We start from the raw sequence: 57,671 nt of genomic DNA, 5'->3' as shown, positions 1-57,671 counted from the left end.
AAGTAGAGAACTTTAAGGAGCAAATCGAGCAAGCTCTGCCAACTGCCCATTACCAAACCAGTCTGCCGTCTGCCTATCAGCTGGCGGTGATTGGTCAAGACTTGCCAGCAGTAGATGTCACCAGCTTTGAGCCCAACTATCTCAAACGAGTAGAGGCAGAGGAAAACTGGCTCAAGGACAACCAAGCTGGCTCAGAAAGTTATATCAAACGTGTATGATAGAGATTAAACACTACGATGGTCAGGAAAATCTGGCAGAGGCTGTTTTGGCAGTTATGCAGTCAGTTTATGACCAATCTCCCTGGACTGTGGATCAGATTGCCTCTAGCATGGCTAGTCAGGATGAGGATTATTATCTGGCCTATGAGGGTCAGGAGCTAGTCGGTTTTTTGGCTGTGCAGACGGTGCTGGATGAAATGGAAATCTTGCAGATTGCTGTCAGGGCTGATTTTCAGAGGTTGGGAATCGCCAGTCAGCTGATGGCTGCTGTGATGGGCTGGGATGGAGACATCTTCCTCGAAGTGAGGGAGTCCAATAGCGCAGCTCAGGCCCTCTATACACGCCAGCATTTTACCAAAATAGGAAAACGAAAAGACTACTACCGTAATCCTGTCGAGGACGCGGTGCTAATGAAGAGAGAACGGAATGAAAGATAGATTGATTTTGGCGATCGAGACTTCGTGTGACGAGACCTCGGTGGCTGTTTTGCGCAATGAGGCGGAGCTTTTGTCCAATGTCATTGCCAGTCAGATTGCCAGCCACCAGCGGTTTGGGGGGGTGGTGCCCGAGGTGGCCAGCCGTCACCATGTGGAAGTGATTACGGCCTGTATTGAGGAGGCCTTGTTGGAGGCGGAGGTGACGGCAGAGGACTTGACGGCTGTGGCGGTGACCTATGGGCCTGGTTTGGTCGGTACTTTGCTAGTCGGGATTTCGGCGGCCAAGGCCTTTGCCTGGGCTAATGGCTTGCCACTCATTCCTGTCAACCACATGGCAGGGCACTTGATGGCGGCGCGTGCGGTCAAGGAGTTGGAGTTTCCACTCTTGGCTCTCTTGGTCAGCGGTGGACACACGGAGTTGGTCTATGTGTCAGAGGCGGGCGACTATAAGATTGTCGGCGAAACGCGAGATGATGCTATCGGCGAGGCCTATGACAAGGTAGGACGGGTCATGGGACTGCCCTATCCAGCTGGTCGGGTCATTGATGAGTTGGCACGTGAGGGGCGGGACATCTATGACTTCCCTCGTGCTATGATAAAGGAAGACAATCTGGAGTTTTCTTTCTCAGGTTTGAAATCCGCCTTTATCAACCTCTACCACAATGCCCAGCAGAAAGGGGAAACCTTGTCCAATGCGGACCTGTCAGCTTCTTTCCAAGCCTGTGTTATGGACATTCTCATGACCAAGACCAAGAAGGCCTTGGAGAAATACCCTGTTAAGACCTTGGTCGTAGCGGGCGGTGTAGCAGCCAATCAGGGCTTACGAGAGCGGTTGGCAGCTGAAATCACGGATGTGGAGGTCATCATTCCCCCGCTTCGCCTCTGCGGTGATAATGCTGGCATGATTGCCTTGGCAGCCGTTAGTGAATATAACAAAGAAAACTTTGCTGGTTGGGATTTGAATGCCAAACCAAGTCTGGCTTTTGAGAATTTGTAGAATAAAAACCTCTTACGTCAAGGATACGTAAGAGGTTTATTTATGGATTTTTCGCCAGCGATTTGGAGAAATTTGGTAATGTCTTTTAAAAGCAGTTGAAAAATTGAATTGGTTGGAGTAGCCGATTTCTTCAGCAATTTCCTGTAGTGTCTTAGTGGTGTTTTTTAAGAGTTCGCAGGCTTCGCTGAGTCGGTATTGGATGATAAATTGTTGAGGTGAGATGTTCATTTGCTCCTTGAATAGTCGACTGAAGTAGTGGCGATTGAGGTTGCATACTTGTGCCAAATCATCTACGGATATAGCTTTCTCATAATTTCGTTCTACGAAGTTGATGGCTTCTCGTATATAAAATTCCTTGTTTTCATCGTGTTTGCTACTTGTTTTGGTTAGCGAACAGTCAATGAGGCAGGAGATAAAGAGGTAAAGGTGTCCGAGAACTAGAGCGCTTTTTTGATGATGGAGCGCGAGAATTTGTTTCATTTCATGGTAGACAGGGCTAGAGGTTGGCATTTCTCGTTGCGAAAAGATAGGTTGTTCTTTTGAGAGTCCTGCTTGTCTGAGAAAATGCTCAGTTTTCAGACCGTCAAACTCAAGCCAGATATAGGTCCAGGGGTCCTTTTCGTCTGCTTCGTAGCTACAGATGGCTTCTGGGGAGATAAGGAAGCCCTGTCCTGCGGTCAGGTGGTATTCACGTTGGTCGGAGGTATCGTAAAAAGTACCTGAACCAGAGATGATGTAGTGAAACAGGTAGTGTTGTTTCATAGTCGGGCCGAATGAGTGAAGTGGCTTACAGGCTTCCATGCCAAATTGGATAGGGTAAAAATCTACATAGGATCGGTTATTAAAGACGTAAAATTCAGGTTGTATTTTCATCGTATTCTCCATACCAAAAGTGTAAAGGCTTACAATCAGTATAGCATATTTATATGTAAATGTGACATTTTATTTGAAAAAATTAAAAAATATCCCAAAATCATATGGAATATGTCAAATATTCCTATTTGATTATAAAGCGCTTACATGTTATAGTTGTAGTAGAAATAACAAAGTTCGTCGACGTATTCGACAAAAGAAAAGGAGTATTATCATGAAGAAAATTGGTCGCTATGTTACCTTGCTTGCGGCTGCAGGCCTGCTGGCAGCGTGTTCTACTTCGACTGAGTCTAGCAAAACTACGGAAGGAAGTAGTTCAGGAAAGACAGAAATATCCTATGCCATTTGGGATTCTGGTCAAGAGCCTGGTTTGAGAAAGATTGCGGATGAGTTTGAGAAAAAGAATCCAGATATTAAAATCAATATTCAAGTATCGGACTGGGATTCCTACTGGACCATGTTAGAAGCTGGTGCGACAGGTGGTTCATTGCCTGATACCTTCTGGATGCATTCAAATGAGATTTATCGCTATGGTTCCAATAAAATGCTATTGCCATTGGATGAATATTTAGCCAAGAGTGAGGATGCTAAACTAGCCAATTTCCCAGATGGTTTGAATGAAATCTACAATATAAATGGTAAGCAGTACGCTATTCCAAAAGATTTCGATACAATCGGTCTTTGGTACAATAAGAAATTATTTGACGAAGCAGGTATTCCATACCCAGACGATACTTGGGATTGGAATAAGTTGAAAGAAGTGGCGAAGAAATTGACCAAGCCAGATGGTAGTCAGTATGGTTTCGGTGCTGGTTTGAGTAACCAAGAGGGCTACTATAACTTTATCTATCAAAATGGTGGTAAGGTTATTACTGATGATTTGAAATCAGGCTATGCTGATCCTAAGACCATTGAGGCTTTGGATTACTACTTTAGCTTTGTCAAAGAAAAAATTTCACCGGCTATTACAGTAGATAAAGAGCGGGCCGAAGCATTCCAAAACGGTCAAGTGGCTATGAGCGTCTTCGGTTCTTGGAATTTATCTGGTTTCACTGCTAATGACTACATTCGTGAAAATGCTGATGTAGCTGTCTTGCCAAAAGGGCCAGATGGAACTCGTGCAACCATCTTTAATGGATTGGGTCATGCCATTGCTGCTACTACTAAACATCCAGATGCTGCTTGGAAATGGGTTGAGTACCTCAGCTCAAAAGAGGCACAAGAAATGCAGGCAACACTTGGTGTGGCAATCTCGGCTTATAAAGGCGCGGCAGATACTTGGGTAGATTCAAACAAAAACTTTACTATCAAGAATTATGTTGACATGGTGGATTATGCACAGATTCGTCCATATTCACAAACAACCATCAAGTGGGAAGATAAGGCTTATGAGCTATTGAAACCTGCTTATCTTGGAGAAAAAGCAACTGAAGAAGCTGCCAAAGAAACAACTGATATGATGAATGCTGAATTAGCAACTGAAAAATAGGTAGGAGGTCTTGGGAAGTTGATTCTTCCCCGGACCTTCTTATTAAATGAAGAAGGATGGGGATAAGATGTTCCGAAAAAAAGGAAGTTTAAATGAGGCAATTTGGGGATGGGGAATGGTAGCACCGACCATTATTGGATTAATCGTGCTCAATATTATTCCTATTTTCCAAACCATGAAGATGAGTTTCCATAAGAGTGGAGATTTCGGTAAAGGCGATATTTTTGTCGGCTTGGCAAATTACCAACGAATGTTAGGGGATGCGCAAGTGTGGCAGGCGACATGGAATACCTTGAAATATACGATTCTAGTTGTTCCAGCTACCGTTGCCTTGGCCATGTTGCTTGCAGTTTTGCTTAATTCTAAGATTAAAGGTAAGCATATTTATCGAACCATTTTCTTCTTGCCTATGGTGGCAGCACCAGCCGCAGTGACCATGGTTTGGAAATGGCTCTACAATACGGACTTCGGCTTGATTAACTATGTCTTGCGTCGTTTGGGACTGGGTGCTGTGAACTGGATTGAAGATCCAAAGATTGCTCTATACTCAATCGCTTTGATTGGAATTTGGAGTACGGTTGGCTATAGCATGATTTTAATTTTAGCCGGTTTACAAGAAATTCCAACGGATTTTTATGAGGCGGCTCGCATTGATGGAGCTAGTCCAGCCAAGCAATTTTTCTCCATTACCCTGCCATTGGTTTCGCCAACCCTGTTCTTTGTTGTGGTAACCAGTGTCATTCAATCCATGCAAGTCTTTGATGTTATCTATATGATGGAGGATGTTCGTAGTCCTGCCTATGATAAGACAGTATCTCTGGTTTATCTGTTTTACAATAATTCCTTTAAATATTCGGATAAGGGCTATGGCTCCACCATTGTCATGTTGTTGTTATTAATTATTCTTGTCATTACTTTCGTTCAGATGAAGGTACAGAAAAAATGGGTGCATTACCGTTAAGGAGGTTCATGTGAAACAATCAGCTTTTAAATCAACAATCTGGATGCATGCCTTCTTGATTTTAGTGGCATTGGGCATGCTGATTCCATTTGTTTGGATGGTGTTGACGTCCTTTAAAACGGTGACCGAATCCACTCAGATGAATCCTTTCCACTTTTTACCAAGTAACTGGATGGTGAGCAATTATACAGAGGCTATTCGAACTAATAATTTTCCGATACTCTATCTGAACACCATTTTGATGATGTTATGGCGTATCTTTAGCTCGGTAATGTTTTCAGCCATGGCAGCTTATGCCTTTGCTCGCTTGGAATTTCCTGGGCGGAATTTCTTGTTTGGTCTGGTCCTCTTTCAAATGATGGTGCCACCTCAGTTATTCGTCATTCCTCAGTATTTGATGATTGACCAACTTGGTATGCGCAATACGATTTTTGCTCTGGTATTTCCAGGAATTGTCAGTGCCTTTGGTACATTCTTACTCCGTCAATTTTTCATGGGTCTTCCAAAAGAATTGGAGGAATCTGCAAAATTGGATGGTTGTAATATCGGGCAGACTTTCTTTAAGGTTATGCTACCTTTGGCCAAGTCTGGCTTGATTGCCTTAGCGATTTTTACGGCTTTGTTTGCTTTCAAGGATTTGTTGTGGCCATTGATTATCAACTCAGAAGCGGACAAGGCTACCCTGTCTAGCGCACTTTCTAAGATCCAGGGAGCTTACGCTGTTAACTATCCTCAGCTCATGGCTGCAAGTGTTTTGGCTATTTGGCCGATGTTGGTACTGTATGTGATATTCCAGAAGCAGTTTATCCAAGGGATTGCGACATCTGGTGGAAAATTATAGGAGGCTACAATGGGAATTATCTTTCATGAAAAGACAAAGGAATTCCATCTTTACAATGAGTTTATTAGCTATGTGTTGACGGTCTTGCCTAATGGTCATATTGGTAGTTTGTATTATGGAAAGCGTGTAACAGAAACAGCTTCCTATCAGTATGTGCGTGAAGATGAGTATCGTGCTTTGACTTCCTTTGTAGAAGACGATGACCGTTTCTTCTCACTCCAATATGCCAATCCTGAATTTGCTTGTTATGGTACAACGGACTATTTTTCTCCGACCTTTGAGTTGGTTCAGAAGGACGGCAGTAGCCTATCGCACTTTGTTTATCAAGGTCATGCGATTTATGCTGGGCGATCGGCTTTGAAGGGGCTTCCTCATCTCTATCTGGATGAGGAGGGACAGGCAGATAGTTTGGATATTTATTTGTTGGATGAAGAGTCGCAGACTCGTCTGGTCTTGTCTTATACGATTTTTCGAGATTATCCAGCGGTGACCCGCTCTGCTCGTTTTGAACAACTCGGAGAACAATCTGTCTGTTTGAACCGTGCCTTGAGTATGACACTCTGTCTGCCTGATATGGACTATGACTGGTTGCATTTGGATGGGGCTTGGGGGCGCGAGCGGCATCTGCAATTATCGCCTCTTCATCAAGGTTGTCAGTCTATTTATAGTCTCAAAGGGGCTAGTAGTGCGGAGCACAATCCCTTCATGGCTTTGAAACGACCAAATGCGGATGAGCATCAGGGAGAGGTACTGGGCTTCTCGCTCGTCTATAGCGGAAACTTTTTGGCGCAGGTGGATGTGAGTTCTTTCCAAAAGACGAGAGTGAGTATGGGAATCCATCCTGAACGTTTTTCTTGGACATTAAATGAGGGAGAAGAGTTCCAGACGCCTGAGGTCGTTATGGTTTATAGCGAGCATGGTTTGAATGGCATGAGCCAAACCTATCACCGCCTTTTCCAAAAACACCTGGTGCGTGGCTATTGGCGTGATAGAGAACGGCCTGTTCTCTTGAATAACTGGGAAGCCATGAGCTTTGATTTTGATGAGGAAAAAATTCTTTCCTTGGCCAAAGAGGCTGCAGGTCTTGGTGTTGAACTCTTTGTCATGGATGATGGTTGGTTTGGCAAGCGAAACCATGACCGAGCAGGCTTGGGAGATTGGACGGTCAACCGTGAGAAATTGCCAAGTGGCTTAACAGGGATTATTGACCAAGTTCATGCTATGGGAATGAAATTTGGACTTTGGATTGAACCAGAAATGGTCAATAAGGATAGTGATTTATACCGAGCGCATCCAGATTGGATTTTCCATCATCCTCAGCATAGTCAATCGCACGGACGCCACCAATATACCTTGGATTTGTCGAGGGAGGATGTTTATCAAAATATTCATGACCAACTCCATCGACTGTTGGCTGAGCATGACATTGATTATATCAAGTGGGATATGAATCGCTATATGACAGAGGTCTTTACATGTACACGGGAGGCGGAGCGGCAAGGCGAGACCTTCCATCGCTATATTCTCAATCTCTACCGTTTATATGATAGCCTGATAGCAGCTTTTCCGACGGTTCTGTTTGAATCTTGTTCAAGTGGTGGAGCTAGATTTGACCCGGGGATGCTCTACTATGCACCTCAAACCTGGGTTAGTGATGATACGGACGCTATGGAACGCTTGAAAATCCAATATGGGACGAGCATGGTCTATCCTTTAAATAGTATGGGTTGTCATGTGTCAGCTAGTCCAAATCAGCAGTTGGGGCGAGCTACTCCGCTAAACACACGTGCCAATGTTGCATTCTTTGGAAGTTTTGGCTATGAATTGGATTTGTTTGAGTGTAGCCAAGAAGAGTTGGAAGAGATGAAAGAACAGATTGCCTTTTACAAGGCTCACCGTGAGATTTTCCAACACGGTATCTTTACTCGTCTGAAAAGTCCATTCGATGGAGAAATAACGGCTTGGCAGGTCCAATCCTCGGATGGTCAGCAAGTCATCGTGGGCTATTATCGTCGGTTGACAACTGCTAATCTTTCCTATCAACGCTTACGCTTGCGTGGGTTGGAAGAAGATGCGGTCTATCACCTTGATGGAGAAGTTTATACTGGTAGCCAATTAATGCATACAGGTTTGTCGATTCGACATGGGGACCATGTTGGAGATAATAAGGACTTTACTTCTTATTTGATAATCCTCCAGAAACAACAGTAGCCTCCCTATCCATAGGCCCAGCTATCGGCTGGGTCTATTTTATGCAGAAAGTATATCAATAAGGGCAAGACCTCTACTTATACCCTTCGAAAATCAAAATTATCCGTTATCAACTTGCCTTGATGAACTCCAGTTCTATCTTCGGCTTCGTTTCCTAGGCTACTTTTGATTTTCATTGAGTATTAGATATAAGAATTCTTGAAAAACGAGTTGCAATGTGAGAAAATGAGAGAATAATTCTTCAATCAATTAGTGAGGGGAAGGGAGATAATGAATGAAGAAATATGCTTTTCGTGAAGGGATGTGCGATGCCATTCCCACTGTATTAGGCTATGCCAGTATTGGTCTAGCCTGCGGAGTCGTATCGGTCAATTCGGGCATTTCTACTGTGGAGATGGGGCTGATGAGCCTATTAATCTATGCCGGGAGTGCTCAATTTGTCATGTGTGCCATGATTTTTACAGGTGCGCCTTTGTTATCCATTGCAGTAACCGTTTTCTTTGTCAACCTGCGTAATTTTCTGATGTGCTTGCATGCGACAACTATTTTTCAAGGAAATCGTTTAGGGTCGAATATCTTGATAGGATCCTTTGTGACGGATGAATCCTATGCAGTTCTTTTGCGTAAGCAGATTGAGCATCATACCATTACTCCAGAATGGATGTACGGAAATAATTTTGCAAGCTACGCCTCTTGGGTTACATTCACGACTCTCGGCAATCTGATTGGTGGTCTCATTCCAAATCCTGAGCAGTTTGGATTGGACTTTGCCTTGGTTGCCATGTTTGTCGGTATTTTTGCAGGTCAGTTAGAGGCTATGGTTCGGACCATTCCGCTGAAAAAAATTGGCTTAATTCTGCTGGCAGTCGGTCTGACCTATATCGGTCTGTCTATGATGGTGTCGTCCTATGTGGCGGTGCTCTTAGCGACACTATTAGGTTGCTTTGTGGGGGTGATGATTGATGATAAAAACTAACATTTTACTGATTATTCTGATGGCGGCGCTGGTGACTTGGGTGCCACGTGTCCTACCTTTTGTACTGACGCAAAATAAATCTCTCCCTCCAAAGTTGGTGAAATTCCTCAGCTTTTTGCCAATCACTATCATTTTTGCATTGACCCTCTCCAGTATTATGGATGAGAAAGTTGGCTCCTTGCCAAGTTTTCTCCCTGTGGAAAGCTTGGCTATTCTTCCGACATTTTTTGTGGTTTTGAAAACAAAAAATATCCTTTTAGCAGTCTTGGTTGGTGTTGTTACAACCGCGGTGTTACGTTTGATATTTTAGGAGGTTTTTATGGTAAAGGAAAATGCCAAAGGTGTCGGACTTTGTTTCTTTTTGGCTTTGGCGGGTCAGTGGTTAGGTCATTTATTTCCACTTGTAGGTGGGCCTGTTTTTGCCCTTCTAATCGGGATGAGCCTGTATCCCTATTTTTCAAGTAAAAATGCATTTCAGTCAGGCTTAACCTTTACTTCCAAGAAAATTTTACAGTATGCTGTGATTTGTTTGGGATTTGGATTAAACTTATCAGCGGTCTTGGCAGTGGGTCGTCAGTCTCTTCCAATTATTCTTTCAACCATCAGTTTCGCTTTGTTTTTGGCATTTTTGATGTGGAAATGGCTACCGATTTCATCTCATCTGGCGACCTTGATTGGCGTTGGTACCTCTATTTGTGGAGGGTCAGCCATTGCGGCGACAGCTCCCATTATTCAGGCAGATGATGAGGATGTGGCACAAGCTATCTCGGTCATCTTTCTTTTTAATGTCTTGGCAGCTTTGGTCTTTCCGACTTTAGCAACGTGGCTTGGGTTTTCGACAGATTCGGGTCAGGCCTTTGGAATGTTCGCCGGAACGGCGGTCAATGATACCTCCTCTGTGACAGCAGCGGCTTCGACCTGGGATAGCTTATATGGTCTAGGCAGTCAGACCTTGGACACGGCAGTGACGGTTAAGTTAACACGAACTTTAGCCATTATCCCGATTACAACAGTCTTAGCAATTTGGCAAACCCGAGGAAAGGGTCTCAAGGCAGATAAGAAGTCCCTCCTGACAGGTTTTCCGACCTTTATCTTGTATTTTATCTTAGCTAGTCTAATCACAACGATAGCGGGTGGATTTGGTATAGGGGCAGATTGGTTTGCTCCGCTGAAGTCCCTCTCTAAATTTTTCATTTGTATGGCTATGGTGGCGATTGGTTTGCGGACAAATGTGTTTGCCTTGGTGAAAAATGGCAAAGCAGCTCTCATGGTTGGTCTGGTTTGCTGGCTGGGAGTGACTGTGTTGACACTGGTCTGGCAAGCGATTTTGGAGATCTGGTAAGGGAAATGTGAGTGGGAAAGACATTATTTCCTATTTCAAACAATTTTTGAGAAGTAAATCGCAGTACCACAGGGTTTTTGTCGCTCGGTTTTTGGTACCGTTGAACAACTCAAAACTAGTTATGGTTTGTTTAAAATGTAATTGAATTGCCTTTTAAAGTAGGCTATTTACACGATATTTGTTTTCCTTTATATAAATATGATAGATTTTCAGTAAATTTTTCAAAAAAAACTCAAAAATAACAGATTTTTTCTTGTATCTTTGAGGCATAAGGAGTATAATGGTGACGGTATTCAAGTAGAAATTTTATATACTCTGGATGAAAATATTCTGTCTACTTTAAAATAAATAATCTACTGGGTATCCTTCTGCTAAGTTTTTAAAGCAGGAGGTGTGTTTTTGTACATGGTGTTACAAGAACCAGAAATGATGGCATTCGCCAGTAAAATATAGGAGGATATCATGTCTTATAAAGATATGTTCAGAAAAGAACAACGTTTTTCTTTTCGTAAATTTAGCTTTGGTCTAGCTTCGGCAGTCATTGCAAACGTTATTTTGGGAGGAGCAATCGCAAACAGCCCAGTTGTTCATGCTAACACAGTGACAGAAGCAGAGGCAGCTGTAGCACCAGCTAACCAAGACCTTGGAAATGAGACTAAAACGGAAGAAGAACCCAAGGAACCAATCGAAGCAGTTCGCGCGGACGTAGAAAACCGTGCAGCTGAAATCTTGCCGGAGGCGCTGAATGCTAGTGTAACAAATGCACCTGCAACCATGCCGACAATTGGGGTGAACTCAGGACTTGCTGCTAAGAAGGGTGATAATCGCCAATATGAAGTTCTCCATGTTTTTGGTAATGTTGAAGGAACGACTGAATTAGAAAAAGGTGATACAGCGGCACCAGATTTTGTACCAGCAAATGCAACTAAATCCTTCCTTGTAACAGATCCAGAGGGTGATGCTGTAGCGCTTACATATGGAGTCCCAGGAAACATCACTGCATATGAAGCAGGGAATTCAGGCTCAATGGTTACTAATGGTAGCGATCCAATTTCTGTGGAAACTGGGAATATAGGAAAGGAACACAGCGGTGAACTTCTTTTTGATGCCCAAGGTCGTCTGACTGGTGAATTCCCGTATGGTCAAGGTGGTCTCTATTCACGTATCGTTAAGATGACAGATGCCAAAGGAAATGTATCATACAGTAACCCATTCTATGTTATTGCTTATACGGATAAACGAGCTGATAATACAGATTTAACAGTTGCAACGGCGTCAGACTTGACAGATGCTAAGATCTTTGGCAAGCTGACAATTGATACAACAAGTAAAGGCAGAGATGTGAACCCATCACTCACTGTTCCTACATCTGAGTACACTCGTGAAATCGTAGGCTACCGCTTAAAAGGAGAAACAGAAGAGAAAATTCTTTCGGCAACAACCCTAAATACCCTACCAGCAGGTGGAAACTACGAAATCAAAGTTAAGACAACTAACCAATACGGTCAGACAATCTATAACTGGGTACCAGTAAATGACACACGTACGAAAGAAGTTGAAAAGGTAGATACATATCTATTTAGAAATTCTCCTATCCAAACAGTTGATGGAAGCAACAAGGTTAAGATGCTAACGGTTGAGGATAAGGATGGTGTAGATAAAATTACATTCTATCAATCTCCAAATAATGTTGAGACCCCAATTAGTGGCATTGAAATTACTAAAGAAAATGGTACTACAGCGAATACAGCAGTTGCCTATGCAACAGGTACTCCAACAGAGGAGAAACTTGGTGTCTATAGACGTTCCTTTGGAGTAACAGATTCTTTAGGCAATATGGAGTTTGTAGCTGTCAATGTTGACGGAGATAAACGTCACGTTACTCGCTTGCTAGATACAAGATTTACAAACAATACAAATGTGTTGGAAAAACAAGCTGGCGAACTTCCGACAAAAGAAGAAATTCTTGCCAAAGTTGAAGTGATTACAGGTTCTGGGAACCAAGAAGTTTTAGCAGACACAACAATGTACAGTAGTGTAGAATTGGCACCAAATCAAAAAGTTCCAACTGAACCAGGCGAATATGATGTAAAAGTTCGTGTTGTAACAGCATCAAATGTATACAAGGATGTGACAGTCAAGGTTATCATTCCTAAATATTCAGATGTCTTGACAGCTAAAGCTGACGAGAATACTAGCTTGGTACCAGGAAGTGGTGCAGCAGCGACACAACCAATCACCTTCACAAAAGAGGAAGTGGTTGATGGTCAGAAGACAAACGTAGCGACGACAGCACCTGCAGGTACGGCTTATGCAGTGGAGCAAAAATTCTTATCTGAAAAACAAGCACTTGGTTATGAAATTTCAGTAAGTGAGACAGGTGAAGTCTCTGTTAAAGCCCCTGCTGGTCAAGAAGTTGATATTACTGTTCCAGTAACTGTGGCTTATCCAGATAATTCGACGGATACAGTGAATGTGTCGTTCAAGGTTAATCAAAAAGATTTGGCTCAGATAGAAGCTAAAAAGGCGATTGACGATAAGTTGGCTGAGGTAATCAAAGAGCTCGAAGCAAAACGGGATGTAGCAATTGCTGAAATTGATAATAACATTTCTTTGAGAGAAGAACAGAAACAGGCTGCTAAGGCTGCTGTTACTGCCGTTGCTGGGGATGCTTTGAAAGACTTAGACAACAAGGCGATAGAAGCTAAAGAAAAAATTGATAAAGCTACGACTGTTTCAGAAATCAATGACGCTAAGACTAATGGTGAGATTAGTCTGGACAATGCAGAAGCAGTAGGCGAAAAATCTATTGATTGGACGAAGGAACAAGAGCGAGCTAAAGCAGAAGTTGAAAACAAAGCATCCGATGCGTTGGAAAAAGTTAACAATAATCCGAACTTGTCAGAAGAAGATAAAAAAGCGTACTTTGATGACATTAACGCAATTAAAGAAACTGCAATTGAGAAGATTAATAATGCTGAAGATACTGAAGAAATTACGGCAGCAATTGACGAAGCGGAAATTGCATACAATGAAGATGTTATTAACGCAGCCCAACTTGATGCTTTGAATAAGCTTGAAAAAGATAGCGAAGAAACTAAGGCAGCTATTGATGCTAATCCAAACTTAACTCCGGAAGAGAAAGCAAAAGCTATTGCTAAGGTAGATGAGCTTGTTAATAACGCCGAATCTGACATTTTATCGCAACCTACCCCAGAAAAAGTTCAAGCAGTGGAGGATAAAGCTGACAAAGATCTTGCCAAAGTAGAACTTCAAGCAGCAGCAGACGATGCGAAGAAAGGCATTGAAGCCAATCCGAATCTGACTCCAGAAGAGAAAGATGTAGCTAAGAAGGCAGTAGAAGACGCGGTTAAGGTGGCGACAGCCGCTATTGATAAGGCGTCAACTCCAGCCGAAGTTGACACAGCGACAAGCAATGGAGTGAAGGCTATTGATGCAGAAGAGTTTAAAGCTACTCAGAAAGATGCTAAGAACAAGATTGCCAAAGAAGCAGAATCAGCTAAGAAAGCGATTGACACCAATCCAAACTTGACTCCAGAAGAGAAGGAATCAGCTAAGAAAGCAATAGATACCGATGCTCAAGCCGCGACAGCCGCTATTGATAAAGCATCAACTCCAGATGCAGTTCAAGTAGAAGAGGACAAAGGTGTAGCAGCTATCAATTTGATTACTGCTAAGGCAGATGCTAAAGGTGCCGTTGCTGCTAAGTTGGCAGATGAAATCAAAAAGCTCGAAGATAAGCAAGCAGAAGCAGAAAAAGCTATCGATGCGTCAACTATGACTAATGAGGAGAAAGCAATCGCTAAGAAGGCTCTTCAAGATGTTGTAGATAAAGGAAAAGCAGAGCTTGAAGACGCAGCTAGGGTAGCAACAAATGAGATTCATAAAGCTACTACTGCAGAAGACGCGAAAGTGGCTGCACTTGCTGGCGAAAAGAGCTTGACCGATGCGGGTAAAAAAGCTAGAGATGCAGTTGAATTGGCTAAGGATAAAGAATTAGCTAAGGAAGCAATCCGGACGGAAGAAGAAGAAGCTACTAAAGCAGTAGAGAAGCTTGCAGAAGATACGCGCAAAGCTATCGAGGAAAATCCAAACTTGTCAGATGAAGATAAGCAAGCGGAAATTAAAAAGCTAACTGACGCTGTGACAAAAACTTTAGAAACCATTCGTGACAATGCAGATAAGGCTACGCAAGAAGCAGAAAAAGCTCAAGCCCTAGCAGATCTTGAAAAAGCTAAAGAAACACAGAAAATTGCAGATAAGGCTGCGATTGATGAGTTGAATTTACTTGTGAAAGATGGTGAGCTTGAAGCTACTAAACGAGATGTTTTAAATCAGCTCGAGAAAGATGCAGCCAGAGCTAAAGAGGATATTGCAAAAAATCCAAACTTGACTAAAGAACAAGTAGACAAAGCACTTGAAGATGTTCAAAAAGATCTTGACAAGGCTAAAACTGCAATTAATGAAGCTACAACCCCAGACGCAGTTCAGACAGAAATGGATAAAGGTGTAGCTGCACTTGCTAAAGACGTTCTTGACGCAGCGAAACAAGATGCTAAGAACAAGATTGCTAAAGATGCAGCAGCCGCTAAAGAAGCTATTGACTCCAATCCGAACTTGTCAGATGAAGCTAAGGAAGCTGCTAAGAAAGCAGTAGATACAGATGCCCAAACTGCAACAGATGCTATTGATAAGGCACTAAAACCAGATGCAGTTCAAGCCGAGGAAGATAAAGGCGTAGGCGCAATCGCCAAAGATGTTCTTGACGCAGCGAAACAAGATGCTAAGAACAAGATTGCTAAAGATGCAGCAGCCGCTAAAGAAGCTATTGACTCCAATCCGAACTTGTCAGATGAAGCTAAGGAAGCTGCTAAGAAAGCAGTAGATACAGATGCCCAAACTGCAACAGATGCTATTGATAAGGCACTAAAACCAGATGCAGTTCAAGCCGAGGAAGATAAAGGCGTAGGCGCAATCGCCAAAGATGTTCTTGACGCAGCGAAACAAGATGCTAAGAACAAGATTGCCAAAGATGCAGCAGCTGCTAAAGAAGCTATTGACTCCAATCCGAACTTGTCAGAAGTGGAGAAAGACGCAGCTAAGAAAGCGGTAGATACAGAAGTAGCCAAAGCTAACGATGCTATTTCAGCTGCAACCAGCCCAGCAGATGTTCAAAAAGAAGAGGATGCAGGTGTTGCAGCCATTGCAGAAGATGTTCTCGATGCAGCGAAACAAGACGCGAAGAATAAGATTGCTAAAGAAGTAGAATCCGCTAAGTCAGCCATCGATACTAATCCAAACTTGTCAGAAGCAGAGAAAGAATCAGCTAAGAAAGCAGTGGATACAGCTGCCCAAGCTGCGACAGACGCAATTGATAAGGCATCAACTCCAGATGCAGTTCAATCTGAGGAAGATAAAGGCGTAGGCGCAATCGCCAAAGACGTTCTTGATGCAGCGAAACAAGATGCTAAGAACAAGATTGCTAAAGAAGTTGACGCCGCTAAGTCAGCTATTGACGCTAATCCAAACTTGACTCCAGAAGAGAAGGAATCAGCTAAGAAAGCAATAGATACCGATGCTCAAGCCGCGACAGCCGCTATTGATAAAGCATCAACTCCAGATGCAGTTCAAGTAGAAGAGGACAAAGGTGTAGCAGCTATCAATTTGATTACTGCTAAGGCAGATGCTAAAGGTGCCGTTGCTGCTAAGTTGGCAGATGAAATCAAAAAGCTCGAAGATAAGCAAGCAGAAGCAGAAAAAGCCATTGATGCGTCAACTATGACTGATGCGGAGAAAGCAATCGCTAAGAAGGCTCTTCAAGATGTTGTAGATAAAGGAAAAGCAGAGCTTGAAGACGCAGCTAGGGTAGCAACAAATGAGATTCATAAAGCTACTACTGCAGAAGATGCGAAAGTGGCTGCACTTGCTGGCGAAAAGAGCTTGACCGATGCGGGTAAAAAAGCTAGAGATGCAGTTGAATTGGCTAAGGATAAAGAATTAGCTAAGGAAGCAATCCGAACGGAAGAAGAAGAAGCAACTAGAATAGTAGAGAAGCTTGCAGAAGATACGCTCAAAGCTATCAAGGAAGATCCAAACTTGTCAGATGAAGATAAGCAAGCCGAAATTAAAAAGCTAACTGACGTTGTGACAAAAACTTTAGAAACCATTCATGACAATGCAACTAAGGCTACACAAGAAGCAGAAAAAACACAAGCCCTAGCAGATCTTGAAAAAGCTAAAGAAACACAGAAAATTGCAGATAAGGCTGCGATTGATGGGTTGACTTCACTTGTGAAAGATGGTGAGCTTGAAGCCGCTAAACAAGATGCTAAGAACAAGATTGCTAAAGAGGCAGAATCCGCTAAGTCAGCGATTGACTCCAATCCAAACTTGACAGACGCAGAGAAGGAATCAGCTAAGAAAGCAGTGGATACAGCTGCCCAAGCTGCGACAGACGCAATTGCTAAGGCATCAACTCCAGATGCAGTTCAATCTGAGGAAGATAAAGGCGTAGGCGCAATCGCCAAAGATGTTCTTGACGCAGCGAAACAAGATGCTAAGAACAAGATTGCCAAAGAAGTTGATGCAGCTAAAGAAGCAATTGATGCCAATCCGAACTTATCGGATGCAGAGAAAGAAGTTGCTAAGAAAGCGGTAGATACAGCTGCCCAAGCTGCGACAGACGCAGTTGCTAAGGCATCAACTCCAGATGCAGTTCAAGCCGAGGAAGATAAAGGCGTGTCAGCTATCGCTACAGATGTTCTTGACGCAGCGAAACAAGATGCTAAGAACAAGATTGCTAAAGAAGTTGACGCCGCTAAGTCAGCAATTGATGCCAATCCGAACTTATCAGATGCAGAGAAGGAATCAGCTAAGAAAGCGGTAGATGCTGATGCTAAAGCTGCGACAGAAGCAATTGATGCTTCAACAAGTCCAGTCGAAGCGCAATCGGCAGAGGACAAAGGCGTAGGCGCTATCACCAAAGATGTTCTTGACGCAGCGAAACAAGATGCTAAGAACAAGATTGGTAAAGAAGTTGATGCAGCTAAGTCAGCAATTGATGCCAATCCGAACCTGACAGATGCAGAGAAGGAAGCTTCTAAGAAAGCGGTAGATGCAGATGCTCAAGCTGCGACAGAAGCAATTGATGCCTCAACAAGTCCATCCGACGCACAATCAGCCGAGGATAAAGGCGTAGGCGCAATCGCCAAAGATGTTCTTGACGCAGCGAAACAAGATGCTAAGAACAAGATTGCTAAAGAATCCGACGCTGCTAAGTCAGCCATTGACTCCAATCCGAACTTGACAGATGCAGCTAAGGAAGCGGCTAAATCTGAAATTGATAAAGCTGTTGACGAAGTGATTGCTTTAATCAATGGTGTTAGAACTCATCAAGAGTTGGAAAAAATCAAACTTCCAATGGCAGCTCTAATTAAACCAGCTGCGAAAGTAACACCAGTGGTTGATCCAAATAACTTGACTGAAAAAGAAATTGCTCGTATCAAGGCATTCCTTAAAGAGAACAATAACCTCCCAGAAGGAACAGAGATTAATGTTTCTAAGGATGCTTCAGTGACAATTAAATATCCAGATGGAACTATTGATTTGCTATCCCCAGTAGAAGTTGTGAAGCAGGCAGATAAAACTGCTCCTACGGTCGCAAATGATGGCAAAGGTAATATTGTGATTGTACCGTCTGAAAAAGCTGTTGAGATTGTTGTTTCATACGTAGATAACAATGGTAAGCCGCAAACTGTAGTTGTTACGAAAGGTACGGATGGTTTATGGACAGCAAGTAATACAGTGGTGATTGTGGACCCTGTGACTGGGCAAGTAATCGTTCCAGGTTCTGTTGTTAAGTCAGGTACAGTTGTTACAGCATACTCTAAAGACGAGGTTGGAAATAGTTCTGATTCAGCAGAAGCTGAAGTTGTGGCAGTAGACGAAAATAATTCTGCAGCAGGAGTGAAAGTTAAATCAGTTACTACAAATGCTAATAATGTTGAGAAGAAAGCTAAGCAATTACCGAATACTGGTGAGGAAGCAAGTTCAGCAACTTCACTCGGATTAGTAGCTCTTGGACTCGGATTAGCACTTCTTGCAGCAAAGAGAAGAAGAGATGAAGAAGCTTAAGATAAGCTCTTCCTCAGAACTCTTTTGGAAGCCGCAATTTTCCTATAAGATAGTAGTATGATACTCTTTTATAGCAAGGAAATTCCCTCACTATGATTGGTAGGTATCAGTTATTATCTATCGAAACCCCAAAATCCAAAGTCATTCGACTTTGGATTTTTTTTGATACGACATGCTCGTCATACCTAAAAAACAGCCTTCTCTTGCGAGAGGCTGTTTTTATGCTTTCAATCTAAAAGTCTGCGGAGCTTTTTTCAATAAAATCCAGTAACCGATGCTAACATAGGCAATCATAGCCAGGGAAACCAGCAGGATATAGGTGTGGCTGCCTACATTGATTCGGGTGTTGAGATAGGCCACCCAGTAGAGAGCACCACTGAGAAATTTATAGACAGGATTGACCACATCCATGTCATTGGTAAAAGGCTGGAGGATATAGTAGATAAAGAGATCGTGGAAGGAAAAGAGGGCTGTCAAACTCAGTAGGAGCAGTGCGGTCAGAAGAATGGTTTCCAAGCTGAAAGCAAACCGCCCCAGTACCATGATAGCCAAAAAGAGGCAGGTCGCAAAAATCAGGTTGAGCTTGCAGGTCTGCAAAAATCGGTAGTTAAAACCAGCGATAATAGTCTTAGCTTCTCGATAGAAGGGATAGTGAAGCATGGAAATATCGCAGTTGACAAAGACCATTTGAGCGACCACCTTACCCGACGAAGCTACATACATAATCATGAAGGAAAGCGGTAGGAATTGGAGCAAGTAGGCTTCCGTAAAGGTAAACGGCTCTAAAAAGTAACGAATCCCCTCCAGAGCTGCCAGAATCACCCCTACTGCCAAGACCCAGTTCCGCACCTTCTTATAGAGGATTTTTTTGTAGCGGTCAAATAGCAGAGCGTTTAGGTAGGTCATGCCAGACAGGTGGGATAGGTCTTTTCCCTTTTCTGTGCTGAGCTCTGCCTGCATCTGCAAACCCTGGCGAGTATATTCATTGCCCTTGGTCATCTCAAAAATCTTCTTATCTATTTGCAAGGACTCGTCCATACAGTAGGAAAGATAGTCTAGGTGGTTGGTTTGTTGCTTCAAGTAGCTATAGCCCCACCAAATTAAAAGGGGTTGGATAAGTAGGATAGGGACGAGCATTCCTAGTGAGAGCTTATTACGGAAGACGATAGCTAGAACATATAAAACAAAAATAATCATGAGCCATAGCCAAGAATGCCACAAATTGCGACGGGAAAAGATACGACGTTCAAAGAGCAGACGATTGAGGGCATGGCCAGCTAGATGACCTGCCAGCACTGTCATCAAACCAATGGGAAAAACTAACCACTCCTTGGTTATCATGCAAAAAATGGTTAAGGCTGGCAGGTAGTAAATAGTGGTTAGGATAGGCTCGATAAAAAGTTGGCTTTGAAGAAAGCTGGATTGTGACAGGCTGAAATTCTGCATAAATTCTCGATCTGCTTTAGAGATAACAGGGTCTAAGCTCTTCCCCAAACGATAGCTTAGTCCGACAAACAAAAGCCAGAACATAAAGCCAAGGAGCCAAGTGTTTGGGAGAATTTTCCAAAAGGTCAGCTCCCCGTTGACTAGCATATTCATCCAGAAAGAAGCATGGTAGAAATGAAAGAGCAACCAAATTCCCTTGACCAGAAAGCGACTGGGGATGGAGAGGATGTGCAGGACCAAAAAGAGACCAGACTTAAAGCTGTAAGACTTGAAAATACTTTCTGGAATGCTCTTTCCCACAAGTGGCAGTTTCCGTAGATAGTAGAAAAATCCGTTGACTGACCGATAGAGGTTATATTTTTCCTGATACCAAGAATAACGTAATATTGTTTTCATAGGTTTCTCCTAATCTGCTGTCAGCAAGGCAACCACTTCCTGTTCGAAGTCAGGGTCGTGAAGTTTGTCGCTCGGAACTGCTTGCAATTCTTGGTGATGGAGCAAAACAATCTCATCACAGAGGTCTTGAGCCAGTTGTAAGATATGGGTGGAAAATATAATGACGGAATCCTTTTTGGCTTCCCGAATTAGCTGCTTAAACTCGTGGGCAGCCACAGGGTCAAAGGAAGTCAGCGGCTCATCTAAGAGAAGGACAGGTGGCTGGACAATCAAAGACAGAAGCAACTGGACCTTGTTCTGCATACCGTGTGAAAAATCCTTGAGCAGGCGATGCTGGTCTTCTTCTCCAATACCGACCAAGTTTAGCCATTCTTCTGGACTGCGAGGAGATTTGAGTTTATCCTTGTGAATGTCCATATAGAATCGGACAAACTCGTAGGCAGTCATAAAAGCAGGTAATTGTGGATAGGTCTGGGTAAAACCGATGTCTGTATTATCGTAGTCAAATGTTTCTTCGCCTTTTACAAACTGAATCGAGCCACTATCCAAGGTCAGATTTCGGGCAATGCAGTTAAACAAGGTTGTTTTACCAGCCCCGTTCCGTCCTAGCAAGCCGTAAATCTTGCCTTGTTCAAATTGAAAACTAGCATCCTCCAGAATAATCTTGTGGTCAAATTTTTTGGAAATAGAAGAAAGTTTCAGTTGCATAGCCAATCTCCTTTTGTTATATTGTTATGTAATTATCATACAACAATAAACAAAAAAATTCAAGCACGCTTTGCTTGAATTTTTCAGTCATTAAATAATTAGTAGTGTACTACTCAAAGGAAATCGAGCTCAGACTAGCTCCAAAGGTTCGGGGAACCTTTGGAGGTTGGAGATAAGGCGAACAAAGTTTGCTACAAAAAGGTTCGGGGAACCTTTGGAGGTCGGAGATAAGGCGAACAAAGTTCGCTACAAAAAGGTTCGGGGAACCTTTGGAGGTTGGAGATAAGGCGAACAAAGTTCGCTACAAAAAGGTTTGGGGAACCTTTGGAGGTTGGAGATAGGGCGAACGTAGTTCGTGACACCAGATGTAGATAGAACGCTGCTACCTTTTATTTTCGGGTAGCAGGCTGTAAAGCTCCACTGGAGCTTTACACTCATCAAATCAAGTCAACAACGTCTGAGTTTGATTTACGAAGAGTAGGAACTTCCTGCCACCCAGCCAGTTGCAAGACAGTAGGTGATGTTAAAGCCGCCGGTGTGGGCGTTGATGTCCAGGACCTCGCCTGCAAAGTGGAGCCCTGGGACTTTCTTGCTTTCCAAGGTTTTGGGATTGATTTCCTTGAGGTCGACACCACCCTTGGTCACAAAGGACTTGGCCAGGGACATCTTGCCTGTAATCTTGATAGGTAAGGCTTTGAGGAGGGTGACCAGTTCAGTCAGGTCTTTTTTGGAAACTTGTTTGACCTTGCCATCATAGTTTTCAGCGAAAAAGTCGGCTAGGCGGTCTGGCATGAGTTCTCTGAGGGCATTCTTGACGGATTTTTCCCTGTTGGCTTCTAAATGCTCAAACAAATCTTGTTCAGAATGGGTTGGCAGAGCATCGAGAAATGCGGTTTCGCCGCCTTTGACAAAACTAGACAGCCGAAGGGCAGCGGGTCCCGACAGGCCAAAGTGGGTAAAGAGCAGGTCGTGTGTGATGACGTGCTTGCCGCAGGTCAGGGTGACGTCGTCCAGGGAAATGCCTTGGAGCTTCTTGTGGGGGAAGTCAGTCAGAACAGGGCTTTCAGCGGCCTCAATCTCCGTGACTTCCAGCTTGAAGTGGCGGGCAATGTCGTGGCCAAAGCCAGTCGAGCCAGTGGAGGGATAGGTCTTGCCGCCAGTGGTGACAATCAGCTGGGGTGCTGTAAAAGTCTCCTCGCTGGTCTTGACATGGAAGAGGTCGTCAATCTTGCGAACGGACACGACTTCAGTCCCTGTGCGGATGTCCACGCCATTTTCCAGCATCTTCATCTCCAGGCACTTGATAATGGTCTGGGAACGGTCGGTGGTCGGAAAGACACGGCCGTGGTCCTCCACCTTGAGCTTGACCCCATTTTCCTGAAAGAAATTCATGATGTCATGGTTGTCAAACTGAGAAAAGACGCTGTAAAGAAAGCGGCCATTGCCGGGAATGCCAGCCAGCAGGTCTTCCAGTGTGCCGTTGTTGGTCACATTGCAGCGTCCGCCACCTGTGCCAGACAGTTTCTTGCCCAAACGCTTGTTTTTTTCGAGGAGCAGGGTTTTCTTACCGTAAAAGCTGGAAGAAATGGCGGCCATCATGCCAGTAGGCCCCGCTCCGATAATAATGGTATCTACTGTATTCATGCCTTTATTGTATCATATTTTCATCAAGAAAGTAGTTTGAGTCTTTGCTATGATTTGTGGAGTTTTTTCTTGAAATTGCGGAAGACCATTGACGGGATAGGGGAGTATACTTAAACTAAGGGAAATTAGTTTTTATCAAGATCCTGTACGTACAAGCAAAGTATTTTTGTGGAAGCTGCATTGTGAATCCAGGTTCTAACAATTCCGTCTGTAGTATGAAAGAAAGTAGGTAGAAGAATGGTAACTGAGCAAAGAGAGTATCGTTTTCCAGAAGGTTTTTTGTGGGGCTCCTCCACTTCAGGGCCTCAAAGTGAGGGAAGCGTAGCTGGTGATGGAAAGGGGTGGAATAACTGGGATTACTGGTACAATCAGGAACCTGAGCTTTTTCACCAGCAAATAGGACCAGAACAAACATCGACTTTCTATGAACATTTCCAGTCAGATTTGGATTTGTTGGTGGAAACAGGTCATAGTATTTTTCGCACCTCTATACAGTGGTCACGTCTGATTCCGGAAGGGATAGGTGAGGTCAATCCGCAAGCTGTGGAGTTTTATAGGGCTGTATTTGCAGGTATTCGAAAGCGTGGGATAAAGCTTTTGGTCAATCTCTATCATTTCGATTTGCCTTATGTCTTACAGGAAAAGGGGGGCTGGGAAAACAAGGAGATTGTCTGGGCCGAGGCTTATGCTCGCCAGTGTTTCAGCCTCTTTGGAGATCTGGTGGATCATTGGATTACCTTTAATGAACCCATTGTTCCAGTAGAATGTGGCTATCTAGGAAGCTATCATTATCCTTGCAAGGTGGATGCAGAGGCAGCTGTGGTCGTAGCGTATCATACTCAACTGGCTAGTTCTTTGGCTGTTCGGGCCTGTCACCAACTACACCCAGACCACAAAATTTCCATTGTTCTCAATCTTACTCCTGCCTATCCAAGAAGTCAGAGTCCAGAAGATTTACAGGCAGCGCGGCTTGCTGAGCTATTTCAAACGAGAAGCTTTTTGGATCCATCTGTTTTGGGACAATACCCGAGGGAACTGGTTGACATCCTTGAAAAAAACGGCTTGTGTCCAGAAGTGACAGAGGAGGAATTGACCATTATCAGAGAAAATAGGGTTGACTTCCTGGGAGTAAATTATTACCAGCCCCTGCGCGTGCAGGCTCCTTCAGAAGATGGATGGAACGGAGAAGCTACTTTCCTATCCCAATATTTCCAGCCTTATGATAAGCCTGACAAGAAAATCAATCCCCATAGAGGCTGGGAAATTTATGAAGAAGGGCTGTACGACATTGCCAAAAATATCCAGGAAAACTATGGGAATATCGAATGGTTGGTAACTGAGAACGGCATGGGAGTTTTGAAGGGGAGGATGTTTTTGAAGAAAATGGCATGATTCAGGATGACTATCGGATTAACTTCATGGAAGACCATTTGATTCAGCTCCATCAAGGTATTGATGCAGGGGCGAACTGTAAGGGCTATATGGTCTGGACATTTATTGACTGCTGGTCTTGGTTAAATGCCTATAAAAACCGATACGGTTTGGTCTCACTTGACCTCCAAACTCAGAAGCGTACCGTCAAAAAATCTGGATATTGGTTCAAGCAAGTGAGTGTTAGAAATGGTTTCATTAGATAGAATGTATATTTCGTTTCTACATAACATTGCATTGAGATAGGATGCTTTTGAGGTTTGTGATTATCCACTAATGCTTGGTAAGAAAATTCCCCTAGATTTGACAGGGATAGGGTTCTGTGGTAATATTTTAATGATACAAACTATGAGAAATGTAAGTACCGAGGATATTATGGGAATCGAAAAAACAGTCAGTGAGTTAGCTGAAATTTTAGGAGTGAGCCGGCAGGCTATGAATAATCGTGTCAAATCACTTCCTGAAGAATTTGTAGATAAAAATGACAAGGGTGTGACCGTTGTAAACCGTGCTGGCTTGATTAAGTTGGAAGAAATCTACAAAACAACCATTTTTGAAGATGAGCCGATTAGCGATGAAGTCAAGCATCGTGAATTGATGGAAATTTTAGTTGACGAGAAAAATGCTGAAATCATCCGCTTATATAGTCAATTAAAAGCCAAAGATAAGCAACTTGCCGAAAAAGATGAACAACTCAAGGTCAAAGATGTGCAGATTGCTGAGAAGGATAAACAGTTAGATCAGCAACAGCAATTGACACTAAAAGCTATGGCCGATAAGGAAGTTCTCAAGTTGGAATTGGACGAAGTTAAAGCACAGGCAGAAGAAGTGCAAGCTAAAGGCTTCTTTGCACGTTTGTTTGGGAAATAAAAAGGTCCGGGGGACCTTTTTATCATGAGCTTGGAAACAAGAGAGCGAATAAAGGTCCGGGGGAGTGAAACAGTCTGGGAAGAGACTGTTTCAGCCCGAGCCTGGAAATAGGAAAGCAAATCAAAAGTAAGAAATCAAGCTCCACTTAGGAACTTGTTTTTTTCTATACTCCATCCATTACTTTCTCAATCTTTCATCCTTGATGAAGGCTTGCAATTCTTGCTAGAATATGGGACACTAGAATCATGAAAAAGATACAACGTGAATTTCAAAAAATATATTACAACCTAGACAAGATTCTTTTGCTCTTCTTTACCCTGTTTACCTTTATGGAATTTGTTTGGATACCGCTCAATTCATGGATTTCTGAGGGACTCTTAGCTATGACAGGGCATGCCTACCTTTCACCGACGAATTTATTGTCGGTGTTTGCTGAAAATCTGCTCGTGACAGGCTTGTTTATTCTCCTCTTTTTTGTCAACATTGCCATTGCCTACCTAGAATTAGCTCTATTGTTCACAGGGGTTTGGCAACTGTTGGATGAAAAAGTCAAGCACCTCCCCGACTATTTACGGGATGTACGAGATAGTATGGTGGCGATTATCCGTCACAGTAGCCTACCAAAGGTTCTATTTCTGCTCTTTTACTCAGTTATTCTTCTCCCATTTTTACGCCGGGTATTAAATATCTATTATTTTAATAAAATCGTAGTGCCCCAATTTATCGTAGATTACCTATCCAATACAGTCTGGCTAGGAATATTGATTTTGGTCTTCCTCCTCTTGTTCTTTTGGCTTGCGGCACGCTTCATGTACGCTCTGCCAAACATTTATTTTGAACACAGGGGTGTGAAGGAGTCTATCGCTTATTCTTGGGAGAAGACCAGAGGCAGAAAGCAAATCGGTTCATTGTTCCGTCTAATTTGGTTGATCACTTTTCCAGTTCTCCTATTTACAGGAGTAGGAGGACTATTCTATCTTGTGCAACTGTTAGCAGAGCATTTTGTACCAAGTACTTCTTACTGGCTGGCAGTTGTCTGTTACGCACTTCTAAAATTAGCCTACTACGGAGTAGTCGCGCTCTTCATGATGGGATTTGTCAGCCTTTTAACAGGAAAACAACTCCCAATCTACCGCCGTAAACGCCTCCGTCATCACCTTCGACTAGCCATTTTGCTCGTATCTGGTCTGGTGTTCGGTACCCAAGGAGCGCTTGCCCTCTACTTTCCCTTTGACACTCTGCCGGTTACCATTTCTCACCGAGGTGTCGATGACGGCAATGCTGTCCAGAACTCTATTGAAGCCCTAGAGAAAACCTCTCAGCTCAAACCAGACTACATTGAGATGGATGTTCAGGAGACAAAGGATGGTCAGTTTATTGTCATGCATGATACGGATTTATTGGCTTTGACGGGCAATCCCGGAGGTACACATGACTATACTCTTGCAGAGTTGACAGGGATGACTGCATCAGAAAACGGCATGGCAGCTCCAGTTCCTTCTTTTGATGAATATCTTGAAAAAGCGGATGAGCTAGGACAAAAATTATTGGTAGAAATTAAAGTGACCAAGGCAGACTCACCAAACCTCACCCGTAATTTCTTGAAAAAATACGGTCAACGTTTGATTGCCAAAGGGCACCAAATGCAATCATTAGATTACCATACCATTATTGAAATAAAGCAGTATAGCGAGAAATTAGTATCCTTCTTTATTCTTCCGTTCAACTCCATCTATCCGACGACGGTTGCTGACGGCTACACAATGGAGTATACCTCGCTGGATCAAAATTTTATGACCAAGTCTTGGATTCGCGGTAAGTCAGTGTATGCTTGGACACCAAATGATGAGGAGAGTATGACTAAGATGTTGCTGCTACAAGTGGACGGCATCATCACTGACAACATGACCGACCTCCAAAGTCTGATGGAGGAAATGAGAGAGAATCGACGCTATCCAGACCTCTTTTTCCAGCAATTTCAGTCTTTGATTTATAATTTTGAATAAAAAAATCGCGAGAGGAGAGTATCCAATCGCGTTTTCTTTTTAAAAAGGCAATTTACCTGCAAAGGCACCTAGTTTTTTCTGAGTTGCCTCGTCAACTTTTGTAAGTGCAGCGTTGACGGCTTGGATTGTCATTTCTTGCAAGGTTTCAAGGTCGTCTGCATCCACAACATCAGCCTTGAAGTCAATAGAAACCAATTTCTTGTCGCCAGTAAAAGTAGCAGTAACCAAGTCCTGCACAGAGCTACCAGTAAATTGAGCAGCAGCCAACTCAGCTTGGCTCTTCTCCATTTGTTTTTGCAGTTTTTGAGCTTGGCGCATCATGTTTTGCATATTCATCATAATATTTTTAAAATTCCTTTCGTATCAAGGGGTTAGACCCTCTGGTTAAATTTTCGTTGCCTTATTTTGCCTTATTGTTAAAAATTTTCAAAGGCAGAAGCAATTTCTTTTTGTTGGGTTGGAAATAAATGCGAGTATACATTTATTGTAGTGTTGATTGAGGAATGACCCAATCGTTTCATCAAAGTAAAGAAAATATAGTCTTTACATTCTCCATTACGTAAACCTTGGGAAACTGGGAACGCAGCATGAGAATGTCTGAAATCATCCATCACTAATATCTACCTTCCATTTCTCATTATTTTGTCTAATTACTGCCATTTGAAACTCCTTGATCAAGAGCAGTATCTTCTCGTACGTTAGTAATTATATCATGTTTTGGAGATAACTCAAAGCCTAGAATGTCTTCAATAGTCTTGATTGGGACTCGCCCAATCCGTTTATTCTTGGTCAATAACCACTTTTCTATTTTTTATACACTCGATTTTCTTCTTTCAAGAACTGGATAACGTTATCCTTTAACTCCTCAAAATCACCTTGAAACGTAGCAATCTCGATTGTCTTTTCCAGTCCATCGCTTAATGAGAGATTTGACTGAAAACCATTCATTGCTAGAAACATGTGTAAAGCAAGTACAGCAGTCCTTTTGTTGGCATTATAGAATGGGTGTTTCTTGATTAGATTTATCCAGATAATTGCAGCCTTGCTATAGATATCCGGATAAAGTACTTTTCCAAAAATTTCTTGCTTTGGTTGTTCGATAATCATTTGAAGGCTATTTAGGTCAGCGATTCCTACTGGTTCTTTAGGAGAATACTTTCCGATAACCATAACATTGATTTTGATAATGTCTTCAGCGGACAGGTATTTCATTTATCTACTAACTCTTTCAATAATTCATCGTATTGATTCATGGCTTTTTCAAGTTCTCTATCAAAATCAAATTTTGGCTCAGCTTTACGAATGATAACATTACTTCCAGAAGTGACGAATTCGATTTCTTCACCAATTTCTGCGCCAAGTGCCTCTTTAATAGCGTTTGGGATAGTGATAACAGTGCTGTTGCCTGTTTTTCGTAGCAGAACATTCATTGTATTTACCTCCTATATTTGTAAATACATTATACAAGATGTATACAAAAATTAAAAGTAAATAATTTAACAGAGTCTGTTTTATTTCAGACTTTTTCGCAATTTTGGGTACAATGCAATAAAATAGTAAATAACTTAGTAAAAGACGTAGTAAAAACTTGGGATTTCAATATAGGGCGTTACCAACCACTATCGGGTTGTTGATCAAACTATATTTTTTATATTGTAATTAGCTACTTGTTTTACTTTCGTTATTCGTAAAAGAAGAAAATTTCAGAAATGATCAATGACTGAAAACATCAATCTTCTAACTTTGCAGAATAGGCTGCAAAGTACAGAAGGTGGTAGCTATCAGGAAAATTGGTTATTTTTTGCGTCCAATAATGATTGTGAATTTTTTTGAAAGGCTCTACCTTCTCAAAATAAGTTCTAGTCGGCAATATTGGACATAAATTTGACATATTAATCTATTTTAAATTGACTTTGAGGGATAAATTCGCTATAATATAAGAAAAAACTGGTTATAACCAGAAATCACGGAGGAGGAGCTATGTTCCGTTTAGCAAAAGAAGAACTTGAAAAGTTGGGAGCTATGATTACGGCGACCGAAATTTACCAACAGCCAGGCTTATGGAAGGAAGCGTATCAACTCTATCTTGACCAATTGGAAAAAATCGAGAGTTTTCTAAAATCAATCAAGGAAAAACATGACTTTGTTCACGTTGTTTTTACAGGTGCAGGGACTTCTGACTTTGTTGGTCAAAGCATTGCCAACTACCTCAACCAAGTCAATGACTTGAAACACATTCGTTTTTCTGCCATTGGTACAGTGGAGTTGGTTAGTCGTCCACATGACTATCTACAAGCTGATCTTCCAACTATCCTGGTGTCCTTTGCTCGTTCAGGTAATTCACCTGAGAGTGTGGCAGCAGTTGAAGTCGCTAAGCAATTGGTAGATAAATTGTATCAAGTAACCATTACCTGTGCACCAGAAGGTAAGCTGGCACTAGCGGCTGAAGGAGATGCTGAAAATCTCCTGCTCTTGCAACCGGCTGGTTCAAACGATAAGGGCTTTGCCATGACAGGCTCTTATAGCTGTATGACCCTGACAGCCCTCCTCGTCTTTTCGCCAGCCAGTCAAGAAGAAAAAGCTGCATGGGTTGAGACCATTGCCCGTCTAGGTCAAGATGTTTTGGACCGTGAAGACTACGTGCAAGACTTGATTAACCTTGATTTTGAGCGAGTAATTTACCTCGGTTCAGGTGGTTTCTATGGTCTTGCCCACGAAGCTCAGTTGAAAATTCTGGAATTGACAGCAGGCAAGATTGCGACCATGTACGAGTCGCCACTCGGTTTCCGTCATGGACCAAAATCCTTCATCAATGAAAAGACCTTGATTTTCCTCTTTGCCTCAAACGACGCTTACACACGTCAGTACGATGTAGACTTGCTCAATGAAGTCCATGGTGATGGCATAGCAGAGCGGATAGTGGCATTGTCGGCTGATAAGTTAGTCGGTACAGAAGCAGCCAACTTTGTCTTGGCAGAAGGCGGAGCAGATTTGCCAGATGTCTTCTTAACCTTCCCTTACATCATCTTTGCCCAAACGGTATCCATCATGGCAGCGGTAAAATGCAAGAATTTGCCGGATACACCATCACCAACAGGCACCGTCAACCGTGTAGTGCAGGGTGTGATTATACATCCTCTAGAAAAATAGTTACATCTATTCAATGATGAAGAAATAGAGCTATTCGGTAGAGTTTTAACACATAAAAAACACACCCACTCACTCGAATATCATGGTATAATAATTCTATATAATAAAATATAATTAGGGATAATAGAAATGGAAACTGCAAATAAAAAATTCAGATATAGTATTCGTAAATTTAAAGTCGGCGTAGGCTCGGTGCTAATTGCTACTTGCTTACTTGGGGCGGGAGTCTCGACACCAACCGCTTTTGCGACGACAGTAGCTTCGGAACCCACTCAAGTTGAAGTCGCTCAGCCAACGAGTGAAACAGAGCCAACAGTCCAGATTACTGGAACAGTAAGTACAGAGAATATAAATTCTGAATCAAAAGTTGCGCCAGAAGCTAAGGAAGAAGTTCCAGCAATATCAGAAACTCCAGTTGCTGAAAAGGCAGATCCAGAAGTGAAGTCTGCTGAACAAAATGTAGCCTCTGAACCTGAAAAATCAGAAGAACCAACTCCTGCCCCAGCAGCCCTCACAAGCGAAGCTAAGGAAGGAGTATCAGAGAATACCGAAGTTAAAAGCTCACCTCTTCAAGAGGTTCAAAATCTTCTAAAAGACGTGAAAAGAGAGTTAGAAGAATTGGAAGTGTTTACCGAGTATGATGCTTCTGTTTATTGGTATCAAAAATCATTATGGGAACAGTTCTCAGAGATTGGGAAAAGGGAAATGGATCGTGTTCTAACTCTTAAAGAAGATAGTGCTGAAATAAAAAAAGTACATGAGAGTTTATTTGAATTTGGAAATCAAATCAAGATGGAGCGATTTACACGTCAAGTTGCACCATATCTTGAGAAATATTCTGATGATGAGTTTATTAAGAATGAGTACCGTACAAATTTGGAACAATCAGATAACGGCAGTTATGCTAGTCAAGGAGGGAACACTTTTAAGGCATATGTTGATAAAGTAGAGCAATCCGTTGAAAGAATTGTGAAAAGAGGTGAAGAATTAGAACGTAAGAACCTCCAAAAGAAAGTTCCTGATACAGCGCCTAAAGTAGCCGAAAAACCAAAACTAGATTTTAAAGTTCAAAAACGAACAACGTATAATTTTTTAGATTTCGAAACGAAAGAGCAAGACGATCCAAACTTGCCACTTGGTGAGAAAGTGGAACGACAAAAAGGTGAGAGAGGCGAAGCATCTGAGACTTACCAAGATGTGATTGTTGGAGATAAAATTGTTGCAAGTACCCTTATTTCCCAAAATCGTAAAGCCCCAGTTGATCATCTGATTGCTAAAGGTACTTTGGTAGAGAAACATCCTGATACTGCACCGACAGCGCCTGAAAAACCAAAATTAGAATTTACTGTCAAAGAGCGAGTAGAGCAAGAAATTTTGGATTATATGGTGGAAGAACAAGACGATGCTAGTTTGCCACTTGGTCAGACAAAGGTTCTTCGCGAAGGTCAAAAAGGCGAATTGGTTAAGAAATACCAAGATGTGATTGTTGAAGGTAAAGTCATTGAAAGTAAACTTCTTTCAGAAGACCGTAAAGAACCAGTCAACCGCCTGATTGCAAAAGGCACTTTGGTGGAAAAAACACCAGACATCACGCCGAAAGCCGAGGAGGACACACCAGCTCCGACTCCAATTCCAGAAGCTCCAGCACCGAAAGCCGAGGACGAAGTTCCGGCACCAATGCCAGATGTTCCAGCACCAAAAGTCGAGGAAGAGGTTCCAACTCCAGCCCCAGTACCGGAAACTCCAATGGACAAACCGCAAATGGAAGAACCGAAATCAGAAATGCCAGACACTCCAGCACCAAAAGTGGACAAACCACAAATGGAAGCTCCGAAAACTGATAAAGTAGAGTCTGACAAACAGATGCCAGAGGCTAAGCAACCAGAAATGGAGCAACCGAAAGCGGAAGACATGCCGAAGGAGGGAATGCCAAAGGCTGAGCAACCAAAAGCGGAAGACTCTGCACCTAAGACAGCAGTTCCAGAAGTCGCACCAAAAACAGCGGAAAAACCAAAGCTAGACTTCACAACAAAAGAACGCAAGGTAGAAGAAGCTCTCCCTATCAAAGAAGAAATCAGATATGATGCAAGCCTAGCGCTTGGCAAATCATACCTTCTTCAAGAAGGAAAAGCAGGTAAAAAAGTATCTGTTTATCAAGATGTCATAGTTGATGGTAAAGTTGTCGCAACCAACCTATTATCAGAGACTGTTGTTGAAGGTCAAAACCGTATCCTTGTAAAAGGTAGCTTGGAAATGAAGAAAGAAGAAGTAAAAACAACTCCTTCAGTACAATCGAATCCGACAATGAGTCATAAAGGCGCACCTTCTGCAAACAAAGCAACCCTACCTGCAACAGGTGAACAACGCAATAACCTAGCCTTAGTAGGCCTTGGTTTAGCTGGAATTAGCTTGGCAGTAGTCGCTACAGCTATAAACAAAAAATCTAAAGATCAAATCTAAATCATTATGAAATAGCAACAAAGAGGCCGGGCGGAAACGCCCAGCCTCTTTTTAGAGCTGAAAATCAAATATTAGTACGGTAAAATTAACTGTGATTGACTTAAATCAAGGTGGCTTTGCCATTGAGAATTATCTCGAACAGTACACTCAAAGTCGGTGGTGTAGAGAATCAGCTCCAAGACATCGCCTTTTTTCAATTGGTAAATAGTCGGTTGCAGTTTCCAGCTCAGGTCCATCCACTGGTCTGGCACCACTTCCTCGACAGTCATCAGGTCGGTGCGGTTCTGCAGGTTCATAAAGCCCTTGGTTACCAAGCGTTGCGGCATCTCCACATAAGGCAATTCCAGCAGATTTTCTTGGGCATGGTAGCGACCGTTGTCTAGACTCAATCTTGCTTTAGGCGCAGGGATTGGGGCTAGGCGTTTTTTACTTCCCTTGTCCAATAGCTGAGCAGATAAGAGGCCTTTGGCTACACTAGAAGCTACACGGAGTTTCAGCGTGACCTGTCCGTTGAGCAAGAGATCCTCCGTTACAGGCAGTTCAATGCTGACTTGGTTGGCCTTGCCTGCATAGAGGTCTTGGTGGAAGGCAGGGTAGGATTTGCCGTAGCGGTCAAAATCTTCTTGGGCATACTGATTTGCAACGGTCTGGCTTCCAGTACCTAGTGGCAAGACAGCCTCGTTTTCACCGCCAAAGGTATCCAAGGTCGTCCAAGTTTGCTCACCGCTGTTGTCCTGCCAGATAACCGTTGGCAGTTGGTAGTTATTCTCGTAGCCCAGCAGTTTTTGACTGAGCAGGGCGTTCATGGACTCACGGAAGTCGATAGACTGCCAGTTGTTCATGTAAACATGGGCACCGTTGTGGAAGAAGAGGTGTTTTTTGATGTGACTAGGTAGGGCATGGAACATATTCCAGACATGGATAGGCTTGACATTCCAGTCCTGTGAGCCGTGGGTAAAGACCACCTCACACTTGACCTTGTCTGCGTGGAGCAGATAATTGCGGTCATGCCAGTATTGATTGTAGTCGCCGCTGGTGCGGTCCAGGGCAGTACGCTCGGCAGCCAGTCCTTTTTCGTAGGCTTTTTTATTGCGGAGAAAGTCGCCTGCTTGCAGACTCTTGGAGTAGGTCAAGGCGGTCAAGCTGTCCAGATCCTCGCCTGGATAGCCGCCAGGGCTGGTCACCAGCCCGTTTTCACGGTAGTAGTCATACCAAGAGGAAATCCCTGCTTCTGCGATGACGACTTCCAATCCGTCCACGCCAGTTGTTGCCAAGGCATTGGACATGGTACCGAGATAAGATAGTCCCGTCGTCGCTACCTTACCATTGGCCCAATCGGCCTTGACCTCAAGCGAGCGAGTGTGGTCTGTGTAAGCCTTTGTGCGACCGTTCAGCCAGTCAATCACCGCTTTATAGCCCTCTACCTGCTGGTAGTCGCCAGATGTCATATAGCCCGTCGAGCCCAGCGTACCGACGCCAGACACGTGGAGGCTGGCAAAGCCACGAGCGAGGAAGTAGTCATTGAGGGAGTAAGAAGTGATGTGGCCCAGTTTTTCAGTGGCAGGGCTGACAGGTAGGTCCCGCTGGTCCAAGTCTCGTTTGGTGATACTGGGCTGCTTGACCTGAATGGTGCCAGCAGGTTTCTGTGCTAATTCCCCTTCCATCTTATGCAGGGCCTTATCGCTGGCTACATCGTTAACTCCTTGATGATAAGGACTGTTGGTAATCACCGCAGGGATTTTCCCGTCAAAGTGAGGACGGAGAATGGAAACCTTGACAATATCTGTCTGCCCAGTCTCAGCCGTATCGATAGGCGTTTCGACATAGACCACTTCACGAATAAGGTTTTTTGTTGAAAAGGTTGCCAGAGATTTACCGTTGAAGAAGTGGTAGCGATTGTCCTCTGGGATTAGGTCGTCGCTAACTAGCTGGTCAATCAAGGTGTTTCCAGACTTGGTACGAGTAGCGAGTAGCTGGTAGAGGTTTTCGATGATGTCCCCATAGACAATCGGGAAGTCGGTTTTCTCCACGAAGTCCATGACATCTGTATAATCTACACCAGGCACAAAGCCTAGCAACTGAAAGGCCACTTGATAGAAAATCAGGTCTGTCAACTCACGGTCAGACTGGAAGAAGGTCAGCAGATCTGTGTCCCAATCCGCAATCATGTTGGACAGGGCAAAATCGGTGTTTGCTGTCAGGAAATGGCACTTTCTGACAAAGGTTTCTAAATTTGTCTTACTACTTGCATCAGGAATCAGTTGAAATCCCAGAGAATCAAGTTCTTGCAAGCAGATAGAGGTCTCTTTTTTTATGAAAGAAAATTGATTAAAACGCATAAATTCTCCTCTTTTTTAGGATAATAGTCTATAATAGCTATTATATCGGATAAGTCAATGTTTGTCTAAAAATTATCAGTATATATAGAGATATTAATGTATAAAACAACGATACAATTACTTGTAAAATGATGAAAATTTTTATACAATATTGTAGAATGACTGAGGAGTTGAAATGTATCGTGTTGAGAAAAAATGAAGCTATAGTCCCTATTTTACGTATTAATAATAGGGCTATTAACCAAGGATTTTTAGAAGAAAATCTAGGAATGAAAACCAAGCTCGAAGATGGTCCTTTTGCTGATTTTGGAGATAGAACAAGTCCAGAAACGAAGCTTGTTTTGACAGAATCTCCTGGTAATCGCACCCGTGCTGTCGAAGGGCTTAAAAAACTGAATAAAATTGTTATAAAAGTAGATAATGCCTCTGAAATTGAAGCTTTGCTGGCGCAAGGTTCACAGTATAGTAAGCTCTATCAAGGAAAAAATGGCTATGGTTTTGAAGCTGTTTCGCCAGAAGGAGATACCTTTCTTTTACATGCGGAAGCATCTGTTGATGACCTAAAAGAAATCCTTCCACCTGTTCCATTTAAGGTGCAGGATGACTTTTCTGGTCTGACTACTTTTACAGTGGAGTCTATTTGGATTAATACCCCACAAGCTAGTATTAGCCAAGATTATTATGAGGCTATCCTACCTCAACAAGCCTTTTTGCGTTTTGTTGGAGCAGAAGGTGAAGATTTATTAACTCCTGCGGAACAAGTTTGGGATTTAGAAGGATTGCGTTTTCCTGTCGAGCAGGACTTTGATTGGGCGCATTTGGAAAGCCAGTTGGAAAAACCATTCTTTAAAGATAAAAAAGCAAGCTTTATCCAAACGGTAGATCCAAGTGGTATTGAATTGTGGTTCGAAAAATGAGACAAGTAATTTTAGACAAGGTTTCAGAGCAGATTGGGCAAGGAGTATATCCTGGTGCCAGTCTGGCTTTTTTTTCTGACGGTCAGTGGCAGGAGTACTATCTAGGGACTCAAGATGGGCATACGCCGGTTGAGGCAGGTTTGACCTATGATTTGGCATCTGTTTCCAAGGTGGTTGGAGTAGGGACTCTTGCGACTTTTCTGGTCAATAGCGGAGCTTTGGAGCTAGATAGGACCTTGCAGTCTTATTATCCAGCTTTTGCGGATAGTGAGGTCACCATTCGGCAATTATTGACCCATACTAGTGGTATCGATCCCTTTATTCCAAATAGGGATAGTCTGGACGCCGACCAGCTCAAGGAAGCGATTTTGAAGATTACCGTAACGGATAAGAAAGATTTCCTCTACACAGATATTAATTTTCTCTTGCTGGGCTTTTTGTTGGAGGAAATAGGTGGAGACGGTCTGGACCAGCTTATCAGACGAGACGTTCTAGAGCCCTTTGGCATGTCCCAAACCTCCTTTGGACCAGTCAGTCAGGCGGTGCCGACGGTGCGTGACGTCAAAGCAGGTGTGGTGCATGATCCCAAGGCGCGTGTCCTAGGCCTCCACGCGGGAAGTGCAGGTCTCTTTTCGACCGTCAAAGATTTGGAAATCTTTTTGGAACACTATCTGACGGCTGACTTTGCGGCGAATTTAACGCAGGATTACGGTTTTGATGATAATCGCAAGCGGTCGCTGGCTTGGGATAAGAAGGGGGACTGGTTGTCGCACACAGGCTATACGGGGACCTTTATCATGTATAATCGTCCCTTGCAGAAAGCTGCGATTTTTCTCTCGAATCGTACTTTTGACAAGGATGAGCGGGCCCAGTGGAAGTTGGATAGAAACCAAGTCATGGCTCTGATACGGCAAGTTCTGGAGGAAGAAGAGGCTATTGACTAATATTCTTCGAAAATCAAAATTATCCGTTGTCAAGAGCCTTGATGAGTGAAAAGCTCCAGTGGAGGTTTTCAGCCTGTTACCTTGAAATAAGAAAGTAACAGAGTTCTATCTTCGATTTCGTTTCTTAGGCTACTTTTGATTTTCATTGAGTATATATCAGTCATTTAGTTTTTCTTTTATTACTTCGACGATCGAGGAAACATCGTTTCCTTATTTCCAATTTCAAACACTCCACTGGAGTATTTGAACTCGCTTTGCCGTACTCTGCAGGGGTGACTTGCTCCGCAAGTGCTATCTCCAACCTTGCACAGTCACTCGACTGTACAAGCTGTCTGCAGCTCGTTGCCTAGTACTAAAAGTAAACTAAAAGACTATAACTATCTTTCCGTAGCACTCAGAAGATTTTTCGATATAGTAAAAAGGACCTGCATTGCAAGTCCTTTTGTGTTTGTTTGATTAAGCTTGTCCTGAAACTTCTGCAGCGTGGTCGTCCATTGAAAGAACTTCGTGGAAGACACGTTGAGTCAATTCAGTTTTTTGCTCTTTAGTGAGGTATTTAGTGTTTACGCAGTATCCAGAGATACGAACGATAACATCTTCACCTGCCATAATCTTGTCATAAACGTCGTTCAAGTCCATAACGTTCAAGTTCACGTGTTGACCACCTTGTTCAAAGTAACCATCAAGGATTGTTACCAAGTTGTTTACTTGCTCATCGAATGTTTTACCAAGCGCTTTTGGAGAAACTTGAGTTGTCAATGAGATACCGTCGTTGGCATGTTTGAAGTTGAGTTTAGAAAGAGTATTCAAGTTTTGCAACCAGCCACCACGAGCTTTAGAAGTTGGGTTAGCACCTGGTGGGAAGAATTCTACTTTAGTAGTATTCACAGAACCATCTTCATTGAGGAATACACCACGGTGAACTGGAGAGTTACCAGTTTGTTTAGAGTAAGCAACGTTTGAAGTGATTGTCAAGATAGATACAGTAGCTTCAGCATTCTTGTACAATTTATGCTTGTTCAAGCGAGAGAAGAATGCTTCCATGAGCCATTTCGCAATGTCATCTACACGGTCATCATCCTCACCATAACGTGGGAAGTCACCAGTTACTTCGTAGTCGTAGATAAAGCCATCTTCGTCACGGATTGGTTTAACTTGTGCGTATTTGATTGCTGACAATGAGTCAACAGTGTTTGCGAAACCACAGATACCGAAGCCCATGTTAGCACGAAGGTGAGTTGGCAAGAATGCCATTTGAACTGCTTCGTAGTTGTACTTGTCAGTCATGTAGTGGATGATGTTCATGGCATCTACATAAGTGTCAGTCAACCAGTCAAGGGCGATTTCAAAGTTCTTAACCACTTGGTCGTAGTCAAAGACTTCAGATGTATTTGGTTCAACACCGTCGAATACTTTGTAATCTTTGTGAACATCATCGTAACCGTTGTTCCAGCTTGAAAGAAGAGCTTTAAGAACGTTAACACGAGCACCGAAGTACTGAATGTTGTGGCGTTGGTCTTCGCTTTCTGGATCAAGTGGAGATACACAGCAAGAGATACATGACATTTCACCATAACCATCTTTCGCCATTGTTGTCACACCTTCGTATTGGATAGAAGAGTGTTTGTGGCTCATTGCCATACAGTAGCGACGGAATGAATATGGAAGTTGGTCTGACCAAAGAACTGTCAAGTTTGGCTCTGGAGAGTTACCGATGTTGTCAAGTGTGTTCAAGAAACGGTAGTCCATCTTAGTAACACGGTGACGACCGTCGTTACCCATACCTGCCATAGATGTTGTCAAGAATGTTGGGTCACCAGAGTAGATTTCGTCGAAGGCTTTTGTACGAGCGAATTTCACTGTACGAAGTTTCAATACGAAGTCATCAACAAATTCTTGGATTTCAGCCTCAGTAAATGTACCACGAGCCAAGTCACGTTCTGCATAGATGTCAAGAACGATTGGCACACGACCAAGAGAAGTTGCTGCACCGTTGATAACACGACAAACAGCCATGAAAGCAATGTTTGTCCATTGGATAGCTTCTTTCGTGTTCATCGCAGGTTTGCGAACATCAACACCATAGTGATCACCTAAGCGTACAACTTGTTGCAATGCTTGGTACTGCATGTTGATTTCTTCGCGAAGACGGATTGATTCTTCGTCGATTTCAGTAATCGCATTCCAGTCAGCTACTTTTTCTTCCATCAAGTAGTCTGCACCGTAAAGTGCCAAACGAGCGTACATACCGATGATACGACCACGTGAGTATGCATCTGGAAGACCAGAAACGTGGTGTGAGTGGCGAGCACGGCGGATGTCAGCTGTGTAGGCACGGAAGATACCGTCGTTTACAGTTGTAGCATGTTTTGTATAGATTTCATGAAGGAGTGGGTCTGGAGTATAGCCGTTTTCGATAAGAGTTGTTTCAGCCATACGAATACCACCACGTGGCATGAAATTGAGTTTGAAGAGCTCATCGTTTTGGATACCGAAGATGAGTTCGTTCTCTTTATCGATGAAACCTGCTGGAATATCAGCGATAGAAGTAGCACGATCTACGTCCATTGGGAAGCGAGTGTCTTCGTAGCCAGCTTTTGTTTCTTCGATGATTTTTTTGATATGAAGTGAACGCTCAGTTGGGCCTGCGAGGAAGCTTTCATCTCCATCGTATGGAGTGTAGTTGGCTTGAACGAAGCGTGTTACACTTGCCTTATCTTGCCAATCTGTACCTTTAAAGCCTTCCCAGGCTTGGGCGAAAATGTCTTCAGCAACATTTTTTGTTTTAACTTTTGTTGACATGAGGGTTCTCCTTTTATGCTTTTGGGTATCGACTTGGTATCAATACCAACATGTTATTATTATACCATTTGAAAACACTTTCTTCAAGACAAAAATACTTGAAAATAAATGAAAAACCTTTCAAGGAATATGAAAAAACTTGAAAGATAGAGTTGGTATTTTCAAAATAAATTTCTGCTTACATTTGTAATAAGGTGATAAGCTGTCGTTTATTGTATTGGTAAGATGGCTGGTTCAACAAATTTAAAGGCTGAAACTTCCTAAGAAATGCGGTATAATATAGCGAGTTAAACTTGAAAACAGGAAGAGGCAGTCATGTTAATTTTTCCCTTAATCAATGATTTATCTAGAAAAATTATTCATGTAGATATGGATGCTTTTTTTGCTGCCATTGAGGTCAGGGATAATCCTGCTTTGAAGGGCAAACCTGTTATCATTGGGGCTGACCCAAGACTATCTGGCGGTAGAGGAGTGGTGTCTACCTGTAATTATGAGGCGCGTGCCTTTGGTATTCACTCAGCGATGTCCTCAAAAGAGGCCTATGAGCGTTGTCCTCAGGCGATTTTCATTTCTGGCAATTATGAAAAATACCAGGAAGTTGGGCGACAGGTTCGAGAAATTTTTCATCGCTATACTGATTTGGTGGAGCCCATGTCTATCGATGAGGCTTACTTGGATGTAACAGAAAATAAGTTGGGTATCAGCTCTGCGGTTAAGATTGCCAAGCTTATCCAATACGATATTTGGAATGAATTGCATCTGACAGCTTCCGCAGGTGTTTCCTATAATAAATTTTTGGCAAAAATTGCCTCTGATATGGAAAAACCGCACGGTTTGACCTTGATTCTACCTGAAGATGCTGTTAGTATTCTCGCCTCCCTGCCTGTTGAAAAATTTCACGGTGTGGGGAAGAAGACGGTGGAACGCCTGCATGAGATGGGGGTCTACACGGGGCAAGATTTGCTAGATGTACCAGAAATGGTTTTGATAGATAGATTTGGGCGTTTTGGCTTCGACCTTTATCGGAAAGCGAGGGGCATTTCTAATTCGCCCGTTAAAGTGGACCGTGTTCGTAAGTCAATTGGAAAGGAAAGAACCTATCGCAAACTTCTTTATCGGGAGGAGGATGTCCTGAAAGAGCTAATCAGTCTCTGCCAACGGGTCGCAGCTAGTTTGAAGCGGAATGGAAAAAAGGGGCGAACAATTGTTTTAAAGGTACGTTATGGTGATTTTTCTACCTTGACGAAACGTCATAGTCTAGAGGTGTATACGGACCAGACGGAAACGATTGAGAAAGAGGTTCGTCAACTAATTGAAGAAATTGGAGAGATTGAAAAAGGGATTCGCTTGCTGGGTGTGACCGTGACGAATTTTCAAACTTGAGTTCTGTTTCAGTCTATGATAGACTGAAAAAAAGGAGAAGAGATGCAAATTTCAAGTAGATTTACCATTGCCAGCCATATCTTGGTTCTCTTGGCTCTGGAAGGAGAAAAAGAAAAACAGACCAGTACTAGCATTGCAGGCAGTGTCGGGGTTAATCCTGTCATTATAAGAAATATTTTGTCCCAACTCAAGGAGGCTGGTCTGGTAGAAGTAGCGCGTGGTGTTGGAGGTGCTCGCTTGGCACAGGCTCCAGACCAGATTACACTTTTGCACGTCTATCAGGCTGTGGAGTTGTTTGGAGAAAAAGGTCAATTATTCGCTTTTCATGAGCAACCCAATCCAAACTGCCAAGTAGGCCGCAATATTCATCCCCTGCTAGATATCCGTTTAGAAAATGCTCAGTCGGCTTTGGAAAATGAACTTGCTAAGACAAGGCTTGCTGATCTCTTAGCGGAACTATAGTCGTTTTATTAGGTCGATGTAAGGAGAAACTTTGTTTCCCTATTTCCTCCTTCAAACACTCCACTGGACTATTAAAGTAGTCTGTAGCATGTTGCACTAGCACTACAAGACTAGTTAGTGAATCATCCTTGTGATGATTTTTTTAAATTTTTTAGTTGTAACCATTGACATTACAACGAAAATAATTTATACTCGTGTTGTAAATGTGATTATTACAACAAAAAACAAGTGAGGTATCAATATGAAAATAGCTATTATTGCGGCGAATGGTCAAGCAGGTCAAACCATTGCAAAGGAAGCAGTAGAACGTGGTCATCAGGTGACGGCTATTGTCCGTTCTGAAAACAAGAGCGTAGCCCAAGAAGTGATCCAAAAGGATGCTTTTGCTCTTACCAAGGAAGACTTGGCAGGCTTTGATGTAGTATTCAATGCTTTTGGTGCTTGGACATCAGAAACCGTGCCGGGTCACGCTCGTCTTGCGGAGCATCTAGCGACCATCCTTGCTGGTAGTCCAACTCGTCTTTTAGTAGTTGGTGGTGCAGGCAGTCTTTATTTAGACGAGAGCCAGACAGCTATGCTGAAAGATACACCAGATTTCCCTGCGGAATACCTACCAATCGCTGAGGCTATGGGTGCTGGTCTAGACCTCTATCGTCAGGCGACAGCTATCAACTGGACCTATATCAGCCCTGCAGCCGATTTTGATGCAGAAGGCTCAAAGACAGGTGTCTACACTATTGCTGGCGAGGTTTTCCAAGTCAATACCCAAGGTGAAAGCTATATTAGTTATGCCGACTATGCTGTGGCTTTGGTTGACATTGCTGAAAAAGGTGGTTACCAGCAGGAACGAATTTCCGTATTTGCATAAAAAAACAAGGAACTATATATCTGTTTACACTAACCACAATATGTAGTATTTCGAAAACATCAAAAAAGGCGACTTCCAAACTAGGAAATCGTCTTTTCTTCTATCTTGACTATCAATAATATCTTCTCAGTTTATCCTGATTTTCTTTAAAAAATTCTTCTAGCCAGTCCATCCCATAGGCATGACTGAAGCCTTCTAGGAGAACGGAGAAATCAATGCAATCAAACCCCATTTTCTTCAAACCATCAAAGGTATTAAACGGAGAACGGAAGTGTTTGTATTTGATAATTGCTCCAATATCTTTCAAATCCTGCTCTCTTGTGCTAACCATCTTCATACCCAATACGTATTCAATTGGAGCAACTAAAACAGTTAAGTTTTCGAATGAATATAGGGTCTCACACAAATGTAATGGTGGCTGTCTGTTCATGTTTGCCACATTATTATTGAGCCATAGTTCTTCGTCAGTATTCAAATTAAAGCGTTGCCCTACACGAGCAATAATTTCGTTGATTTTCTGACTTTCTTCATAAAAAGCATCTACATCTTGTGTAGCTCGCAAACCATGATACTCTAAAACATAACCACCAACACAAATAATGGTTAAATGAAGATTGGCTTGAGCCAACTCTTGGTTCAAGGCTTCAAAAACAGGTTTCATTTTATCCATGTCTGTATTTCTCCATCATTTTTTGTACATTGGCTAATTTGGCTGGTTTATTTAATGAAACCACATATTCATGTGTTGGTGTATGCTCTTGAATAGCATATTTCAAACTGACCTTTTGAAAATCTGTTAGTTCTTTAGAACCTAGTAACTTTTCAACATCTTCTTCCGTCAAATAAGAATAGTCTTCAAAAATAACTTTTCGCAAATAGCGAAACCAGTGACTAGCATTAAACCGTGACTGCTCTGATGCCGTTATCATGTAGTCATACCAATTCATCTTGCACCTTCCTTATCTTCTTTTTCTCAGCCGCTCATCTTCTTTAGGATTATAATTTAGAGCCTGTTGCAATTTTAAATCAAAACTGGAAAGTTTTAACTTTTCTTCCTCAAATGGAATCTCAGGTAGTTTAAACTGAAACTTTTTGTAAAAGAAAGTATCAAATTCATCTTTATTATCTGAAATATCTACTAAAGTATCTAACTCAGAAAGTCGAGCTTGTATGCTAATTTTTGTGACTTCTCCAAGTTTTTGATAAATCGCATAATAGGATAGGTCTTGGAAAAATTTTCGGTGTGATTCAACTACTTCCTGAGTGTAAGGGCAGTCATAGTAACTAAGATATTTGGTGTAAAAATTATCAGAGAGAGAAATTTGATAATCTACTAGCTTATTATCAATTGTTTTAGAAACTGTTCGCTCCATTTCTGCATGTAGTTTATCCATGGACTAACTCCTTGTATGTAGTACGAACTTCTGAAGATGACTATAGAAGATTGAAACGGTCGTTGTCAGCCATGCTTCGGGTATTATAACGGAAGTCAAACTCATCTACATAATCTTGTAGATATTTCTTAGACCAAGAATGGTAGATTCCCAGTACACCACGTTTGAGACCTGCCCCAAAACCTTCAATCGTATGTGTATAAACATCATCAATTACATATTCACGAGCACCATGATTTACAAAAGCATGGTCGTACATTTTCGCAACTTTATTATAACCTAACCATTCATCAGTGTAAAGCTGGGCAGCGTCTTTCACAAATTTTACGATTTGTTCTGTTAAAGTTTTTGTGCCTGTATCGGTTACTTTATAAGTATTCAATTTTCCTTATCGTGCAACCATACCAACAACTGGGATTTTATCTTTTAGGGAGAGACCTTAGGCATTTTTAACTTTTTTTGAGTTATGGCGATTCTTATTTTTACCACCGATATAGGTTTCATCTACTTCTACAGTCCCATCCAATTCATTACTATTTTCTGAACCAAAACATCTACGAATACGCTCTAACATAAACCAAGCTGTTTTTTGAGTAACATGGATGTCTTTTGAAAGTTGAACAGAAGAAATGCCTTTTTTGTGGGATGTCACCATCCAAATGGCAATAAACCATTTTTGAAGAGAAACTTTAGTATTATCAAACATTGTACCCGTTTTAACGCTAAAATATTTGCCAGTGTTTTTACATCTGTATTTACCATTCTTGCATTTATAGACTTTAGATGTTTCATCAAAAGGACTGACTACATAACCATTCCAACGAATTTTTTCTAAATGTTGCTCACAGTAATAATCGTTTGGAAAAGCATTCATCAAATCATACAATGATTTAAATTCACCTAACATTTCTCTACTCCTTCTTTATTCTAAAACCATTATATCACAAATGATACAAAAAACGATAAAACGGTGTAAAAAAAGATATAACTCTTTTCAAAAATTGCCTTTTATGGTATAATAGTATTGTTATATAAGGAAGGAGATAAACATGACAACAATCCAATCCAATCCAATCCAATCCAATCCAATCCAATCCAATCCAATCCAATCCAATCCAATCCAATCCAATCCAATCCAATCCAGCTGATTATGTAGCCGTTCAGCTTTTTTGTCAAGCATCAAAACAGACTTTTTCACATTTTTGTGGAGAAGTTTTTTCTGTTGTACCAAAAAGCGAGGTGGTGTAATGGCTACCTCGCTTCATAATGCTAAATTACAGAAAAAGGATGAATTTTATACTAGATATTCAGATATTGAAAATGAGATGAATGCTTTTTTAGAATTTAATCCTAAAGTATTTCAAAATAAAACCGTTCTATTACCTTGTGATGACCCTGAATGGAGTAATTTTACAAGATATTTTGCACAAAATTTTGAATCTTTAGGGTTGAAAAAACTCATTAGCACGAGCTTTGCGAACGACAGAAAAACAATAAAGTTTGGTCAGTTAAGTCTTTTTGAAACAGAATCACCACATTTTGATAAAGATAAAACGAACAGCAGAGGAAAGATTTTCACCCTGTCTAAAGTCGGTAAATCAAAAGTAGATATTTCAAATTTAAAGTGGCAATATTTAGAGGGCGATGGGGACTTTAATAGCGATGAAGTTATTAAGTTAAGAGATGAAGCTGATGTTATTGTAACAAATCCGCCGTTCTCATTATTTAGGGAGTTCATAAAATGGATAATGGATGGTAAAAAAGAATTTGCAATTATCGGTCATCAAAATGCTATTACTTACAAAGATGTTTTTTCTTATATAAAGGATAATAAGATATGGTTAGGCAAACCTTTTAAAGGTAACGTTGGTTTTTTTATGAGTCCTTATGAGGATTTAGCTACTTCTTCACAACGAAAGAAAGATTTAATAAGGGTTTCTGGTGTGATGTGGTTTACTAATATTGAACACGGCAGGAGACATCAACCTCTTCAACTTATGACTGAAGCGGATAATCTAAAATTTAACACGAAGCTAATCAAAAAGTTGCGTGAGTTTGATACCCAAAATTACCCAAAATATTACAACTACGATGCTATTGAAGTACCTTTTACAATGGCAATACCTTCTGATTTTGACGGTTATATGGGAGTTCCTATCACATTCTTAGATAAGTTTAACCCAGAACAATTTGAAATTATCGGATTGGGAATATCTAGTTCAGGAATTGAAATTGGAGTTAGAGGTTATACTGACGAACATAGGAAATATAGGAAAGAAATCCAAAAACGTGGAACTGCCGATGGAGATTTATACTTCTTAGATAAAAATGGGTTTCCTGTTGTTCCTTATGCCAGAATTATTATCAAAAGAAAAGGGGTATAAATCATGAAAACTACTCTCAATACTGATTTGACAATAAGAAATATTTGTGAAGGTTTCATTTATAACGAATATGAAGGAAAAGGACTGTTTGGGTGGAATGGACAACTAGTCATCCAACCAGAATACCAGCGTAACTATATTTATGCTGATGGTGTCAAGGATGTCGCAGTAATTGATTCTATTTTAAAAGGCTATCCACTTGGGCTAATCTATTTTGTTAAGACAAAAGACGGAATGTACGAAGTTTTAGATGGACAACAGAGAATTACTAGCTTTGGTCGTTTCGTAACGAATAAATTTGCTTTGACAGATAAAGATGGTATTCCGTACTACTTCAGTAGTTTAGCAGAAGATTTGCAAGAAAAAATTATGAATACCAAATTGACTATTTATGTTTGTGAAGGAGAAGAAAGTGAAATCAAGGAATGGTTTAAGACTATCAATATAGCAGGAGTATCACTTAATGAGCAGGAGCTACTGAATGCTATCTATTCTGGGCAATTCGTGACATTAGCCAGAGAAGAGTTCAGCAATTCAAGTAATGCGAATATTAGCAAATGGTCAACTTATATAAAAGCAGAGGTCAATAGACAAGGTTACTTAAACAAAGCCTTAGAATGGGTATCGAATGGAGAAATAGAGCATTATATGAGTGTACATCGTAAAGATGACAACATTATAGAACTGAAAAGGTATTTCTCATCAGTCATTGAATGGATAAATGGCTTATTCAGCTCAATAGACCCTCAAATGAAAAAAGTGGATTGGGGTAAACTTTATAGGCGGTATCATGCTAAATCATATAACATTCAGGAACTAAATAGGGATGTAGAAAGTTTGTTATTAGACGGCTTTGTTGGAAGCAAAAAGGACATTTATGAGTATCTACTTGGGGGAAAGCAAGATACAAAATTATTGAATATCCGTGTGTTTCCTGAAACAGTCAAACAAGAAATTTACAAGATTCAAACTGAAGAGGCTAAAGCTAAACATCTATCAAACTGCCCATTATGTGCCTTGGGAACAAACAATAATAAAACTAGAATATGGAAAATTACCGAAATGGATGCTGACCATGTTAAAGCATGGAGCAAAGGTGGTAGCACAGATAAGTCAAATTGTGAAATGCTCTGTAAAACACACAACAGAGCAAAAGGAAATAAGTAGCATAAAAGACGATTTCCTAATTTGGAAGTCGTCTTTCTTGATGTTGTCGAAATACTACATATTGTGGGTAGTGTAAACAGATATATAGTTCCCATCGAGGAATTATCTTTTTATTTTTTGTTCACATATAGTATAATAATATAAACAAAAGAGAAAAGGAGACCGATATGATTCACTTGATTTGTCCCAATCCAGCTCTGGACCGTACGCTACTTGTTGAAAAAATTGAAAAGAATATTCCCCTGAGACCGACGGAAGTGAGGGATTATCCTGGTGGAAAAAGCTTTAACGTGGCCTATGCCCTCCGTGAAAACGGTGTGACAGACTACATCATTCATACTATTTTGGGTGGTCAGATTGGTCGCTATATTCAGGAGCTTAATGCTGATGGTGGAAATACCCTGCGCGTGGTTGAAAATAGCCAGAATACTCGGACGTGTAATATCTATGTTGAAACCAGTACAGGCGATGTAGTACTATTTTATGAAAAAGGTTTTGAACTAACAGAGGATTTTCACTCAGCAGATTGAAAATAGCCTGCAAGCTGGCGACATCCTAGTCTTTTCAGGCAGTCTGATGAAGGGGATGCCGGATGACTATATTCAGCAGTTTATTGAAAAATACCCAGAGGTGCTGACCATAGTGGACACCAGTGGACCGGCTCTACGTGCGGCTTATCAAGCTAGACCAGCCCTTATCAAAATCAATAATGAAGAGCTGAAAGATATTTATCCAGAACTGGATGAGGAAAGCCCTGAAGCTATTTTAGGCATCCTGAAAGAAGTGACTCCTCATGAGAATATCATCATTACCATGGGAGACAAGGGTAGTCTAGCTAAGATTGGTCAGCGCTTCTTCCGTATCCAGTCTCCAAAGAAAGAAACGCGTAATCCGATTGCAGCAGGGGATTTCTACCTGGGCTTGCTAGTCAAGGGAATCAGTCGAGGTCAAGCCCCAGAAATCTTTTTGAAAGAAGCGGCAGCCTTTGCAACGGCCAATTGTTTGAATTATTTTCCAGAGGTTGAAGCAGAGCAGTTTGAAGCGATTGTAGATACAATATTACTAGAGGAACTGTAGTATTGTATCCCTTTACTCATCGTGCTATAATGGCAAGGAGAAACAAGGTGAGATGGGGGATAGTAGTGGAACAGTTGACGGTTCTTTATCAAAATTTAAAACGGCGATATGGTGAATTTCACTGGTGGAACGATGAAAATCCCATAAAGGATTTGGTATCTATGATTCTTATTCAGCAAACAACGGAAGCAAATGCCAAGCGTGCTTTAGAACAGTTGGAGGGACGGTTGACAATTCATTCGCTTTTAGAGATGCCTGTGGAGGATTTACAAGAACGCATTCGCCCAGCAGGATTCTTCAAGCAAAAGTCCCTTTATATTCGGTCAGTGGTTGAGTGGGCCAATCAGTTCGATGGAGATTTTTCTCGCCTAGATAGTGTTGAGACAGCAGTACTCCGAAAAGAGCTGTTGAGCTTGAAGGGGGTTGGCAATGAAACTGCGGATGTTATTTTGCTCTATTTGTGTCGAAGAAGTGTTTTTGTGGCGGATCAATATGCTCTTCGACTATTTAATCGGTTAGGACTTAGTCAGTCTAAGGATTATTTGAGTTTGAGACAGGAATTTACAGAGCAGATAAAAGATTGGTCGGTAAAAGACGCTCAGGAGCTTCATGCACTGATTGATGAACATGGCAAGCAGTTCAGATTAACAAAGGGGCAGCTTGATGAATCATGGTTGATGATATAGTCCATTAGTGTATTTTTTATTACTACGAAGAGCGAGGAAGTCTTATTTCCGAGTTCAAACACTCCACTGGATTGATGAAGTAGCCAGCATATTGTTGCCTTGTACTAATAAGCAAACGAAACGACTATAGAAGAGTAAAACCAGCAAATCTACTGACTTGCTGGTTTTTATGCTTTAAAAAACTCTTCAATATCTGCCTGATCTATGCCAATCATGGGGTCAATGGTTAGCAGGTTGTCTACAGTCAAAATGTATTCTGTGGGTTGGGGACTTGTTTTTTCTGGCTGGTCTTGGTCAAGAAGGGACAGTTGTTGGTTGTTTTCTTTGACTACTTTAACTTGTTCTTTCCTGTCTGGCTGAGTAGGGGGCTGGGTTTGTGTGGTTGCCGCTGTTTTACTTTCGTCTTTTTTAATCAGGCTTTCCTTGCTTTCCTGCTCTGCCATTTCCCCTTGGAAACGTGGGACCAGATAGGTTTTGCGGACGGTGCCAGCGTTTTTGACGGCGTAGTCAAAGGCGGAGATTTCGCCCAGGAGGATGAGCTTGCTCTTGGAGCGGGTGATGGCGGTGTAGACCAGATTGCGCTGGAGCATACGGTGGCTGGTGCGAGTGATAGGAAGGATAACGACCTGGAACTCGCTGCCTTGGGACTTGTGGATGGACATGGCATAGGCCAGAGTGATTTTGTACCATTCGTTACGGGGATAAGTGACCTCGCTACCGTCGAAGTTGATGGTAATCTCGTCCTGCTTGGAGTCGGTGTACTTGGCAGGCAGGAGGTCGGTGATGTAGCCCAAGTCGCCATTGAAGACATTGGCTTCGGCGTCGTTGACTAGATGAATGACCCGGTCGCCTTGGCGGAAGGCTTGCTCGTTATGGAGGAATTCTAACTCTCCCTCTTCCAGTGGATTGAGCAGGGCCTGGGTCATGGTGTTGAGTTGGTCAATACCTGCAGCACCACGGTACATGGGAGCGAGGATTTGTACTTCGTTTGCAGGAATACCTGACTTGATAGCTGCGCCGACAATGCGCTCAATCAGGGCTGGAATTTGTTCGTTTTGCGCTTCAAAATAGGAGCGGTCAGCCTTTTTCTCACGGAAATCGCTAGGCAGAGCTCCTTGGCGAATCTGGCTGGCTAGGGTAACAATGGTCGAATCATCGGATTGACGGTAGATGCGTTCTAGAGTGATGCTGGGTAGCTTGTCAATTTTCAAGAGGTCAGCTAGGACCTGACCGGGGCTGACAGAAGGTAATTGCTCCGCATCGCCGACAATCAGAACTTGGGTCTGGGAGGAGATGTTCTGGAAGAGCTGGTTTGCCAACCAAGTATCTACCATAGAAAACTCATCCACGATGATAAAGTCGGCATCCAAATAATCATCACGGTAGGATTCTTCCTGTCCTTCTACCAGACCGAGATGGCGGTGGATGGTGGCGGAAGGCAGGTCTGTCAATTCATTCATCCGTCTGGCTGCTCGTCCAGTTGGAGCGGCTAGGAGGACAGGGCATTCTTCTCGGTTGCGCGTCAGGTCAATCTTATGCAAGATGGCATAGACCGCGATAATACCGTTGATAACCGTAGTTTTTCCTGTCCCTGGTCCGCCTGTCAGAATGAAAAGCGGATTGGTAATGGCTTGGACAATGGCTTCTTTTTGAATGTCATCATAGGTAAGGGAGGACATACTTTCCAGCTCTGCTATGGCAGCCTCAACGTCTGCGCGTGGGAAGGGCTTGAAGTCATTTTTCCCCATCAGGCGGGTCAAGTTTTTATGGATACCATGTTCGGCAAAGTAGAGGCTGTTGTCAAAAATCTTTGTGCCTTCTTGCTGTACCTTGTCGTCTGCAATCAGTCCTGTCAACTCGTGAGCAACTGCGACAGGGTCCAGTTCTGTATGGCGGGATTTTTCCAGCAGTTCAAGGGTTGCTTCCAGCAAGTCTCTGGCCTCCACATAGGTATCGCCTGTTTCCATGGAGCGATGAATGAGGCTAAAGAGCATACCTGCCCGAAAGCGTTGGGGGGAATCGCTGGCAATTCCCAGGTTTTCCGCAATCCTATCGGCAATGGTGAAGCCGAGGCCCTGGACATCTTCGACCAGTTGATAGGGATTTTCTTCAATAATCTGAAGTGTTTTTTCCTTATACTGGTCTTGGATTTGAAAGGCCAATTTATTGGGAATGCCATACTCGGCTAGTTTTGCCAAGATCAGCTCGGTTCCATAATTGAGGCGGAGTTTCTCCACAAATGCCTGCATGTTCTTGCTGGATAGGCCTGTGATTTGGGTCAGTTTTTCAGGTTCAGCTAAAATCTTATCAATGGTATCCTCGCCATAGAGCTCAACGATTTTTTCAGCTGTTTTACGTCCAATTCCCTTGAAATGGTCGCTAGAGAAATACTTAACCAGACCAGCTGAGGTAGGCTTGCTACGTTCGTAGCGAGAAATTTGCAGCTGCTGACCATACTTGGGATGGGTGACCAGATTGCCATAGAAACGATAGTCTTCTCCTTCAATGACATCGGCAATCGTTCCGGTCACAATAATTTCGTAGTCATCATAGTCTGCGTCTGTCTCCTCGATTTCAAGGAGAAGGATTTTATAAAAATTACTAGGATTTTCAAAAATAATCCGGTCAATAGTACCGGTAAAATACACTTCGTTCATAGAGTTTAGTTCCAATAATAATGAAAAGGGAGTGGGAAAGAACTCGCATAGACCAAAAAGAGTTCGTCTTCCCACCCCCGCACAGTTGATTAGGTCAGATTTTGAGTGTAAAACACGAATAAATCTGCCAATCAACCACTGCGCTGGGATGTTGACACGAACTCTGAGAAGTGGTACTGTGCTTTTTGCTCCAAACTTGTTTGTATTAATCAACAGTCCCAATACGATTGAGAGGCCACATGCGAAAGACAACTTCTCCTTTGATGTTTTCACGGGAAAATGTTCCTACACTACGACTATCTAGTGAGACAAGGCGGTCATCTCCCATCAGGTAGTATTGTCCTTCTGGGACTGTCACGGTAAAGTCTACGTAACCATTGGCATCTTGTGTGAAAGCTTCAGCAGATTGGGCCACAGCTTGGAATTGTTTGTTGTAAGAATAGACTTCTTGAAGTTTATCTTTCTGGAATGCAGCGAGATATTCATCTAAGTAAGGCTCGTCCACTTTTTGGTCGTTAACATAGAGGACATCGTTTTCGTAGCGAATAGTGTCACCTGGCATACCAATCACACGTTTGACAATCAGTTTTTCCTTGCCATCGCTGTCTGTTTCGCTGGCTACAACAATATCAAAGCGGTCGATAGAGGTCGTTTTTAGCATGATGAGTTTTTCTTGGTGTTGAAGCGTTGGGTCCATGGAATGGCCATCGACAGAGACAGGATTCCAGATAAAGTAACGACTGGCAAAAAAAGCTACCATAAACAGTAAAAAGATGCCCCATTCAGCTAAGAAGGCGACTAGTGGTGAGCGTTTTGTTTTTTGGATTGCTCCCATATTTTTTCCTCATTTCAATAATTTTTGTGCTTTTTGCGTATTGGCAAAGTGGAGTTTGGCAGTTTGGTTGAGACCAGCCATGCCATATTGTTTTAAGATGCTTGCTGCGACTTGGTCGGATTTACTGCCCGCACCAGACGGCAGATTCATCCCAACTAGTTGACCAAGCTGGACAAGATTTTCTAAAAACATAGCTCTAGCAATAATAGAAGATACTGCCACAGCCAGATACTTGCCCTCAGCCTTTTCTTCTAGAGTGACGGTGTTGGCAAATTGATTGGCTTCCTTCTTCAAGTACTTTTGATAGTTTTGACTGGAAGTGAAGGCGTCAATGACAATCTTCTCAGGCTGGACACCCTTTTGCAAGAGTAGGAAAATAGCCTGATTGTGTAGGGCGACCTTGACAGATACTGCATTGTAGCCTTGCTCGATGACTTCGTTGTATTTTTTCGGTGACAATAGCAGAGCTTGGTGGGGGATTTTCTCTTTTAAGAGAGGGGCGATTTGGCAGATTTTTTGGTCTGTCATTTTCTTGGAATCATCCACACCAAGCGACTTGAGAAAGGCATGGTCTTCTGGGCGGACAAAACTAGCAACGACTGCCAAACCTCCAAAATAAGACCCGTTTCCAACCTCATCTGTCCCAATCATGGGCAGGTTTTGACCAGGTATGGTCGTCTGTCCAGAGTTTTCTGGCTCATAGCCCCAGAGCCCTGCTTCCTGCTCTGCCATTTCCCCCTGAAAAACGACTTTTCCAGAAGTGTAGATGGACAGGCTGGCACTGGTCAGTTTGAAAAATGCTTCTATGTAAGGATTTTTGCTGGTCTGCCGATAGCGGTCATAGTGAGCCATCATGGCTTGTTTTTGCTGGGCAGATGCCTTTAGTACAACGGTATTCATGTTCTTATTGTAACACAAATGCTAGTTAGAGTGTGCAGAAAAGGGTGGAATTTACTATAATGGTAGAAGAAAGTGAGGTACACTATGGAAGTGCAAATGAAGTATAAATGGGCGACTCTGGGAACAGGTGTCATTGCCAACGAATTGGTTCAGGCCTTGCAGGCTATGGGAGGAAATCTTTATTCGGTAGCCAACCGTACCTATGACAAGGGTGTGGAATTTGCGCAAAAATATGGCATCGAGAAAGTTTATCGAGAAATCGATGAAGTGTTTGAGGATCCTGAAGTAGACATTATCTATATTTCTACACCTCACAATACCCATATCAATTATTTGAGAAAGGCCTTGAAGGCTGGAAAGCATGTCCTCTGTGAAAAGTCTATTACGCTTAATTCAGAAGAATTAGCAGAAGCCATTCAACTGGCAGAAGAAAACCAGGTTATCCTGGCAGAAGCCATGACCATTTTCCACATGCCAATCTATCGTCAGTTGAGCCAAGTTGTTGCCAGTGGCAAGCTGGGTGCTTTGAAGATGATTCAGATGAACTTTGGCAGCTACAAGGAATACGATATGACCAACCGCTTTTTCAATAAAAACTTGGCAGGCGGTGCCCTTTTGGATATTGGTGTCTACGCTCTGTCCTTTGTACGTTGGTTTATGACGGAAAAGCCTAGCCAGGTCTTGTCCCAGGTCAAATTAGCTCCGACAGGTGTGGACGAGCAGGTAGGGATTTTGCTCAGCAATGATGCAGGAGAAATGGCGACCATCGCCCTGACCCTCCATGCTAAACAGCCAAAACGTGGTACTATTGCCTACGATAAAGGCTACATCGAGCTTTACGAGTACCCACGTGGTCAGAAAGCAGTCATTACCTACACAGAAGATGGTAGCCAAGAGGTAATCGAAGCAGGCGAGACAGTCAAGGCTCTTTCTTATGAAGTGGCGGATATGGAAAAAGCTGTCGCAGGCATCGAAAACACCATGCACCTAGCCTACACCCAAGATGTCATGGAGATCATGACCCAACTCCGCAAAGAATGGGGCTTGGTTTATCCTGAAGAAATGTAGGGTTTTGACTAATCCGAAAATAGAAATGAGAGTGAGCTAGTAGCCAATTATTGGATTACTGCCTTACTCTCATTTTTTATCGTCATTTAGTTTTTCTTTTATTACTTCGACGAGCGAGGGAGTGGGAAAGACACTTCGAAAATCCAGACGTTGTTGACTTGATTTGGTAAACGTTAGTTCTACCTGCATCTGCGTCTCCGAATCTGTTTTTGATTTTCATTGAGTATTATCTAATAATATGACAGTCAGATGACATTTATATTGATTGTGTGACAGAAAAGTCCTAAGATTACATAGTGGAGACAGTTTATTTAAAAGAAGGGTTGAAGGCTTGTTTTTCAGATTTAATTTAGGTAAGATAGAACCATCTCAAAAATAAAGAAGGAATAAGATTATGAAACGTAAGAGAACAAATAAACCACAACATATGCGTCGCAAGAGAAAAACACCCATTATGAAAAACAATAAGAAGATGTTATACACATCTTCATTGGCTCTTTCCCTCTTTAGTACAGGGATGATTTCGACAAATGTTTTAGCCCTCGAATGGGCTCCACGTACTGTTTCTGAAATTAGCCCAGAAATTGTCCAAGAAGAAGGAAAGATGACCTATACTGTTCAGTATGGAGATACCTTATCAGCCATCGCCTCAGCTATGAATATTGATATGGACTTGCTGGCGAAAATGAATCAAATTGCAGATGTCAACTTGATTTTCCCTGATACGGTACTGACGACGACTGTTGACCAAAACAATCAAGTGACTCAGGTTGAGATTGAAGCTCCTGTTCAGGGAAACACAAATGAGACCGTTCAGGCAACTGTTGACCTAACAACCAATCAAGTAACGGTTGAGGATACGGTTATTCCCTTGGATCAAATTTCATCAGTTACCGACTCAGCACCCGTAGAGGAAGTTGTAGAACAGCCTGTAGTAGAAGCGCCTGTAGAGGAAGTTGTAGAACAGCCTGCAGTAGAAGCACCTTTAGAGGAAGTTGTAGAACAGCCTGTAGTAGAAGCACCTGTAGAAGAAGTTGTAGAACAACCTGCAGTAGAAGCGCCTTTAGAGGAAGTTGTAGAACAGCCTGTAGTTGAAACTCCACAAGTGACAGCCCTATCAACCACTACAACAAGTACAAGTGCTTATGATGTTGGTTTGCAACCTCAGGTAGCAGCCTTCCGCGCAGAAGTGGCAAATGCCTTTGGTATTACCTCATTCTCTGGTTACCGTGCAGGTGATTCAGGAGACCATGGTAAAGGTCTGGCAATTGACTTTATGGTGCCTGAGAGCTCAGCTCTAGGAGATCAAGTGGCAGCTTATGCAGTTGCAAACTTAGCTTCTAAAAATATCAACTACATCATTTGGAAACAGCGCTTCTATGCGCCGTATGACAGTATCTATGGTCCAGCCTATACATGGAACCTGATGCCAGACCGTGGTAGCGTTACAGAAAACCACTACGATCATGTGCATGTATCTTTTAATTAGACTTACAAAAATAACCGTTTCAGCCTTATCTGAAACGGTTATTTCTTTATATGCAGTAATATAGTCGAATGAATTAATACTCTTCGAAAATCAAAATTATCCGTTGTCAAGAGCCTTGATGAGTGAAAAGCACCAGTGGAAGTTTTCAGCCTGTTACCTTGAAATAAGAAAGTAACAGAGTTCTATCTTCGACTTCGTTTCCTAGGCTACTTTTGATTTTCATTGAGTATAACTTTCAGATAAGGAACTGAGGTACAGGCAACTAGAATAGCCTAGAGGCTGTTCTAGGTTGGAAATAAGGCTTGCGAAACAAGTCACTTTCGTAGAGTACGGCAAGCCGAAAGTGACGATGTATCAAAGTTAATTCAAATGACTGATATGTAAAGCCCTTTGTCAAGTAAAAACAATCGAACTGATAAAAAATGAAAAGTATCTAGAAAGAGCCTAGTTCTTAGCTTCGGGCATTGGCCACTCTGATATTCGTGGATTGGTTACCTACAGGTCAATGGTTCTGCCGCGAGTCCTACTCTCTATAAGCGTGGATCACAATTGTGCCACTTAGTCATTTCGTAGATGACTCAAACCTTGAAGTCCTAAACTCCTTCAAGATACTTTCCATTCAAACATGATGTCAATCCTTATTTCTATCCAAATTCACCCAGTGATTTTGGATAGAAGTAGGGATTCTTCATCGCTCTGCGATGATAAAACTTAATTGTCAAAAGTGTACATGAAAACAAGTGCTAACTTCAAGCTATTCTTCCTGTCATCATCCCCCAAATAAAACCAGATAATTCCCGTGCAATAGCTGTTTTAGCAACATTTTGTTGCTTATTTTTTCCTAGAACAAGTGTGCGATAACGTCTTCTTAGGCGTTCATTAGCCTTATCCGCATAAGCAATCACCTCCACTCGGTTTCCACTTTGTCTCCTTTTCAATTCTTTGGATTTATACCCAACAGTTCCCTTAGCCAATGATTGTGCAGCTTCTATCAGAAGTCGTCTTACATGGCTATTACCTGCTTTGGTGATAGCACCTCTTCTCTCCTTGTCGCCACTAGAGTTTTCGCTAGGAGTCAGCCCAAGATAAGAAGCAAAATGTTGAGCTGTCGCAAAGCGATTAAAATCACCGATTTCTGTCACAATGGAAAGAGCAGTTAGTGTTTTAATGCCAATAAAGCAAGAAAGTCGTGAGACCTTCTCTTGATAACTGTCGCTTTGACCCAGTTGCTCAATTCGCGCATCATACCGTTCTATTTGATCTACTAATTTCTCATAGGTCAATAGGTATTCTGTCAAAATCTCTGCGTAAAGTCCCTTAGGATTTAGAGAATGGAGCCAGCGGACATGTTTCTGTGTCCAATTACTGCTTCCCTCGGTATAGCGAAAATCATGTCGGAGACAGAAGGCAAAAATTTGTTGTTTGATTTTCTTCAGAGCCACTTTGTGGTCTGTTCTCATGCGGATATATTCTTTGACTTGTTCATCCTCAACAGTAGGAATATGAACAGGCCGATAGCTACGAAAGGCCAGAGCTTTTGCGAGCTGAGCTGCATCTTTTTTATCAGTCTTAACACGCTTAAATCCTTCCTTCATCACCGTTGTAGGCGCCATCACGATACAGGGAATCCCGTGAGCTTGTAGCTGGTGATATAGGGTAAATCCAAGACATCCGGCTTCGTAGCCACAT

General features: G+C 42.3%; 43 protein-coding genes and 4 pseudogenes (1 of these 47 running past the window's edge). 28 read left to right on the top strand and 19 right to left on the bottom strand.

Annotated features, from left to right (window positions below; translation table 11 throughout):
- The 3 genes in view from tsaB to tsaD are tightly spaced (each overlapping or abutting the next) and all read left to right on the top strand, a layout consistent with a single transcriptional unit that may run on beyond the window.
- Window positions 1-218: the 3' portion of a tRNA (adenosine(37)-N6)-threonylcarbamoyltransferase complex dimerization subunit type 1 TsaB gene (gene tsaB / locus ODU39_RS05015; RefSeq protein ID WP_398580033.1), read on the top strand. 466 nt of this gene lie to the left of the window's left edge; the window shows 218 of its 684 coding nt (coding positions 467-684); the start codon falls outside the window, past its left edge; the stop codon is at window positions 216-218.
- Window positions 215-655 (top strand): ribosomal protein S18-alanine N-acetyltransferase, encoded by a 441-nt coding sequence (gene rimI, locus ODU39_RS05010; protein WP_398580032.1) that lies wholly within the window; start codon window positions 215-217, stop codon window positions 653-655. The genes tsaB and rimI overlap by 4 nt, the downstream gene beginning before the upstream one ends.
- A complete protein-coding gene (gene tsaD / locus ODU39_RS05005; protein WP_398580031.1) occupies window positions 645-1,652 on the top strand; it encodes a tRNA (adenosine(37)-N6)-threonylcarbamoyltransferase complex transferase subunit TsaD in 1,008 nt (335 codons plus the stop codon). Before rimI ends, tsaD begins: the two co-directional genes overlap by 11 nt.
- Window positions 1,653-1,688: 36 nt before the next feature.
- Here tsaD and ODU39_RS05000 read toward each other — a convergent pair whose 3' ends face one another.
- Window positions 1,689-2,525, bottom strand: coding sequence for an AraC family transcriptional regulator (locus tag ODU39_RS05000; RefSeq protein WP_024382108.1), 837 nt, complete (start codon window positions 2,523-2,525; stop codon window positions 1,689-1,691).
- 214 nt (window positions 2,526-2,739) lie between these two features.
- Between ODU39_RS05000 and ODU39_RS04995 the strand changes: the two genes are divergently transcribed.
- The 8 genes from ODU39_RS04995 (at window position 2,740) to ODU39_RS04960 (ending at window position 18,499) form a co-directional block, all read left to right on the top strand.
- Window positions 2,740-4,014, top strand: coding sequence for an ABC transporter substrate-binding protein (locus tag ODU39_RS04995; protein WP_398580030.1), 1,275 nt, complete (start codon window positions 2,740-2,742; stop codon window positions 4,012-4,014).
- A 67-nt stretch (window positions 4,015-4,081) separates the two neighbouring features.
- Window positions 4,082-4,975 (top strand): carbohydrate ABC transporter permease, encoded by an 894-nt coding sequence (locus tag ODU39_RS04990; protein ID WP_105139167.1) that lies wholly within the window; start codon window positions 4,082-4,084, stop codon window positions 4,973-4,975.
- Window positions 4,976-4,985: 10 nt separating this feature from the next.
- A complete protein-coding gene (locus tag ODU39_RS04985; RefSeq protein WP_024403304.1) occupies window positions 4,986-5,816 on the top strand; it encodes a carbohydrate ABC transporter permease in 831 nt (276 codons plus the stop codon).
- A 9-nt stretch (window positions 5,817-5,825) separates the two neighbouring features.
- Complete coding sequence (locus ODU39_RS04980) at window positions 5,826-8,027, top strand: alpha-galactosidase (RefSeq protein WP_398580029.1); 2,202 nt, start codon at window positions 5,826-5,828, stop codon at window positions 8,025-8,027.
- A gap of 274 nt (window positions 8,028-8,301) precedes the next feature.
- Complete coding sequence (locus tag ODU39_RS04975) at window positions 8,302-9,003, top strand: AzlC family ABC transporter permease (RefSeq protein ID WP_398580028.1); 702 nt, start codon at window positions 8,302-8,304, stop codon at window positions 9,001-9,003.
- Window positions 8,990-9,313, top strand: a complete 324-nt coding sequence (locus ODU39_RS04970; RefSeq protein WP_024403301.1) for an AzlD domain-containing protein — start codon at window positions 8,990-8,992, stop codon at window positions 9,311-9,313. The genes ODU39_RS04975 and ODU39_RS04970 overlap by 14 nt, the downstream gene beginning before the upstream one ends.
- 9 nt (window positions 9,314-9,322) lie before the next feature.
- Window positions 9,323-10,345, top strand: a complete 1,023-nt coding sequence (locus ODU39_RS04965) for a YeiH family protein (RefSeq protein WP_398580027.1) — start codon at window positions 9,323-9,325, stop codon at window positions 10,343-10,345.
- Between the two features lie 462 nt (window positions 10,346-10,807).
- Window positions 10,808-18,499 carry a DUF1542 domain-containing protein gene (locus ODU39_RS04960; RefSeq protein WP_398581416.1) on the top strand — a complete coding sequence of 2,564 codons (7,692 nt, stop codon included), beginning with the start codon at window positions 10,808-10,810 and terminating at the stop codon, window positions 18,497-18,499.
- A 219-nt stretch (window positions 18,500-18,718) separates the two neighbouring features.
- Here the strand turns inward: ODU39_RS04960 and ODU39_RS04955 are convergent, their stop codons facing one another.
- From ODU39_RS04955 to ODU39_RS04945, 3 genes are all read right to left on the bottom strand, one after another.
- Window positions 18,719-20,341 (bottom strand): hypothetical protein, encoded by a 1,623-nt coding sequence (locus ODU39_RS04955; protein WP_398580025.1) that lies wholly within the window; start codon window positions 20,339-20,341, stop codon window positions 18,719-18,721.
- 9 nt (window positions 20,342-20,350) lie between these two features.
- On the bottom strand, window positions 20,351-21,049 hold the full coding sequence (locus ODU39_RS04950) for an ATP-binding cassette domain-containing protein (RefSeq protein ID WP_105242949.1): 699 nt from the start codon (window positions 21,047-21,049) through the stop codon (window positions 20,351-20,353).
- 468 nt (window positions 21,050-21,517) lie between these two features.
- A complete protein-coding gene (locus ODU39_RS04945; protein WP_398580024.1) occupies window positions 21,518-22,693 on the bottom strand; it encodes an NAD(P)/FAD-dependent oxidoreductase in 1,176 nt (391 codons plus the stop codon).
- 237 nt (window positions 22,694-22,930) lie between these two features.
- Here ODU39_RS04945 and ODU39_RS04940 point away from each other — a divergent pair.
- The 3 genes and pseudogenes from ODU39_RS04940 to ODU39_RS04930 all read left to right on the top strand — a co-directional run bounded on the left by ODU39_RS04940 (window position 22,931) and on the right by ODU39_RS04930 (window position 27,000).
- Window positions 22,931-24,330 (top strand): annotated as a pseudogene (locus tag ODU39_RS04940) (glycoside hydrolase family 1 protein).
- 169 nt (window positions 24,331-24,499) lie between these two features.
- A complete protein-coding gene (locus tag ODU39_RS04935; protein WP_012774919.1) occupies window positions 24,500-24,994 on the top strand; it encodes a DUF536 domain-containing protein in 495 nt (164 codons plus the stop codon).
- Between the two features lie 245 nt (window positions 24,995-25,239).
- Window positions 25,240-27,000, top strand: a complete 1,761-nt coding sequence (locus ODU39_RS04930; protein WP_398580023.1) for a glycerophosphodiester phosphodiesterase — start codon at window positions 25,240-25,242, stop codon at window positions 26,998-27,000.
- 39 nt (window positions 27,001-27,039) lie between these two features.
- Here the strand turns inward: ODU39_RS04930 and ODU39_RS04925 are convergent, their stop codons facing one another.
- The 5 genes and pseudogenes from ODU39_RS04925 to ODU39_RS04905 all read right to left on the bottom strand — a co-directional run bounded on the left by ODU39_RS04925 (window position 27,040) and on the right by ODU39_RS04905 (window position 28,430).
- Complete coding sequence (locus tag ODU39_RS04925) at window positions 27,040-27,339, bottom strand: YbaB/EbfC family nucleoid-associated protein (protein ID WP_023369155.1); 300 nt, start codon at window positions 27,337-27,339, stop codon at window positions 27,040-27,042.
- Window positions 27,340-27,416: 77 nt separating this feature from the next.
- Window positions 27,417-27,605, bottom strand: a pseudogene (locus tag ODU39_RS04920) (site-specific integrase); the annotation flags it as partial.
- A 41-nt stretch (window positions 27,606-27,646) separates the two neighbouring features.
- A pseudogene (locus tag ODU39_RS04915) lies at window positions 27,647-27,784 on the bottom strand (plasmid replication protein); the annotation flags it as partial.
- A 20-nt stretch (window positions 27,785-27,804) separates the two neighbouring features.
- Window positions 27,805-28,212: a type II toxin-antitoxin system death-on-curing family toxin gene (locus ODU39_RS04910; RefSeq protein WP_044758554.1), complete on the bottom strand. Its 408-nt coding sequence runs from the start codon at window positions 28,210-28,212 to the stop codon at window positions 27,805-27,807.
- On the bottom strand, window positions 28,209-28,430 hold the full coding sequence (locus tag ODU39_RS04905) for an AbrB/MazE/SpoVT family DNA-binding domain-containing protein (RefSeq protein ID WP_044758555.1): 222 nt from the start codon (window positions 28,428-28,430) through the stop codon (window positions 28,209-28,211). Before ODU39_RS04905 ends, ODU39_RS04910 begins: the two co-directional genes overlap by 4 nt.
- Before the next feature lie 550 nt (window positions 28,431-28,980).
- On the opposite strand from ODU39_RS04905, the gene ODU39_RS04900 reads away from it, so the two are divergent.
- Window positions 28,981-30,150, top strand: a complete 1,170-nt coding sequence (locus ODU39_RS04900) for an SIS domain-containing protein (protein ID WP_398580022.1) — start codon at window positions 28,981-28,983, stop codon at window positions 30,148-30,150.
- A gap of 129 nt (window positions 30,151-30,279) precedes the next feature.
- On the top strand, window positions 30,280-32,610 hold the full coding sequence (locus ODU39_RS04895; RefSeq protein WP_398580021.1) for a G5 domain-containing protein: 2,331 nt from the start codon (window positions 30,280-30,282) through the stop codon (window positions 32,608-32,610).
- A 71-nt stretch (window positions 32,611-32,681) separates the two neighbouring features.
- Here ODU39_RS04895 and ODU39_RS04890 read toward each other — a convergent pair whose 3' ends face one another.
- Window positions 32,682-34,949 carry a Xaa-Pro dipeptidyl-peptidase gene (locus tag ODU39_RS04890; RefSeq protein WP_398580020.1) on the bottom strand — a complete coding sequence of 756 codons (2,268 nt, stop codon included), beginning with the start codon at window positions 34,947-34,949 and terminating at the stop codon, window positions 32,682-32,684.
- Between the two features lie 128 nt (window positions 34,950-35,077).
- Here ODU39_RS04890 and ODU39_RS04885 point away from each other — a divergent pair, with 128 nt between their 5' ends.
- Complete coding sequence (locus ODU39_RS04885; protein WP_398580019.1) at window positions 35,078-35,866, top strand: CppA N-terminal domain-containing protein; 789 nt, start codon at window positions 35,078-35,080, stop codon at window positions 35,864-35,866.
- The gene (locus ODU39_RS04880) at window positions 35,863-36,810 is read left to right on the top strand and encodes a serine hydrolase domain-containing protein (protein WP_398580018.1); all 948 of its coding nucleotides are present in this window, start codon (window positions 35,863-35,865) and stop codon (window positions 36,808-36,810) included. The genes ODU39_RS04885 and ODU39_RS04880 overlap by 4 nt, the downstream gene beginning before the upstream one ends.
- Before the next feature lie 456 nt (window positions 36,811-37,266).
- Here the strand turns inward: ODU39_RS04880 and pflB are convergent, their stop codons facing one another.
- Entirely contained in the window at window positions 37,267-39,612 is a 2,346-nt protein-coding gene (gene pflB, locus ODU39_RS04875; protein ID WP_024383156.1) for a formate C-acetyltransferase, read from the bottom strand.
- Between the two features lie 315 nt (window positions 39,613-39,927).
- Between pflB and dinB the strand changes: the two genes are divergently transcribed.
- The 3 genes from dinB to ODU39_RS04860 all read left to right on the top strand — a co-directional run bounded on the left by dinB (window position 39,928) and on the right by ODU39_RS04860 (window position 42,325).
- Window positions 39,928-40,995: a DNA polymerase IV gene (gene dinB / locus ODU39_RS04870; protein WP_398580017.1), complete on the top strand. Its 1,068-nt coding sequence runs from the start codon at window positions 39,928-39,930 to the stop codon at window positions 40,993-40,995.
- Window positions 40,996-41,037: 42 nt separating this feature from the next.
- Window positions 41,038-41,457 carry an Rrf2 family transcriptional regulator gene (locus ODU39_RS04865; protein ID WP_398580016.1) on the top strand — a complete coding sequence of 140 codons (420 nt, stop codon included), beginning with the start codon at window positions 41,038-41,040 and terminating at the stop codon, window positions 41,455-41,457.
- A 241-nt stretch (window positions 41,458-41,698) separates the two neighbouring features.
- Complete coding sequence (locus tag ODU39_RS04860) at window positions 41,699-42,325, top strand: NAD(P)-dependent oxidoreductase (RefSeq protein WP_398580015.1); 627 nt, start codon at window positions 41,699-41,701, stop codon at window positions 42,323-42,325.
- A gap of 112 nt (window positions 42,326-42,437) precedes the next feature.
- Here the strand turns inward: ODU39_RS04860 and ODU39_RS04855 are convergent, their stop codons facing one another.
- The 4 genes and pseudogenes from ODU39_RS04855 to ODU39_RS04840 form a co-directional block, all read right to left on the bottom strand.
- Entirely contained in the window at window positions 42,438-42,995 is a 558-nt protein-coding gene (locus tag ODU39_RS04855) for a DUF6036 family nucleotidyltransferase (RefSeq protein WP_398580014.1), read from the bottom strand.
- Window positions 42,988-43,272: a hypothetical protein gene (locus tag ODU39_RS04850; RefSeq protein WP_024416852.1), complete on the bottom strand. Its 285-nt coding sequence runs from the start codon at window positions 43,270-43,272 to the stop codon at window positions 42,988-42,990. The genes ODU39_RS04855 and ODU39_RS04850 overlap by 8 nt, the downstream gene beginning before the upstream one ends.
- Before the next feature lie 12 nt (window positions 43,273-43,284).
- Window positions 43,285-43,719, bottom strand: coding sequence for a hypothetical protein (locus ODU39_RS04845; protein ID WP_024416853.1), 435 nt, complete (start codon window positions 43,717-43,719; stop codon window positions 43,285-43,287).
- A 40-nt stretch (window positions 43,720-43,759) separates the two neighbouring features.
- Window positions 43,760-44,626 (bottom strand): annotated as a pseudogene (locus ODU39_RS04840) (IS1595 family transposase).
- A gap of 340 nt (window positions 44,627-44,966) precedes the next feature.
- Here ODU39_RS04840 and ODU39_RS04835 point away from each other — a divergent pair.
- The 5 genes from ODU39_RS04835 to ODU39_RS04815 all read left to right on the top strand — a co-directional run bounded on the left by ODU39_RS04835 (window position 44,967) and on the right by ODU39_RS04815 (window position 49,033).
- Window positions 44,967-46,103 (top strand): adenine-specific methyltransferase EcoRI family protein, encoded by a 1,137-nt coding sequence (locus ODU39_RS04835; protein ID WP_398580013.1) that lies wholly within the window; start codon window positions 44,967-44,969, stop codon window positions 46,101-46,103.
- A 3-nt stretch (window positions 46,104-46,106) separates the two neighbouring features.
- On the top strand, window positions 46,107-47,270 hold the full coding sequence (locus tag ODU39_RS04830; protein ID WP_024415358.1) for a DUF262 domain-containing protein: 1,164 nt from the start codon (window positions 46,107-46,109) through the stop codon (window positions 47,268-47,270).
- A gap of 167 nt (window positions 47,271-47,437) precedes the next feature.
- Window positions 47,438-47,800, top strand: a complete 363-nt coding sequence (locus ODU39_RS04825; RefSeq protein ID WP_398580012.1) for a hypothetical protein — start codon at window positions 47,438-47,440, stop codon at window positions 47,798-47,800.
- A 55-nt stretch (window positions 47,801-47,855) separates the two neighbouring features.
- The gene (locus ODU39_RS04820; protein WP_398580011.1) at window positions 47,856-48,347 is read left to right on the top strand and encodes a PfkB family carbohydrate kinase; all 492 of its coding nucleotides are present in this window, start codon (window positions 47,856-47,858) and stop codon (window positions 48,345-48,347) included.
- Between the two features lie 47 nt (window positions 48,348-48,394).
- Window positions 48,395-49,033, top strand: a complete 639-nt coding sequence (locus tag ODU39_RS04815) for an endonuclease III domain-containing protein (RefSeq protein WP_192874229.1) — start codon at window positions 48,395-48,397, stop codon at window positions 49,031-49,033.
- 167 nt (window positions 49,034-49,200) lie between these two features.
- Here the strand turns inward: ODU39_RS04815 and ODU39_RS04810 are convergent, their stop codons facing one another.
- The 3 genes from ODU39_RS04810 to rnhC all read right to left on the bottom strand — a co-directional run bounded on the left by ODU39_RS04810 (window position 49,201) and on the right by rnhC (window position 53,425).
- Window positions 49,201-51,690, bottom strand: a complete 2,490-nt coding sequence (locus ODU39_RS04810; RefSeq protein ID WP_398580010.1) for an ATP-dependent RecD-like DNA helicase — start codon at window positions 51,688-51,690, stop codon at window positions 49,201-49,203.
- Window positions 51,691-51,895: 205 nt separating this feature from the next.
- Window positions 51,896-52,525 (bottom strand): signal peptidase I, encoded by a 630-nt coding sequence (lepB, locus tag ODU39_RS04805; protein ID WP_024414336.1) that lies wholly within the window; start codon window positions 52,523-52,525, stop codon window positions 51,896-51,898.
- Between the two features lie 9 nt (window positions 52,526-52,534).
- The gene (rnhC, locus tag ODU39_RS04800; RefSeq protein WP_172030294.1) at window positions 52,535-53,425 is read right to left on the bottom strand and encodes a ribonuclease HIII; all 891 of its coding nucleotides are present in this window, start codon (window positions 53,423-53,425) and stop codon (window positions 52,535-52,537) included.
- 84 nt (window positions 53,426-53,509) lie between these two features.
- On the opposite strand from rnhC, the gene ODU39_RS04795 reads away from it, so the two are divergent.
- On the top strand, window positions 53,510-54,493 hold the full coding sequence (locus tag ODU39_RS04795; RefSeq protein ID WP_398580009.1) for a Gfo/Idh/MocA family protein: 984 nt from the start codon (window positions 53,510-53,512) through the stop codon (window positions 54,491-54,493).
- A gap of 394 nt (window positions 54,494-54,887) precedes the next feature.
- Window positions 54,888-55,982: a LysM peptidoglycan-binding domain-containing protein gene (locus tag ODU39_RS04790; RefSeq protein ID WP_398580008.1), complete on the top strand. Its 1,095-nt coding sequence runs from the start codon at window positions 54,888-54,890 to the stop codon at window positions 55,980-55,982.
- A gap of 749 nt (window positions 55,983-56,731) precedes the next feature.
- Here the strand turns inward: ODU39_RS04790 and ODU39_RS04785 are convergent.
- A partial coding sequence (locus tag ODU39_RS04785) for an IS110 family transposase (RefSeq protein ID WP_398581435.1) occupies window positions 56,732-57,671 on the bottom strand: 940 nt, incomplete at its 5' end.

It is taken from the genome of Streptococcus sp. 2021WUSS126 (assembly GCF_044427255.1).
GTDB classification, from domain to species: domain Bacteria; phylum Bacillota; class Bacilli; order Lactobacillales; family Streptococcaceae; genus Streptococcus; species Streptococcus hashimotonensis.
This window is presented reverse-complemented; position numbering and strand designations above follow the sequence as displayed.

Bases quoted from the DNA above. Each gene is read 5' to 3' on its own strand.
- ODU39_RS04925 (WP_023369155.1), bottom strand. From the start codon at position 27,339: ATGATGAATATGCAAAACATGATGCGCCAAGCTCAAAAACTGCAAAAA.
- ODU39_RS04885 (WP_398580019.1), top strand. From the start codon at position 35,078: ATGATGAAAATTTTTATACAATATTGTAGAATGACTGAGGAGTTGAAA.
- ODU39_RS04890 (WP_398580020.1), bottom strand. From the start codon at position 34,949: ATGCGTTTTAATCAATTTTCTTTCATAAAAAAAGAGACCTCTATCTGC.
- lepB (WP_024414336.1), bottom strand. From the start codon at position 52,525: ATGGGAGCAATCCAAAAAACAAAACGCTCACCACTAGTCGCCTTCTTA.
- ODU39_RS04795 (WP_398580009.1), top strand. From the start codon at position 53,510: ATGGAAGTGCAAATGAAGTATAAATGGGCGACTCTGGGAACAGGTGTC.
- pflB (WP_024383156.1), bottom strand. From the start codon at position 39,612: ATGTCAACAAAAGTTAAAACAAAAAATGTTGCTGAAGACATTTTCGCC.
- ODU39_RS04830 (WP_024415358.1), top strand. From the start codon at position 46,107: ATGAAAACTACTCTCAATACTGATTTGACAATAAGAAATATTTGTGAA.
- ODU39_RS04930 (WP_398580023.1), top strand. From the start codon at position 25,240: ATGAAAAAGATACAACGTGAATTTCAAAAAATATATTACAACCTAGAC.
- ODU39_RS04990 (WP_105139167.1), top strand. From the start codon at position 4,082: ATGTTCCGAAAAAAAGGAAGTTTAAATGAGGCAATTTGGGGATGGGGA.
- ODU39_RS04995 (WP_398580030.1), top strand. From the start codon at position 2,740: ATGAAGAAAATTGGTCGCTATGTTACCTTGCTTGCGGCTGCAGGCCTG.
- ODU39_RS04965 (WP_398580027.1), top strand. From the start codon at position 9,323: ATGGTAAAGGAAAATGCCAAAGGTGTCGGACTTTGTTTCTTTTTGGCT.
- ODU39_RS04900 (WP_398580022.1), top strand. From the start codon at position 28,981: ATGTTCCGTTTAGCAAAAGAAGAACTTGAAAAGTTGGGAGCTATGATT.
- ODU39_RS04850 (WP_024416852.1), bottom strand. From the start codon at position 43,272: ATGAATTGGTATGACTACATGATAACGGCATCAGAGCAGTCACGGTTT.
- ODU39_RS05000 (WP_024382108.1), bottom strand. From the start codon at position 2,525: ATGAAAATACAACCTGAATTTTACGTCTTTAATAACCGATCCTATGTA.
- ODU39_RS04860 (WP_398580015.1), top strand. From the start codon at position 41,699: ATGAAAATAGCTATTATTGCGGCGAATGGTCAAGCAGGTCAAACCATT.
- ODU39_RS04790 (WP_398580008.1), top strand. From the start codon at position 54,888: ATGAAACGTAAGAGAACAAATAAACCACAACATATGCGTCGCAAGAGA.
- ODU39_RS04825 (WP_398580012.1), top strand. From the start codon at position 47,438: ATGATTCACTTGATTTGTCCCAATCCAGCTCTGGACCGTACGCTACTT.
- ODU39_RS04865 (WP_398580016.1), top strand. From the start codon at position 41,038: ATGCAAATTTCAAGTAGATTTACCATTGCCAGCCATATCTTGGTTCTC.
- ODU39_RS04980 (WP_398580029.1), top strand. From the start codon at position 5,826: ATGGGAATTATCTTTCATGAAAAGACAAAGGAATTCCATCTTTACAAT.
- ODU39_RS04950 (WP_105242949.1), bottom strand. From the start codon at position 21,049: ATGCAACTGAAACTTTCTTCTATTTCCAAAAAATTTGACCACAAGATT.
- rnhC (WP_172030294.1), bottom strand. From the start codon at position 53,425: ATGAATACCGTTGTACTAAAGGCATCTGCCCAGCAAAAACAAGCCATG.
- ODU39_RS04960 (WP_398581416.1), top strand. From the start codon at position 10,808: ATGTCTTATAAAGATATGTTCAGAAAAGAACAACGTTTTTCTTTTCGT.
- ODU39_RS04955 (WP_398580025.1), bottom strand. From the start codon at position 20,341: ATGAAAACAATATTACGTTATTCTTGGTATCAGGAAAAATATAACCTC.
- ODU39_RS04910 (WP_044758554.1), bottom strand. From the start codon at position 28,212: ATGAAATACCTGTCCGCTGAAGACATTATCAAAATCAATGTTATGGTT.
- dinB (WP_398580017.1), top strand. From the start codon at position 39,928: ATGTTAATTTTTCCCTTAATCAATGATTTATCTAGAAAAATTATTCAT.
- ODU39_RS04970 (WP_024403301.1), top strand. From the start codon at position 8,990: ATGATAAAAACTAACATTTTACTGATTATTCTGATGGCGGCGCTGGTG.
- ODU39_RS04905 (WP_044758555.1), bottom strand. From the start codon at position 28,430: ATGAATGTTCTGCTACGAAAAACAGGCAACAGCACTGTTATCACTATC.
- ODU39_RS04845 (WP_024416853.1), bottom strand. From the start codon at position 43,719: ATGGATAAACTACATGCAGAAATGGAGCGAACAGTTTCTAAAACAATT.
- rimI (WP_398580032.1), top strand. From the start codon at position 215: ATGATAGAGATTAAACACTACGATGGTCAGGAAAATCTGGCAGAGGCT.
- ODU39_RS04820 (WP_398580011.1), top strand. From the start codon at position 47,856: ATGCCGGATGACTATATTCAGCAGTTTATTGAAAAATACCCAGAGGTG.
- ODU39_RS04975 (WP_398580028.1), top strand. From the start codon at position 8,302: ATGAAGAAATATGCTTTTCGTGAAGGGATGTGCGATGCCATTCCCACT.
- ODU39_RS04945 (WP_398580024.1), bottom strand. From the start codon at position 22,693: ATGAATACAGTAGATACCATTATTATCGGAGCGGGGCCTACTGGCATG.
- ODU39_RS04895 (WP_398580021.1), top strand. From the start codon at position 30,280: ATGGAAACTGCAAATAAAAAATTCAGATATAGTATTCGTAAATTTAAA.
- ODU39_RS04810 (WP_398580010.1), bottom strand. From the start codon at position 51,690: ATGAACGAAGTGTATTTTACCGGTACTATTGACCGGATTATTTTTGAA.
- tsaD (WP_398580031.1), top strand. From the start codon at position 645: ATGAAAGATAGATTGATTTTGGCGATCGAGACTTCGTGTGACGAGACC.
- ODU39_RS04935 (WP_012774919.1), top strand. From the start codon at position 24,500: ATGGGAATCGAAAAAACAGTCAGTGAGTTAGCTGAAATTTTAGGAGTG.
- ODU39_RS04855 (WP_398580014.1), bottom strand. From the start codon at position 42,995: ATGGATAAAATGAAACCTGTTTTTGAAGCCTTGAACCAAGAGTTGGCT.
- ODU39_RS04880 (WP_398580018.1), top strand. From the start codon at position 35,863: ATGAGACAAGTAATTTTAGACAAGGTTTCAGAGCAGATTGGGCAAGGA.
- ODU39_RS04835 (WP_398580013.1), top strand. From the start codon at position 44,967: ATGGCTACCTCGCTTCATAATGCTAAATTACAGAAAAAGGATGAATTT.